The following is a 57671-nucleotide window of genomic DNA, read 5'->3' as shown; positions in this document are numbered from 1 at the left end:
CCGAACAGCTGTCGCGCGGCCTGATCGCCTATGGCGCCATCATCGCCATGCAGTCGCCCGAGTTCGTCGCCGGGGTGCGCCAGTTCGCCATCGACCCGACCCAGCGCCAGCAGATGGTGGCCCAGATCGTCGCCGACCCGGCCTATGCCGCCACCCTGCCTGGCGCCGACGCCGCCGCCGGCCTGATCGCCAGCACCATCGGCAAGGATTCCGTGGCTATGCGCGCCATCGCCGAGGGCATCGAACAAGACGCCTATACGATCCAGGGCCGCAGCGATCCGCGCCGCCGCTGGGCCGTTACGCCGATCGCCAACCGTGAGGTCCGGCTGGAGGGCGCCAAACACCTGTCCGAGGTCAATATGCTGCCCTCGGCCGAGGAATCGGCCCGTCTGTTCGCCGCCGCCAACAGCGGAACCGGCCTGGGGCTGGAAACATCGCGCAAGGGTCCGCCCTACACCCCCGCCGTCGTGCGTTCGCTGGCCATCGCAGCCCTGGGCGCCCTGGGCGCCGGCGGCGACGAGGCGCGGGTCAACACCGAGGCCCTGACGCACGAGCCGAACAGCGAATTCTGCCTGAACATGTCCAAGCTGATGCTGTTCCAGTGCCTGGCCGCCTCGCGCCCCAGCTATGAGGACATCTTCTGCCTGGGCCGTCATGTGACGCGCGATCTGGCCACCTGCACCACCGAGGCCACCCAGATCACCACCATCATCGTCGGCGATCCGCAGGAAACCGGCGCCCCCGCCCGCACCCCGGTCGCGGCTGTCGCTCCGGCTCAGACGCCCGCCCCGGCCGCCACACCGGCCGTCACCACCACTCAATCGCTGAACACCGGCCCGACCACCCGCTAGGTCCTTCCGGTCCAGAACGACGAAAGGCCCGCCCCGAGCGATCGGAGCGGGCCTTCTTTGTTGGCGACGATCTATTCGTAGCCGTGCGCCGCCTCGTTGATGACCTGCGACGGCATGGACGAGAAGTCCACGGCGACAGGTGCGGCGGTCTTGGCCTGATAGGTCCGCAGAACGTGCGTCATGCGACGGCGCACCTCCCGCTCGGCTTCCGTGCCGGTGTCGAGCGCCAAAGGCGCCAGGCAGAAGTCGATGATGGCTTCGGTTCGGGTCAGAGGTTCCATCGGTGCGGTTCCTTTCCTGGGTTAAGCCGCGTGGGTGAACTGGGCGGTCTCGGTCGAGTCCTTCAGCGCGGTCGTGGACGACGTGCCGTTGGAGATGACCGTGGCGACCTGATCGAAATAGCCGGTGCCGACTTCGCGCTGGTGACGGGTGGCGGTGTAGCCGCGCGCCTCGTTGGCGAACTCGCGCTGCTGCAGCTCCGAATAGGCCGCCATGCCGTTGTCGCGATAGCCGTCCGCCAGCTCGAACATCGCGTTGTTCAGGGCGTGGAAGCCGGCCAGGGTCACGAACTGGAACTTGTAGCCCATGGCGCCCAGTTCGCGCTGGAACTTGGCGATGGTGGCCTTGTCCAGCTTGGCCTCCCAGTTGAACGACGGCGAGCAGTTGTAGGCCATCAGCTTGCCCGGATGCTTCTTCTGGATCGCCTCGGCGAACTTCCTGGCGTCGTCCAGATCCGGGTGGCTGGTCTCCCACCACAACAGGTCGGCGATGTTGGCGTAGGACAGGCCCCGCGCGATGCAGTGGTCCAGACCCGTGCCTTCCTTCAGGCGGAAGAACCCTTCGGGCGTGCGGTTCTCGCGGTCGATGAAGGGCTGGTCGCGCTCGTCGATGTCCGAGGTGATCAGTTGGGCCGACTCGGCGTCGGTGCGGGCGACCGTGAGGGTCGGGGTGCCCATGACGTCGGCGGCCAGACGCGCGGCGACCAGATTGCGCTCATGCGCCTGGGTCGGGATCAGGACCTTGCCGCCCAGGTGTCCGCACTTCTTCTCCGACGCCAGCTGATCCTCGAAGTGGACGCCTGCGGCGCCCGCCTCGATGAAGGCCTTCATGATCTCGAAGCTGTTCAGCGGCCCGCCGAAACCGGCCTCGGCGTCGGCGACGATGGGGGCGAACCAGTCGCGCTTGGCCCCGCCCTCGGCGTGCTCGATCTGATCGGCGCGCTGTAGGGTGCGGTTGATGCGACGGCACAGTTCCGGCGCGGCGTTGGCCGGGTACAGCGACTGGTCGGGGTACATGGCGCCCGCCGTATTGGCGTCCGCCGCGACCTGCCAGCCCGACAGATAGATGGCCTTCAGACCCGCACGGACCATCTGCATCGCCTGATTGCCAGTGACGGCGCCCAGGGCGTTGATGAAGGGCTCAGTATGCAGCAGCTCCCACAGCCTGTTCGCGCCACGTTCGGCCAGCGTATGGGTGACGGGCACCGAGCCGCGCAGGCGCAGGACGTCTTGCGGCGTATAGGGGCGCTCGATGCCGTCGAAGCGGCCGGCGGGCGAAGGAACCAGATCGGCGAAGGTGGTCATGGTCGAACTCGTCTCTGCGAAGGGCGCGGCCGCAGCCGCCGTCCCGCAGACAAGAACACGCCTAAGTCACGAATGACACAGCGCCAGCGCCGATATAGGAGTCACTATGTCACAACGTGACTTTACACAGCCAGTCACATCATGACACCCTGTCGATATGGATACGGCGGTCGATCGCAAACTGTTCCTTGGCGCGCGCCTTAAGCGGTTGCGCCGCGACCTGTCGCTGACCCAGACGGCGATGGCGGCGGACCTCGGCGTTTCCCCCAGCTATCTCAACCACATAGAGCGCAACCAGCGCCCCGTGTCGGCCCAGCTTCTACTGCGTCTGGCCGACACCTATGACGTCGATTTGCGCAGCCTGAACCAGGCGGGCGCGGCCGACGAAGCGCGCCTGGCCGAAATCCTGACCGACCCGTTATTCAAGGGCCTGTCCGCCCCCCGGCATGAGTTGGTGCAGCTGCTGGAAGAGGCCCCCGGCGTCGCCGACGCCCTGTTGCGTCTCTATCAGGCGTTCGACGACGGCCGCGCCAGGGCCCGCGCCGCCGCCGAGACCGGCGAGGGTCTGGTCGAATCCAGCCCGGCCGACTGGGTGCGCGAATACATCCAGTCGCGCGGCAATCACTTCCCCGAACTGGACCAGATGGGCGAGGCGCTGGCCGACGCCCTGACGGCCGAGGCGCCCGTCCACGCCGACGGGTTCGAACCCGCCGCACGCCAGCGACTGGCGGCCCGCCATGATCTGGGCGTCCGCACCCTGCCGGCCGAGGTCATGGTGGAGTGGACACGCCGATACGACCTGCACCGCCGCCGCCTGCTGCTGTCGGACACCCTGGGGCCGTCGTCCCGCGCCTTCGCCATCGCCTATCAACTGGCCCTGGCCGAACACGGCCCGGCCCTGCATCAGATGGTCGAGGCGTCCTCAGCGCCTGACGCCGCCACACGCGCCCTGTTGAAGGTCGCCCTGACCAACACCCTGGCCGCCGCCGTCCTGATGCCCTACGCCGCCTTCCAGCGCGCGGCCGAGGACGGCGGCTACGATCTGGCCCGTCTCCAGGCCCGGTTCGGCGTCAGCTACGAGCAGGCGGCGCACCGGCTGACCACCCTGTCGCGCCCGACCGCGCGGGGCGTGCCGTTCTTCCTGATGCGGGTCGACCAGGCGGGCAATATCTCCAAACGCTATGCGGCCGGGGCCTTCCCCTTCTCGCGTTTCGGCGGCGCCTGCCCGCGCTGGCGTCTGCACTCGGCCTTCCGCACGCCGGGCCGCATCGTCACCCAGATCATCGAGACGCCGGACGGCAATCGCTGGTTCACCTTCGCCCGCACGGTCGAGCGCCAGGGGCACGACGGCTATGGCGAGAGCCATGACCTGGCCGTGGGTCTGGGCTGCGAACTGCGTCACGCCCATCGCCTGGCCTATGCGCGAGGCCTGGACCTCGACAGCCCGGACGTGACGCCCATTGGCCCCGCCTGCCGCCTGTGTCACCGCCACCCCTGCGCCGAGCGCGCCGCCGCCCCCATCGACCGCCCCCTGGCGGTCGATGACTGGTCCAAGTCGGTCAGCCCCTATCCGTTCGGCGCGGCCTGACGCCTAGCGCCGCTGATCGGCCGTGCGGTCGCGGATGGCGTTGAATTCCGCCGTCGGCTTCCACGCCGGCCAGGACGCGCTGTCGGCGACCGTCAGCCCCAGACGATACAGCAGGTCCAGGTTCTGCAGGGCCGCCGTGAAGTCATAGTCGGCCCGCCATTCGTCCGTCAGCTTGTGATAGTAGCGGTCCATCTGCCCCTCGTAATAGGGCTTGCCCGTCTCGATCCCGCCCTCGACGAAATCGCGCCCCGTCCACGGCATCAGGGCCGGCACCCCGCCGGCGGCGAAGTTGAAGTGGTCCGAACGGTAGTAGAAGCCTTCCTCGGGATAGCCGTCGCCGGTCACGACCCGTCCCTGCACCGCGGCGAACCGGCCCAAGATGTCCTCCAGCTCCGACTTGCCGACGCCGAACACGGCCACGTCCCGCGTCGCGGGCGTGAAGGGCAGCATGTCGATGTTGATGTCGGCCGCCGTCCTGGCCAGCGGATAGACCGGATCGGCGGCATAGGCTTCCGACCCCAGCAGCCCCTGCTCCTCGGCCGTGACGTGCAGGAAGACCACGGTGCGTTTCGGCGCCGGTCCCGCCTTGAACGCCCGCGCCATCTCGATCAGCCCGGCGGTGCCCGACGCATTGTCCCAGGCGCCGTTGAAAATGTCGTCGCCCTCGGCGTTGGGCGTCCTGGCCTTGCCGATGTGGTCCCAGTGGGCGGAATAGAAGACATATTCGTCCGGCCGCTCCGTGCCGGGGATCTTGGCCAGCAGGTTGTTGGAGTGGATGACCTCGGTGGTTTCCGCGATGTCCACGTCCAGACGCGCGCCCAGATCGACCGCGCCGCCCAGCGCGCCGGTCTTGGCCTTGGCCAAGGCCGCCTCCAGCGCCGGGCCGCCGATGGCCGTCGCCGTCGCCAGGTTGATCGCCCCGGTGAAGCGCGCGTCCTGGGCGCCCTTGATCGTCATCTGCGGCCAGGTCGCCCCGCCCACGGCCCGACGCCAGCGGTTGTCCTGATCCTGCAGGGTGATGACGCCCACGGCGCCGCGCCTCAGCGCCTCCTGCATCTTGTGCGTGGTCGAGCCATAGAAGTTGGGGTCCGCCCCCATGCTGTCCGGCTGGCCCCGCAACACGACCGCGACCTTGCCGGTCAGGTCCGCCGCGCCATAGTCGTCCCAGGTCGGGGCGGAGATGCCGTAGCCGACGAAGACCAGCGGCGCGCCGGTGATCGCCACCACGGGATCGGCCGCCCCCGCCCGCAGGGTGATGTCGGTTCCCGAGGTCAGGACGTGGCGCGCTCCATCCGCCCCCGTCCAGGCCGCCGTCGGCGCCCGCTGCGGCGTGAACCGCACCAGTTCGACCGGCTGCAGCCACGAGCCGTCACGCCCGCCCGGCTCAAGCCCCATCGCCTCATACTGGGCCTGCAGATAGGCCAGGGTCAGCCGTTCGCCGACCAGACCGGGGAACCGCCCCTCCATCTCGTCCGACGCCAGATATTTGATGTCATCCGACAGGCGCTGGGCGCTGAACCGCGGCGTGGCGGCCGAGGCGATGGCGAAGGCGTCCGCCGGCTGTCTGGGGGGCTGGACCGGCGTGGTGGCGCAGGCAGCCAAGGCCAGGGCGGCGAAGGCGACGACGGATGAGCGGCGAAGAATCATGGGGCTTACTCGATGCGAACACGACGAACGGGGCGGAGACGCCTCCCCGCCCCGTCTGGATGGTGCAATTTAAATCAGCGGCGCTGTGACGCCGTCGTCGCGCGAACCGGCGCGAACTCCGAACCCGACTTCCACTGCGGCCAGTCGCGGCTGTCGGCCAGGGCGCGACCGACGTCGTAGAAGACCGTCAGATCCTCGATCATGCCGCGATAGTCCCAGTCCGGCGACCATTCGTCCGCCGCCTGGTGATAGCGTTTGGCCCCGTATTCGGAACGCGCCGCCTCGCGCTCTGCGACCGGCGCATCGCGGAAATCGCCTCGGCTGCCGGCATAGGCCATCGGCACGCCGCGCTTGGCCAGGGGGAAGTGGTCCGAACGGTAATAGGTGCCGGCCGCATTCTCATGATCGGGAACCAGGGTGCGCCCCTGCGGCTGAATCGCCGTCGCCAGCCGCTCGTCGAAGTCCGACTGACCATAGCCCGTGACGCCCAGTCCCCTGACGCGGCCATAGACGTTCATCGAATCCATATTGAAGCCGCCGACCGTCCGGGCCAGCGGATAGACCGGGTTCACCGCATAGTATTCCGAGCCCAACAGGCCGCTTTCCTCGCCGGTGAAGCTGATCATGACGATGGAGCGTTCGGTGCGCGGCGCGCCGCCGAACATCCGCGCCAGTTCCAGCAGGCCCGCCGTGCCCGAGGCGTTGTCGACGGCACCGTTGAAGATGCGGTCGCCGGTCGCGTCCGGCTCGCCCATGCCGATATGATCCCAGTGGGCGGTGTAGAGGACCGTCTCGTCCGGGTGGGTCGTTCCCGGCAGGCGGGCGATGATGTTGTGACTTGTGACCTGGTTGGTCGCCACGTCGAACTCGGTCGAGAAGGAAGCGCCGGTCAGGGCGACGGGCTGGAAATCGCGGCTGCGCGCCTGAACCTTCAGCGCCTCGAAATCCAGACCCGCACGGCGGAACAGATCGACCGCCACGTCGCGCTGAATCCAGCCCTCCATCGGCACGCGCTCGGCCGCCGCGTTCTGGCGCAGGATGTCGAACTGCGGCACGCCCCACGAGTTGGCCACCGTCTGCCAGCCATAGGAGGCCGGGGCCGTCTCATGGACGATCAGCACGCCCGCCGCGCCTTGTCTGGCCGCCTCTTCGTATTTGTAGGTCCAGCGACCGTAATAGGTCATGGCCTTGCCGCCGAAGGTGTTCAGCGCCGGCTCCTCGAAGTCCGCTTCATTGACCAGCACGACCAGGATCTTGCCGCGCAGATCCTGGCCCTTGAAGTCGTTCCACTGGCGCTCGGGCGCATTGATGCCATAGCCGACGAAGACCAGCGGTGCGTCCTTCAGGCTGACGTGTTCGGCCGGGCGGCGGGTGGAGATCGCCACCTCTCGCCCCTGCGTCATCGGCAGGGTCCAGTCGCCCAGTTTCAGCGAGGCGTGGACGTTGGACTGGACGAAGCGGTTCAGGATCACGTCCTGCGTCCATTGGCCGTTCGGCCCGCCCGGCTGGAAGCCGGCGGCGGCGTAACCTTCGCTCAGATAACGGATGACTTTCTCTTCCGCCGGGGTGGCGATGCCGCGCCCTTCGAAGCTGTCGTCCGACAACGTCTTGATGTCCTGCGAGATGCGCGCCGCATCGAAGGCCGGAACGGTGTGGACCGCCCCCGGATCGGGCGCCGTGGCGCAGGCCGACAGGGCGGCGCCCGCCAACAGAACGGCGGCGAACGAAGAGACAAGACGCATGATGGATAGGCCCCACAGCCGAAAACGATGCCGGACCCTAGGCGGCCGAACCCATCGTGTCGATTCCGTGTCGCGGACCAATCGTCACAAACGAAAAGCCCGCCGAAGCGAACTTCGGCGGGCTAAGGATTTTCACTCTGACGTTCGTCTTAGTGGGCGACGCCCTTCCAGATGCGGCGGTAGGCGGCGTAGGTGACGCCCGCGAAGATCAGCAGATAGATCAGCACGCCGAAGCCGGCCTGTTTGCGCTCCACCATCTTCGGTTCGGACGTCCAGGCGATAAAGGCGGCCACGTCTTTGGCGTATTGATCCACCGTCTGGGGCGACCCGTCGTCATAGGTGACGAGGCCGTCCTTCAGCGGCGGCGGCATGGCGATGAAGCCGCCGGGCGGAACGTGCTTGTGGTCGCCGTTCCAGAACGGCGTCAGGTCGCCCGCCATATAGGGGTTGTAGTGCTGGCCGTCGCGGATAGTCAGGCCGGCCGGCGGGTTCCGATACCCCGACAGCAACGAATAGATGTAGTTGGCGCCGTCGTGACGGGCCTTGGCCATCACCGACAGGTCGGGCGGCGCGGCGCCGCCGTTGCCCGCCGCCGCCGCCGTGGCGTTCGGATAGGGGCTGCGGAACTTGTCGGCCGGCGTGGCGTCGCGCTGGATCGGCTCGCCGGTCTCGCTGTCGATGTCGCCGACCTGCACTTCCTTGGCCAGAGCCTTCACGACGGGGTTGTCGTTCGGGTTCGGATACTTCGGATTCCAGAACGGCCCATGACGGTCGCCCAGGTTCCGATAGTGCATCAGGTTCATGCTGTGACAGGCCGAGCAGACCTCGTGATAGACCTTGTAGCCGCGTTGCAGCTGGCCCTGGTCATAGGTCCCGAACGGCCCCTCGAAGCTGAAACCGCCCGAGCGCGGGTGGGACGCGGCCCCCGAGGCCAAGGCGGGCGCGGCGGCGCCCAGCAGGCCCAGCGCGACGGCGGCCGAGGCGATGATCGTCTTGAACGACATGGTCTTGGTTCCGATCGTCATACCCCTCACCCCTTATGCTCGACGGCGCCCACGCCGGTCAGCACCGGCTCGGAAATCGTCGCCGGGATCGGCAGCGGTTGCTCCTTCAGTCCGACCAGCGGCATGATCACCAGGAAGAAGACGAAGTAGTAGAGGGTGAACAGGCGCGTCAGCCACAGATAGCTGTTCAGGTCGCCGTCGAAGAGGGTGAAGGTCTTGAACGAGCCGATCACGTGGGCGTCCGGCAGTTGTCCGCCACACCAGCCCAGGCCCACGCCCACCACCAGGAAGATGATGAAGAAGGTCCGCATCGTCGGGCGATAGCGCATGGAGCGCACCTTGGACGTATCCAGCCAGGGCAGGACGAACAGCACGCCGATGGCGCTGAACATCGCCACCACGCCGCCGAACTTGTCCGGGATGGCGCGCAGGATGGCGTAGAAGGGCAGCATGTACCATTCGGGCACGATGTGCGCCGGCGTCTGCAGCGGGTTGGCGGGGATGTAGTTGTCCGCGTGGCCCAGGGCGTTCGGCTGATAGAAGACGAAGATCGCGAACAGGATCAGGAACAGGATGATGGCGAACCCGTCCTTGACCGTGAAATACGGGTGGAAGGGCAGCGTGTCCTTTGCCTGACGATCCTTGGGGATCAGAATGCCGACGGGGTTGTTCTGACCCGCCGCGTGCAGCGCCCACAGGTGCAGCACCACGCAGCCCAGAATGGCGAACGGCAGCAGATAGTGCAGCGAGAAGAAGCGGTTCAGCGTCGCATTGTCGATCGCCGGGCCGCCGCGCAGCCAGATCAGGATCGGCTCGCCCACGCCGGGGATGGCCCCGATCAGATTGGTGATGACCTCGGCGCCCCAGAAGGACATCTGGCCCCACGGCAGGACGTAGCCCAGGAAGGCGGTGGCGATCATCAGGAAGAAGATCACGCAGCCGATGATCCAGATCATCTCGCGCGGCGCCTTGTACGAGCCGTAGTAGAGGCCCCGCAGCATGTGCAGATAGACGGCGATGAAGAACATCGACGCGCCGTTGGCGTGGACGTAACGGATCAGCCAGCCGCCGTTCACGTCGCGCATGATGCGCTCGACCGAGGCGAAGGCCAGGTCGACGTTGGGCGTATAGTGCATGGCCAGAACGATGCCGGTGACGATCTGCGTCACCAGGCACAGGGCCAGGATGCCGCCGAAGGTCCACCAGTAGTTCAGGTTTCTGGGCGTCGGCAGGGACATATAGTCCGCGCCGAAGCGAATGATGGGCAGACGGCTGTCCAGCCATTTCTCGACGCCCGTCTTCGGGACGTAGGTGCTCTCGTGGTCGCTCATGATCCCCCCTTGTCCTCAGCCGATCTTGACGCGGGTGTCGGACAGATAGTCGTAGTCCGGCACCACCAGGTTCAGGGGCGCGGGCCCCTTTCTGATGCGGCCGGAGGCGTCGTAGTGCGAGCCGTGGCAGGGGCAGAACCACCCGCCGTAATCGCCCGCGCCGAATGTCGGCACACAGCCCAGGTGGGTGCAGGAACCGATGACGACCAGATATTTCTCATGCCCCGGCTTGGTGCGCTCGGCGTCCGTCTGGGGCTGTTTCAGGTCGGGCGCATGGTCGTCGGCGATGACCTTCTGCAGCTCGGCCGGGGTGCGGTAACGCACGAACACCGGCTTGCCCTGCCATTTGATGACGACCTGCTGGCCTTCCTGAACCTTGGTCAGGTCGAACTCGATCGAGGCCAGGGCCAGGGTGTCGGCGGCCGGGTTCATCTGGTTGATCAGCGGCCAGGCGATCATCGCGCCCGCGCCGACCGCCGCGGCGCCCGCCGCGATATAGATGAAGTCGCGACGATTGGGATCGCCGCTCTCGGGATTGCCAGCGTCTTGGGTATGCACGACCGATTCGGCCAAGTTTCCACCTCCCGATCGCCGCGACAGAAGCTCTTGAGGCTTCCTCAGCCGCGGCGCCAAACCAACAAACGACGCAGGATTCCCCGACGGCCCTTGACCTGCGCCCCTCTGACGCAAGCTGCTGACGTTTCTTGCGAAACGCTCGCAAATAGACCGCGACAAACCCCCTCGTCGCGCGTATCAACGGGCTTAGAATGCGTCTCGCCCTTTTTCAACCGGACATTCCTCAGAACGTCGGCGCCTGCATCCGGCTTTCGGCCTGTTTCGGGGTCGATCTGCATGTGATCGAGCCGACGGGCTTCCGATTCGACGACCGGGCGATGAAGCGCGCCGCCCTGGATTACGGCCCTCTGTCGCACATGACCCGGCACGCGGACTGGGAGGCGTTTCAGGCCGACCGCCCGGCCGGACGGCTGATTCTGCTGACCACCAGGGGCGCCACGCCCCTGCCCGACTTCGTTTTCCGGCCGGACGACATCCTGCTGTTCGGCAAGGAGAGCGCGGGCGCGCCGGATCATGTCCACGCCGCCGCCGACGCCCGCGTCGTCGTGCCGCTGCGCCCGCAGGCCCGGTCGCTGAATCTGTCCGTCACGGCGGGCATCGCCCTGTGGGAAGGTCTGCGCCAGACCGGCGGCGTCGGTCAGCCCTGAGCGGGCGTCGCCGGCCGCGCCAGTGACGGCCGTTCGTTCGCCTTCGACGCCGCGACCGCCTCCACCGCCCGCATGACGCGCAGCAGATTCTCGCCGGCGATCTTGCGGATGTCGGCCTCGGTCCAGCCCGCGTCCATCAGGGCGGCCAGGATGCGGGGATAGGCGTCCACGCCGCCCATGCCTTCCGGCAGGCTGCCGATGCCGTCGAAATCGGCGCCCAGGCCGATGTGATCGACGCCCGCGACCGTCCGCACGTGCTGAATATGGGCCACGACGTCCGCCAGCGTGGCCTGGGGCGTCGGATGGGCGGCCTCCCACGTCTTCAACCCCCTCTCCACCGCGCCGGGATCGCCGGGATTCAGCGTCTTCAGCCGCGCCTCCTCGCCCGCCCGCGCGCCGTTCCAGGCCCGCACCCGCTCGGACACGAAGCCGGGCGCCAAGTTGATCATCACGATCCCGCCGTCGTCGGGCATCATCCGCAGCACCCGATCCGGCACGTTTCGCGGATGATCCGTCACCGCCCGCGCCGAGGAGTGCGAGAAGATCACCGGCGCATCCGACACGCGCATGGCGTCCAGCATCGTCTCCTCGGAGACGTGGCTCAGGTCGACCATCATGCCCAGCCGATTCATCTCCTTGACCACCGCTTCCCCGAACGGGCTGAGCCCGCCCCATTTCGGCGCGTCCGTCGCGCTGTCGGCCCAGGTCGTGGTCTTGGAGTGGGTCAGGGTCATGTAGCGCGCGCCGGCCCCATAGAATTCGCGCAACAGGGCCAGGGAATCGTCGATGGAGTAGCCGCCCTCCATCCCGATCAGGCTGGCGATCCGGCCCGACTTGAACACCGCCTCGACCTGGTCCGCCGTGGTCGCCAGGCCGAAGGTCTCGGGATAGGCGCCGATGATGCGCTTGGCCGTGTCGATCTGTTCGAACGTCTCCTCCACCGCCTCCAGCGGGGTCAGGCTGGCGGGCACATAGACGGACCAGAACTGACCGCCCACGCCGCCGGCCCGCAGCCGGGCGATGTCGGTGTGCAGCCGGGTGGACGCCGACAGGTTCGTCGTCAGATCGACCGCATGGACGTCGTTTCCATACTGCTGGCGCAGCGCCCACGGCAGGTCGTTGTGGCCGTCGATCAGGGGCGTGGTCTTCAGGAGCTGCATGACCCGCGCCTCGCTGGCGGCGCTTTGCGCCTGGGCTGCCCCGCTCATGGCCCCACTCAAAGCCACGACGGAGACGGCGAGAAGAAGGGCGGCGCGACGCAGCATGGTGTCTTTTCCTGAAGAACGGCGAGCGGCCATTAGCCGTGAGCAGATGGCCGCTGGCAACCTCTTCGGATGACGGCGCGGGCGCGACGTGGTTCAAGCGGCCCATGAGCGACGCCGTCTTCTCCGATCCGCTCGACCTGAAGAAGGTCGAGACCCGCGCCTGGTTCGAACACCTGCGCGACCGCATTCACGCCGCTTTCGAGGCGCTGGAGGATGCGGCCCCCGCCGATCTGTTCCCCGGCGAACCCGGCCGGTTCGTTCGCACCGCCTGGGAAAGGCCCGAAGGCGGGGGCGGCGTCATGGGCATGATGCATGGGCGGCTGTTGGAGAAGGTCGGGGTCCACGTCTCGACCGTCCACGGCGCCTTCCCCGCCGACTACGCCAAGAACGTGCCGGGCGCCGACGTCGATCCGCGCTTCTTCGCCACCGGGATCAGCCTGATCTGCCATCCGGTCAGCCCGCGCGTGCCGGCGGTTCACATGAACACCCGCTTCATCGCCACGACCAAGAGCTGGTTCGGCGGCGGCGGCGACCTGACGCCGGTTCTGATGGCGGATCGACGTCAGGACCATCCCGACACCCTGGCCTTCCACGCCGCGATGAAGGCCGCCTGCGACGCCCACGACCCGGACTGGCACGCCAGATACAAGGCCTGGTGCGACCAGTATTTCTACCTGCCGCATCGCCAGGAGCCGCGCGGCACCGGCGGCGTCTTTTACGACCATCACGACAGCGGCGATTACGACCGCGACTTCGCCTTCACGCGCGACATCGGCCTGGCCTTCCTGGACGTCTATCCCCGCATCGTCGCCGCCCGCATGGCCGAGCCTTGGACGGCGGAGGAGCGCGAGGAACAGCTGGTTCGACGCGGCCGCTATGTGGAGTTCAACCTGCTCTACGACCGCGGCACCATGTTCGGTCTGAAGACCGGCGGAAACGTCGAGTCCATCCTGTCCTCCATGCCGCCCATGGTGAAGTGGCCTTAGGTCCAGCCACAATCATTTCCGTCATCCTCGGGCTTGACCCGAGGAGTTTAACTCATCGCCTCCACGAACACGTCCCCCGCACGGCTGCGATAGCGTTCCCTGTGTCGTAACAGGCGGAACGGCCGTTCGGGCAGGGTGAAGGGCGCCGTCGCCAGTCGCCCGGCCGCGACCGACGCATAGGCCACGCTTTCCGACAGGGCCGTGGCCCCCGCCCCGGCCTCGGCCGCCGCCAGAACCGCCTCGTTGGACGGCAGGGTCATGGTCACGGACAGTTCGGCCGGATCGACGCCCGCGTCCCGCACCGCCGCCTCCAGCGTCGAACGGGTGCCCGACCCGACTTCGCGCAGCACCCACGGCTGACCCGTCAGGTCCCGCGCCTCAAGCGCCCGCCGCGTCGCCCAGGGATGGTCCGGCGTCACCAGCACGGCCAGCCGATCCGACCCCACCTGCGTCTGCGACAGGGCCGGCGCGTCAACCGCCCCTTCGACCAGTCCGATCTCGGCGGCGCCGCTCAACACGGCCTGCGCCGCCTCGCGCGTATTGCCGATCTCAACCGCCAGTTCGACGCCCGGATAGGCCGCGTGAAAATCCACCAGCCGGCGCGGCAGCCAATAGCTGGCGATGGTCTGGCTGGCGAACACCGCCAGACGCCCGCGCCGCAGCGCGCTCATGTCCGCCAGCGCCGCCTCCGCCGCCTGCGCCCGCGCCAGCACCGCCTTGGCCTCGGGCAGGAAGGCGCGACCCGTCTCGTTCAGCACGATCCCGCGCCCAACCCGGTCGAACAGGCGCACGTCATGTTCCCCCTCCAGCGCGGCGATGGCGTTCGAAACGGCCGACTGCGTCAGATTCAGCGCCCGCGCCGCCGCCGTCACATGGTCGCGTTCCGCCACCGCGACGAAGATACGCAGACGTTCCAGGGTCACGATTGATCTCCAAATCGGATTGAAACGACCATAACTATCCGTTGGACCGCCGTCGAGAAGGGGCGCATCCCATCCAGATGAAGTCCGTCGCCCTGCCCGCCCCCCTCGTCGCGCCCCATCTGGCGACGTTGAAGGCGTTCGGTCGGTCGCGGGGTCCGGGCCTCATGCTGTGCCTGCTGGTGACGCTGGCGGCCATCGGCCTGACCAGCATCGAGCGCGACGTGATCGGTCATGTCTGGCTGGAACCGCTGGTGCTGGCCATCCTGCTGGGCGCCGCCGTCCGCACCGCCTGGACCCCCGACGTGCGGTTCAAGGCCGGGATCGACTTCTCGGCCAAGATGCTGCTGGAGATCGCGGTGGTGCTTCTGGGCGCCTCGGTCAGCGCCGCGACCCTGTCGTCGCTGGGCGTATCCGTCGTCGTCGGAATCCTACTTCTGGTCGTCTTCGGAATCGTCGTCGGTTTCGGGGTCGGCCGCGCTCTGGGTCTGAACCCGCGCATGGCCCTGCTGGTCGCCTGCGGCAACGCCATCTGCGGCAACTCGGCCATCGCCGCCGTGGCTCCCGTCATCGACGCCGACGGCGAAGAGGTGGCGGCCTCCATCGCCTTCACCGCCGTGTTCGGCGTGATCGTGGTTCTGGCCCTGCCGCTGCTGGGCGGCCTGATCCATCTGAACGGCCTTCAATACGGCGCCCTGGCCGGGCTGACCGTCTATGCCGTGCCTCAGGTGCTGGCCGCCGCCTCCCCGTTCGGCGCGCTCGCGACCCAGACCGGCACGGTGGTCAAGCTGGTGCGGGTGCTGATGCTGGGGCCGGTGATCCTGGCCCTGTCGCTGATCTTCCGCGACCGCGCGCCCGGCGCCCCACGGCCGGGCCTGACGCGGCTGCTGCCCTGGTTCATCGTCGGCTTCCTGGTCATGATCGCCCTGCGTTCGCTGGACCTGATCCCGCAAGGCCTGCTGTCGCCGATGGCGGCGGCGTCGGGCTTGCTGACCGTCGTGGCGATGGCCGCCCTGGGCCTGCAGACGGACATCCGGGCCGTGGCCCGCGCCGGCGGCCGGGTCGTCGCCGCCGTCGTCCTGTCCCTCAGCGCGTTGGTGCTGCTGGCGCTCGCGCTCATCCGCCTGCTGGGCCTCTAGATTCCGCTGCCCTGATCCTCGACCGGGGGCGGGGTGAGCAGCAGGAAGGCCCTGATCCACGCGGTCAGCACCGCCCGGTCGTTGGGCCGTTTCAGACTATCGATCGCCTCGTCCGCCACCGGATGCGGGATGCGCGTCCCGCGTCGTCCCTCGATCAGGGCCGCGGCATACTCCGGCTGGAACTCCGGGTGGCACTGGAACGAAATGGCGTCCTCGCCCCAGGCCAGGCCGGCATAGGGGGTGAAGCCGCTGGAGGCGATCACGCGCGCATCTTCCGAAATCGCGATCACCTGATCCTGATGCGAAACGGGAATGGCGATGGTTCGCGCGCGTGGATGCATCCACGGCTCGGCCGCTCGCACGTCATAGCGGTGCAGCCCCACGCCCCAGCCCTTGTGCGACTTCTCCACCGCGCCGCCGAACGCATGGGCCAGCACCTGATGGCCGAAGCAGATGCCCACCAGCCGCGTCCGGCCCCGCGCCGCCCTCAACCAGTCGATCAGCTGCGGAATCCACGGCAGGTCGTCATAGACGCCCGCCGCCGATCCGGTGACGATGGCTCCCTGAAACGCGGCGGCATCGTCCGGCAGATGGCCCGCCTGCACATTGAACCGCGTCGTCGGCACGCCCTCGCCCAGCAAGGCCCGGAACCGCGCGGGATAATCATCGAAGTCGTCCTTCAGATGATCGGGCGGATGGCCGGTTTCCAGAATGGCGATGCGGGTCATGGCGTCACCCTAAGGCGTCGCATCAGAAGGTCCAGACCTCTGCCCGCCCGCCGGCGTCGCCCAGAGCCCTGGCCGCCCAGCCGCAGATTTCGTCCGCCGCCGCCTCGCCCCCTTGCGGCGGATTGACCACCACCATGGCGCAGCCGTTCATCTTCATCGGATTGGTCAGGGGCCTGAGCCGCGCCTCTGCGACCAGCGTCGGCCCCGCCCGCCCCTGCAAACGTCGAATGAAGGCGTCGAAGGTTTCCAGATCCTTCAACGGCGTCCAGATGGCCACCGTCGCCTTCGGATCGCGCCGCACTACCGCGATCGCCGTTTCGGCCGCGCGCGCATAGTCGTCGGGCTTTTCGAACGGCGGGTCGATCAGCACCAGCGGCCCGCGCGCCTTGGCCGCCTCCGCAACCGCCAGAGCATAGCCGTCGCCCTCGCGCGCCTCGGCGTTCGCACGGCCCTGAAGCGCCTCGCTCAGCATCTGGCGCACTGGCGGGTTCAGCTCGAACCCGACATAGCGGCCGCCCTGTTCCAGCGCGTCCGCGATCAACAGCGGCGATCCCGGATAGAACCGCACCCCGCCGTCCGGGTTGAACCCCGCCACCCGCTCCGCCAGGGCATCGATCAGCGGCGGACGCCCCTCGGCGCTCATCAACCGCGCCACCCCGGCCTCGGCCTCCTTCGACCGCGCCGCATCGCCCGACAGGTCGTAAAGCCCCGCCCCGGCGTGGGTGTCCAAAACTACGGACGGCCGGACCTCCTTCACCAGCCACAGCACCAGGGCGTGTTTGACCAGATCGGCGAAGTTTCCGGCGTGAAAGCTGTGGCGATAGTTCATGCCGCCTCGTCCCCCGCCCGGCCTCACGGGTCAAGCGGAACTCGCCGCCTCGGCGTCGCGTTCGTCGCTTGTCAGCACACGGCTGAAATGCCGAGCAAAAGGAAATGCGGCGCATGGCCGACGGATCGCACGCCTTCGACATCGCCGCCGAAGTCCCTAAGGGCCTCAGCTATTGCAGCGACGAGTTCGCCGGCCTGACCCGCCGCCGCTCCGGCAAGGGTTGGTCGTACAAGGACGCCAGGGGCCAGACGGTGACCGACGCCAAAACTCTGGCCCGCATCCGCGCCCTAGCCATACCGCCCGCCTGGACCGACGTCTGGATCTGTCCCAAGGCCAACGGCCATATCCAGGCGACCGGCCGCGACGTGAAGGGCAGGAAACAGTATCGCTATCACAACGACTGGAGCGCGGCCCGGTCCGAGAACAAGTTCGACAAACTGCCCGCCTTTTCGCGCGCCCTGCCGAGACTGCGCGACAAGGTTGAGCATGATCTGGCCCTGCGCGGCGTGTGTCGCGACAAGGTGCTGGCCACCGCCGTCCGCCTGTTGGAGATCACCCTGATCCGGGTCGGCAACTCCATCTACGCCAAGCAGAACCGCAGCTATGGGCTGACAACCCTGCACAAGCGCCATCTGGACGTGGATGGGGCGGCCTTGACGTTCGAGTTTCGCGGCAAGAGCGGCAAGGATCATAGCGTCAGCGTCAAGGACCGCCGTCTGGCCCGCGTCGTGCGTGAACTGGAGGGTCTGCCCGGCCAGCAGCTGTTCAAATACCGTTCGGCGGACGGCACGCTGTGTCCGGTCGATTCCGATGACGTGAACGCCTACATCCGCGACGCGATGGGCGATCAGTTTTCGGCCAAGGATTTCCGTACCTGGGCGGGCACCGTCTCGGCCGCGCGGGCGCTGCGCGACATGGAGGCGGCGACCTCGCCCACCGACGCCAGGCGAAAGATCACCGTCTGCGTCAAGGCCGTCGCGGGCCTCCTGGGCAACACCCCGACCGTGTGCCGCGCCTCCTACGTCCACCCCAAGGTCTTCGCCCTGTTCGAAAGCGGCGAGATCGCCAAGACCCTGCCCGGATCGGAGACGAAGGGGTTCGAAAAGGCGCTGATCAAACACCTCTCGGCCTGATCAGCGCCTGTCGTCTCAGGCGGCCTTGTTCCAGTCCAGCACCACCTTGCCCGACTGACCCGACTTCATCGCCTCGAAGCCTTCGCGATAGTCGGCGTAGCCGAGGCGGTGGGTGATCAGGGGGCTGAGGTCCAGACCGGCCTTCAGCAGGCCCAGCATCTTGCGCCAGGTGGTGAACATTTCGCGGCCATAGACGCCCTTGATGGTCAGGGCCTTCAGGATGATCGCGCCCCAGTCCGTCTCCATCGGCTTGGCCGGAATGCCCAGCATGGCCATGCCGCCGCCCATGATCAGGGTGTCCACGCATTGCTTGAAGGCGACGGGCGAGCCCGACATCTCCAGCGCCACGTCGAAGCCGACCTTAAGGCCCAGCTCGTGCATGACGTCCTTCAGGTCTTCCTTGGTCGTGTTCACCGCACGAATGCCGGGGGCGACCTTCTGCGCCAGATCGAGCCGGAAGTCGTTGATGTCGGTCAGGACCACCGTCCGCGCCCCCGCATGACGCGCCACGGCGGCGGCCATCATGCCGATGGGACCGGCGCCCGTGACCAGAACGTCCTCGCCCAGCAGGTCGAACTGTTGCGCGGTGTGAACCGCATTGCCGAACGGGTCCAGGATCGAGCCGATCTCATAGGGCACGTCCTCAGGCAGTTCGATGACGTTGAAGGCCGGGGCCACCACATATTCGGCGAAGGCCCCCTGACGGTTCACGCCGATGCCCATGGTCGCTGGGTCCAGGTGGAAGTGACCGGCGCGGGCGGCCTCGGAGTTCAGGTCGATGACGTGGCCCTCGGCCGAGACGCGCTGGCCGACCTTCAGGCGGCGATCCACCTCCTTGCCGATGGCGACGATCTCGCCGGCGAATTCGTGGCCGGTGATCATCGGGGTCGGGACGTTCTTCTGGGACCATTCGTCCCAGTTCCAGATGTGGATGTCGGTGCCGCAGACGGCGGTGCGATGCACCTTGATCAGCACGTCTTCCGGCCCCGCCACGGGGATCGGCGCATCGATCAGCTCCAGCCCCTGCACAGGGCCGGTCTTGGCCAGGGCTTTCATCGTCTCGGTCATGACGGCGTTCCTCGTTGTTCGTCACCCTCGGGTTTATCCCGAGGGCCTATGGCTGAGGCCCCACGCCTCCTCGCCCTGTATTTTCCCGTCGCTGACAAACGGCCATCGCGCGACGGAGCGATGGCTCCTAGGGACAAACCCGAAGATGACCGCCAAAAACGGCTAGATGACGCCCAGCTCCCGGCCCGCCTTGGTGAAGGCCGCGACCGTCTGGTCGATCTGTTCGAACGTATGGGCCGCCGACATCTGGGTGCGGATGCGGGCCTGACCGCGCGGCACCACAGGGAAGGAAAACCCGATCACATAGACGCCCAGTTCCAGCGCCCGCGCCGCGAAATCCTGCGCCAGCCTGGCGTCGCCCAGCATGACCGGAATGATCGGATGCTCGCCCTCCAGCAAGGTGAACCCCGCATCCGCCATGGCCCCGCGATAGCGATGGGCGTTGGCCGACAGGCGGGTGCGCAGGGCGTCGCCCTCATCGCCTTGCGCGATGCGGATGGCCTCAAGGCTCGATCCGCACACGGCGGGCGCCAGGGCGTTGGAGAACAGATAGGGCCGCGCCCGTTGCTTCAGCAGTTCGACCACCGACTTCTTGGCGCAGATAAAGCCGCCCATGGCCCCGCCCAGCGCCTTGCCGAAGGTGCCGGTGACAAAGTCCACCTCGACCCCGTGATGCGCGAACGAGCCTCGTCCCTTCGGCCCCAGGAAACCCGTCGCATGGCAGTCATCGACCATGATCAAAGCATTATATTTGTCCGCCAAGGCACGGATTTCATTCAGCTTGGCGATATAGCCGTCCATCGAGAAGGCGCCGTCGGTGGCGATGATGATCTCCCGCGCCCCGGCGTCACGCGCCTCCTTCAGGCGGGTCTCCAGTTCATCCATGTCGGAGTTGGCGAACCGATAGCGTTTGGCCTTGCACAGCCGCACGCCGTCAATGATTGATGCGTGGTTCAGGCTGTCGGAGACAATGGCGTCATTCTCGCCGAACAGCGGCTCGAAGACGCCGCCGTTGGCGTCGAAGGCGGCGGCGAACAGGATGGCGTCTTCGAAACCCAGATAGGCCGCGATGGCCGCTTCCAGTTCCTTGTGGATTTCCAGCGTGCCGCAGATGAAGCGCACCGAGGCCGTGCCCGCCCCCCATTTCGCCTGCGCCGCCATCCCGGCCTGAGCCACGCGCTCATCGCCCGCCAGGCCAAGATAGTTGTTGGCGCAGAAGTTCAGCACGTCGCGCCCGGCGACCTGGATCACCGGTCCCTGACGCGAGGCGATCACCCGTTCGGGCTTGGTCAGGCCCTGTGCGTCGATGTCTGACAATTCGCTGGCGACGCGATCATAGAAGGTCTGGGTCATGCCATCCGCCCTACGCGCAAATCGCGCACGTTTCCACCTTCAATCAGGTCGCAGGTTGGAGGGCTGACGCACTGCGGATCGGGCTGACGCGAATCTTGCCGCCGCAGGGCTGGAAGGCGAAGCTCTGGCTGATCGCGGCGGTGTCGCCCGGCGCCGTGGCCCGCACGGTCGCCACGTTCGGACAGGTCTTCTGGCCCGCCGCCTCGTTCGGGATCACGTTCCACGCCACCTCGAAATAGGCCTTGGCCTGAGGCGCCAGATCGACCGGCGTCGGCGCCTGTCCCTGACGGAAATAGCTGCCGGGGCTCTGGTCCGCCCGCACCGAGTTCACCGCCTGTCCGCGGCCGTCCAGCAGGTTCACCCCCGGATAGCCGGTCAGGGTGCAGGCGTTGGTCCCCACATTCTGCAGGCTGAAGTTCCGCACCCGGTTGCCCGCCCCCGCATCCCCATCTTCCACCGCCATCTTCAGTTGCGGCCCCTTGCAGGGTGCGGACGCAGGCAGCACGCCGCCCTGCGCAGGTATCGGTTTCAGATCAGGCTTCGGCTGCGGCGGCGTGATCCCGGTTGTCAGATCAGGCGCCGGCGCCGTCAGGGGACGCGCACACTGCTCCAGCACCGAGACAGCGACTTCTTCGTTGGGCGACAGCAGGCTCAGCGTCGCCACCTCGCGCCCGTCGCGGCTGGTGGTCCACCATTCCACGCCCGAGCCGATGTAGCGCGCCCCGCTGGCCGCCTGGACGTTGCGCAACACATAGTCCTGACCCTTGTAGGTCATCTGGGCCGAGGTCTTGTTGGGATAGCGCGCCTCGATGGTCACGCCGCTGCCGCAGGCGTAGCGGACGGCCAGCGCCTCGGACGGCGCCTGCGCCTGCCCATCGCTGGACGGCGCGGGCTGGTCCGGTGAAGCCTGCTGACAGGCGCTGACCCCGATCAGGGCGGTGATGGCGACGCAGACGGTCAGTCGATGCAGCATGATCAGGCTCTCCCCTTTGGCCCTAAACGGCGTCGCCGCCGAAAGGCTCCGCTTCGATCATCGCGGCTCAATGCGTTTCTTTGGGCGTCTCCATCAACTCGATCAGAACACCGCCCATGTCACGCGGATGCAGGAAGACCACCGGCGTCCCGTGCGCCCCGATGCGTGGCTCGCCCGTGCCCAGGATCGTCACCCCCTTGGCCCGCATCTCGGCGATGGCGGCATGGATGTCGGCGACCTCGAAACAGACGTGGTGCTGCCCGCCCTTGGGGTTCTTGGCCAGGAATCCGGTGATCGGGCTGCTTTCGTCATAGGGTTCGATCAGTTCGATCTGGGCCGTCGGCGTATCGACGAAACAGACCTTCACCCCTTGCGCGGGCAGATCGAACGGCTCGCCGATCTTGGTCGCGCCCAGCACGTCGCGATACAGCCGGATCGAGTCCGCGATGGACGGCGTCGCCACGCCGACATGGTTCAGGGCGCCGATCATGGTCTGTCCTTGTTGGGCGCGGGCTGGGCGTAGCCCAGGCGCTGGTTCAGCTTTTCGATCAGGTCGACGGCCGTGTCCGCGATGGCCGAGCCGGGCTGATAGACGGCGGCCGCGCCCATATCCAGCAGGGGCTGCACGTCGGACGGCGGAATGACGCCGCCGACCACGATCATGATGTCCGGCCGACCCAGCTTCTCAAGCTCGGCCTTCAGTTCCGGCACCAGCGTCAAATGCCCGGCCGCCAGCGACGAGGCGCCGACCGCATGGACGCCCTTGTCCACCGCCTCGCGCGCGGCCTCGGACGGGGTCTGGAACAGGCTGCCCGCCGTCACATCGAAGCCCAGATCGCCATAGCCTGTCGCCACGACCTTCTGGCCCCGATCGTGCCCGTCCTGACCCAGTTTGGCGATCAGGATGCGCGGCGGGCCGCCGTCGTTCTCCACAAAGGTCGCCACCATGTCGCGAGCGCGGGCGAAGCGCGGATCGCGTCCCGCCTCCTTGGCGTAAACCCCCGAGACCGTCTGGACCGTCGCCACATGACGCCCGAAGGCGGCCTCCAGCGCGTCCGAAATCTCGCCCACCGTCGCCTTGGCCCGCGCGGCCTGCACCGCCAGTTCCAGCAGGTTCGCCTTGCCCCGCGCGCCGTTGGTCAGGGCCTCCAGCGCCGCGTCCGTCGCCGTCTGGTCCCGTTCGGCCCGGAGCCGCTTCAGCTTGTCGATCTGGGCAGCCAGAACGGCGGCGTTGTCGACCTTCAGCATGGGAATATCGTCGGCGACGGGGTTCAGATATTTGTTCACCCCGACCACCGTCTGCTGGCCGGTGTCGATCCGCGCCTGGGTCTTGGCGGCCGACTCCTCGATCCGCAGCTTGGGAATGCCCGCCTCGATGGCCTTGGCCATTCCGCCCAAGGCCTCGACCTCGGCCATATGGGCGCGCGCCCGTTCGGCCAGTTCGTGGGTCAGACGCTCGACGTAGTAGGAGCCGCCCCAAGGGTCGATGACCTTGGTCAGCCCCGTCTCCTGCTGCAGCAGGATCTGGGTGTTGCGCGCGATCCGGGCCGAGAAGTCGGTCGGCAGGGCCAGCGCCTCGTCCAGCGCATTGGTGTGCAGGCTCTGCGTCTGACCGCCCGCCGCCGCCATGGCCTCGACCATGGTGCGGCTGACGTTGTTGAACACATCCTGCGCGGCCAGGCTCCAGCCCGAGGTCTGACAGTGCGCGCGCAGGGACAACGACTTGGGATCGACGCCGCCTTCCTTTCGCACCGCCTCGGCCCACAGCAGGCGGCCCGCCCGCATCTTGGCCACCTCCATGAAATAGTTCATGCCGATGGCCCAGAAGAAGCTGAGGCGCGGCGCGAAACGGTCGATCGCCATGCCCGCCGCCGTGCCAGCCCTCAGATATTCGATCCCGTCCGACAGGGTGTAGGCCAGTTCGATGTCCGCCGACGCCCCCGCCTCCTGCATATGATAGCCGGAGATGGAGATGCTGTTGAACTTGGGCGTCTCCTGCGCCGTCCAGGCGAAGATGTCGGCGATGATCCGCATCGAGGGTTCGGGCGGATAGATATAGGTGTTCCTGACCATGAACTCCTTCAGAATGTCGTTCTGAATGGTCCCGGTCAGCTTGGCGTGCGGGACGCCCTGTTCTTCCGCCGCGACGACGTACAGGGCCAGGATCGGCAGCACCGCCCCGTTCATCGTCATCGACACCGACATCTGATCCAGTGGAATGCCGTCGAACAGGGTGCGCATGTCATAGATGCTGTCGATGGCCACGCCCGCCATGCCGACGTCGCCCTTCACCCGCGGGTGATCCGAGTCATAGCCCCGGTGCGTCGCCAGATCGAAGGCGATGGACAGGCCCTTCTGCCCCGCCGCCAAGTTACGACGATAGAAGGCGTTGGACTCCTCGGCGGTCGAGAAGCCCGCATACTGGCGGATCGTCCACGGATTGCCCGCATACATGGTCGGATACGGCCCGCGCACGAAGGGGGCGAACCCCGGCAGGCCGTGAAGCTGATCCAGCCCCTCCAACGCCTGCGGGTCATAGGCGGTCTCGACCGTCAGACCCTCGGGCGTCCTCCACGGGTCGCGCACAGGCCCCCGCCCGGTCGCGCCGAAATCCAGACCAATCTTGCTGAAGTCAGGGAAACTCATTGGGCCGCCTCCTCGAAGGCTTCGGCGAAGCGGATGGGCGCCAGGGGTTCGCAGACCGGCGTCACCGAGGGGCTCGCTTTAACCGCTCCCACGACCGGCGCCGGACGCACGTCGGCGTCCACATATTTGGTCACGCCGATGATCTGGGCCGCGCCGTTCTTCAGCGCCGCTTCACGCACGGCGCGCGCACGGGCGATACGCGGCTGGATCACCCCGCCCTGCAAGGCCGCGATGACGCCGCCCTCGGCCTCTATGATCTGGAACTCGGTCCAGCCCGCCAGCGCCAGATCGTGCGTCCGTGCGTCCAGATACCAGCTGCCCGCCGCCGGATCATCGACCCGGCCCAGGTTGGCTTCCTCCATCAGAACCAACTGGGTGTTGCGGGCCTGCCGGCGCGCAAAGGCGTCGGGTCGACCGGCGGCGCGGGTGAAGCTGTCCAGCACCACCACGTCCGCCCCGCCGACCGCGCCCGCGAACCCCGCCGCCGTCAGACGCAGCAGATTGGGCCAGGGATCGCGCGCCGACAGCATCCGCCGCGACGACCGCGCCTCGATCACCGCCGGCGTCTCGGCGCCGAACGCGCGCGACAGACTGGCCCAGATCAGACGCATGGCCCGGACCTTGGCCAGGGCGTCGAAATACTCCTGATCGACCGACAGGCCGACCACCACGCCCTTCAGCGCCGCCTGAACCGACAGACCCGCCTCGACCGCCGCCTTCACATAGGCGACCGCGCTGGACGCCGCGAAGGCCAGTTCCTGCGCCGCCGATCCGCCCGCCTCATGCGCTGCGCGCCCGCTGGCCAGGAACAGGCTGGCGTCGGGATAGACGCCCGCATGACGCACGGCCGCCTGCGCCGCCTCGGCCAGATGATCCTCGACCGGACGCGGCGATCCGCCCGCCTCGGCGAAGGCCGAGATGGGGTCCATATGCAGCCGCAGCATGGCGCGCGGCGAACCCTTGGCCACGGCCGCCAGAGCCTCCGCCGCCTCGACGCCCGCGAACCCGGCGTCCAGCGCCACCGGCGCCAGCTCCAGCGCCACGCCGTCCAGCGCCCGCTCCAGCGTCGCCGCGTCCGCCAGCACCCCTCCGCCGAGCAGCACCGAGGCCGCCCCCTCCTGAAGGTCGGTCAGGACGGCGGCGTTCACCGCCTCCGCGTCGTCGCCCTCGATCAGGGTGCGCAGGTCCCAGGCCCGCCCCTCGGCGTCCGACGGGCGCGGCGCATTGATCGGCTGCACCTCGGTCGCCCCGGCATACAGCGGCCGCGTCACCAACTGGTCCGCATCCAGATGCAGCAGCGATTCCAGCGGCCGGTCCTTCAGCGCCTTCTGGGCGGATTCGCGCCATTCCAGCGGGGTGGGGATGGGAAAGGTCATATCGTCCTCTTCCCCGCACACACCGTCATCCTCGGGCTTGACCCGAGGACCGGGCGCCGGACAGACCCTGCGTCCCAAGGCGCCGCACAGGCGGCGGACCATCCGATCCTCGGGTCAAGCCCGAGGATGACGGAAGTGGAAAACGCCCGCATCACCCGAACTCCACCAGCACGTCGTCCGCCGCCACGGGGTCGCCGTCCTTGGCGCCGACGGCCTTCACCACGCCGTCGCGTTCGGCCTTCAGGATGTTCTGCATCTTCATGGCCTCGATGATGGCCACGGTCTCGCCGGTCTTGACCTCCTGACCGACCGTCACCGGGATCGACACCACCAGACCCGGCATCGGCGACAGCACCAGTTTGGAGGTGTCCGCCACGGCCTTTTCCGGCAGGCGGGCGTACAGTTCGGCGACATGGGGACGCAGCACCCGCACCCGCGCCCGGGCCGCACGGTGACGGATGTCGAAGCCGTCGGCGACGCGCTTGACCTCGGCGGTGAACGCCTCGCCGTCCAGATCGGCCTTGAACTGGGCCAGACCCGGCCGCCAGTCGATGTCCGACAGGCGGATGTCGCCCCCGCCCGTCAGGGTCAGGATCATCTCTTCGTCCTCGTCATAGGACAGGCTGACGCCGTGGGGCGTCTTGTCGATCATGACGATCCAGTCGGTGCGCTCGGACGGGTCGCCGTCCTGTTCGGCGATCACCTCGTGCATGGCCAGGGCCGAGGCGATCAGGATGCGCTCCTGCGCCTGGGTCGGGCGCAGGCCGTGGAAGCCGTCCGGGAACTCGTCCTTGATATAGCTGGTCGACAGTTCGCCCGACTTGAAGCGGTCCTGATCCATCACCGCCGCCAGGAAGGGCACATTGTGGCCCAGCCCCGCCAGATGGGTGTCCTCCAGCGCGCGGGCCATGCCCTCGACCGCGTCGGCCCGCGTCTCGCCCCAGGCGCACAGTTTGGCGATCATGGGGTCGTAGAACATGCTGATCTCATCGCCCTCGCGGACGCCGGAATCGTTTCGGACCACATAGGGGCCGTCGGCGCCGAAATGCTCGCCCTCCTCCGGCTGCTCATAGCGGACCAGCCGCCCGATCGAGGGCAGGAAGCCGCGATAGGGGTCTTCGGCGTAGATGCGGCTCTCGATGGCCCAGCCGTCGATCTTCAGGTCCTTCTGTTCGAAGGCCAGTTTCTCGCCCCAGGCCGAACGGATCATCTGTTCGACCAGATCGACGCCGGTGATCAGTTCCGTCACCGGATGCTCGACCTGCAGTCGGGTGTTCATCTCCAGGAAGTAGAAGCTCTTGTCCTGCCCCGCGACGAACTCGACCGTCCCGGCGCTGTCATAGTTCACCGCCTTGGCCAAGGCGACGGCCTGCGCCCCCATGGCGGCGCGGGTGGCTTCGTCCAGCAGGGGCGACGGCGCCTCTTCGATGACCTTCTGGTTGCGACGCTGGATCGAACATTCGCGTTCGAACAGATGGACGACGTGGCCGTGCTTGTCGCCCAGCACCTGAATCTCAATGTGGCGCGGATCGACGATGAACTTCTCAAGGAAGACCCGGTCGTCGCCGAAGGCGTTCAGCGCCTCGGCCTTCACCGCCGCAAAACCTTCGGCCATGTCGGCGTCCGAATGGGCGACGCGGATGCCCTTGCCGCCGCCGCCCGCCGAGGCCTTGATCATGACCGGATAGCCGATTTCGCGAGCGATCCTGACCGCCTCGTCCGGCGTCTCGATCAGGCCCATATGGCCCGGCACGGTCGAGACCCCCGCCTCGGCCGCCAGCTTCTTGGAGCTGATCTTGTCGCCCATGGCCTCGATGGCCTCGGGGTTCGGGCCGATGAAGGCGATCCCCTCGTCCCTCAGCCGCCGCGCGAACCCGGCGTTCTCGGACAGGAAGCCGAAGCCCGGATGCACGGCCTGCGCCCCCGTCTGGCGCACCGCCTCGACGATCTTGTCCGCCAGCAGATAGGACTGCGCCGCCGGCGCGGGCCCGATCAGCACCGCCTCGTCGGCCATCTCGACCGCCAACGACCCGGCGTCGGCCTCCGAATAGACCTGCACCGTCTGGATGCCCATCTTGCGGCAGGTCTTGATGATCCGAACCGCGATCTCGCCCCGGTTGGCGATGAGGATTTTGGAGAACATGGTCAGTCCTTCACTGTCGTCATCCTAGGCCTTGTGCCTAGGATCCATGCGCACGAGCGAGGCCGGTGCGCACTAGCGGGCGGCGGAGAGTATGGATTCTCGGGACAGGCCCGAGGATGAAGGTCGAGGGGTTGGAAGTGGTCGGTATCGACAACCAGATCGGCTGCTACATGATGAGCAACCGCAAGCATGGAACGCTCTACATTGGCGTCAGTGCTCAGTTGGTCGCCCGCGTCGTCCAGCATCGTGAAGGCCTCATCGACGGCTTCACCAAACGGTACGGCCTGAAACGGCTGGTCTGGTACGAATTTCACGACACTATCGTCGGCGCGATCCAACGCGAGAAGTCGCTGAAACGCTGGCCGCGCGATTGGAAGGCCAACCTGATCGAACGAACGAACCCGGACTGGGACGATCTGTTCGATGGGTTGACCTGCAACGACATTGAGGTTGCGCCCGATCCCCAAGCTTACCGCGACTGGACGCCGCCGGAGGCGTAAATCTCCCCTCTCAAAGCCCGTCATCCTAGGCCTTGTGCCTAGAATCCATAGACTCATTCGGGGTCGGCGCGCACCGGCCCATACCGAGCGTATGGATCCTCGCCACAAGGGCGAGGATGACGAAAGAAGTGAAGCCAAGGAAGCCATCCTCACAGCGGAATGTTGTCGTGCTTCTTCCAGGGGTTCTCCTGGGCCTTGTTTTTCAGCGTCCGCAGCGCCTTCACCAGCCGCCGCCTGGTCCCGTGCGGCATGATGACGTCGTCGATGTAGCCCAGGCCCGCCGCCACGAACGGATTGGCGAAACGGTCCTTGTATTCGGCCTCGCGCGCGGCCAGCGCCTCGGGATCGCCGGCCTCCTTGCGGAAGATGATCTCGACCGCGCCCTTGGCGCCCATGACCGCGATCTCGGCGGTGGGCCAGGCGTAGTTGACGTCGCCGCGCAGGTGTTTGGAGCTCATCACGTCATAGGCGCCGCCATAGGCCTTGCGCGTGATCAGGGTCAGTTTCGGCACCGTCGCCTCAGCATAGGCGAACAGCAGCTTGGCCCCGTGTTTGATCAGGGCGCCGTATTCCTGCTTGGTCCCCGGCATGAAGCCCGGCACGTCCACCAGCGTCACCAGCGGAATGTCGAAGGCGTCGCAGAAGCGCACGAAACGCGCGGCCTTCCTTGAACTGTCGATGTCCAGCACGCCCGCCAGCACCTGGGGCTGGTTGGCGACGATCCCGACCGTCTGGCCGTCCAGCCGGCCGAAGCCGGTGATGATGTTTTTGGCGAAGTCGGCGCCGATCTCGAAGAAATCGGCCTCGTCGACCGTCTTCAGGATCAGTTCCTTCATGTCATAGGGCTGGTTCGGATTGGCCGGGATCAATGTGTCCAGCGACGGCTCGTCGCGATCCGGCTCGTCATAGGATTCGCGCACCGGCGGCTTTTCGCGGTTTGACAGCGGCAGGAAGCCGATCAGGCGGCGCACCTCCGACAGGGCTTCCAGATCGTTCTCGAACGCCCCGTCCGCCACGCCCGACTTGCCGGCGTGGACGCGGGCGCCGCCCAGGTCCTCGTGGCTGACCACCTCGTTGGTGACGGTCTTCACCACGTCGGGGCCGGTCACGTACATGTAGGAGGTGTCCTTCACCATGAAGATGAAGTCGGTGATGGCGGGCGAATAGACGTCGCCCCCCGCACACGGTCCCATGATCACGCTGATCTGGGGAATGACGCCTGAGGCCAGGGTATTCTGCAGGAAGATGTCGGCGTAACCCGCTAGACTTTCCACCCCTTCCTGAATCCGCGCGCCGCCTGCGTCGAACAGGCCGACGATCGGGGCGCCGGTCGTCAGGGCCATCTTCTGCAGCTTAACGATCTTGGCCGCATGGGCGCCCGACAGAGAACCGCCGAACACCGTGAAGTCCTTGGAGAAGACATAGACCAGCCGCCCGCCGATGGTCCCGCGCCCCGTCACCACGCCGTCGCCGGGGATGCGCTGGTCCTGCATGCCGAAGTCGTGGCTGCGATGCTCCACGAACATGTCGGTCTCTTCGAAGGAGCCCTCGTCCAGCAGCACGTCGATGCGTTCGCGCGCGGTCAGCTTGCCCTTGGCGTGCTGGGCGGCGATACGCTTTTCCCCGCCGCCCTGTTTCGCGGCGGCGCGACGGCGCTCCAATTCTTCAAGGATGGCTTGGCTCATGGTGGATCTTCGCCTCTCGTTCGAGCAAGGCGTGGCGCCTTCATCGCAAATAGGCAAACGCAACTTTGCAAAAAGTGTGGAGCTGCGCGGGGTTGCAAAGGATGACGAGATGATTTGCAAAGTTGCGAATGGCTGAGAAGCTTTTCCTTGGGGCCAAGCTGCGCAAGCTGCGCGAGGCGCGCGGCTGGACGCTGGAGGCCTGCGCCGAGCGGCTGGGCCTGTCGCCGTCCTATCTGTCGCAGATCGAAACCAACCAGCGCCCGGCGACCGCGCGGGTTCTGATCGCCCTGACGCGCGCCTTCCATGTGGACGCCAGCCTTTTCGATCTGGAGGGCGACGCGCGCCTGATCGCCGACCTGCGCGAGGCCACCACCGACATCGCCGGGCAGGCCGAGCCGCCCACCGCCGCCGAGCTGAAACAGGCCGTGGCCAACACCCCGCGCCTGGCCCGCCAGTTCCTGGCCCTGCACCAGACCTTCCGCCGTCTGGACGAGCGGGTGAAGGCGCTGGACGACACCCTGGGCCGGGACGAACACGGCGCCAGCGTCGCCCTGCTGCCCTATGAAGAGGTGCGCGACTTCTTCCACTATCGCGACAACTACATCGACGCCCTCGATACTGCGGCCGAGGCCCTGGCCGGCGCCCTGCCGAAGGAGGTCCAGATCGAACGGGCGCTGGAGACGGCGCTGGCCGAGGCGCATGGGGTGCGGGTCGTCTATGTGGCCGGACAGGAGGCCCTGCGCCGTTACGATCCGACCAGCCGCGTCCTGACGCTGGACGCCTGGCAGCCGGGGGCCAGCCGCTCGTTCCAACTGGCGCACCAGTTGGCCCTGCTGTCCTTCCGCGATCAGATCGAGGCTGAACTGGATCAGGCCGCCTTCCGCACCGACGCCGCGCGCGCCGTGGCCCGCGTCGGCCTGGCCAACTATGCGGCCGGCGCGCTGCTTCTGCCCTATCGCGCCTTCCTGGAGGCGGCGCGGGGGGAGAAGCACGACATCGACCGGCTGCGCACCCGGTTCCAGGTCAGTTTCGAACAGGTCTGCCACCGTCTTTCGACCCTGCAGAAGCCCGGCTGGCGCGGTGTGCCCTTCTATTTCGCCCGCGTCGACATGGCCGGGAACATAACCAAACGACACAGCGCTACCCGGTTCCAGTTCGCCCGCTTCGGCGGCGCCTGCCCGTTGTGGAACGTGCATGAGGCCTTCGCCGCGCCCGACCGGATCGGCGTTCAGCTGGCGGAAATGCCCGATGGATCGCGCTACATCTCCATCGCCCGTTCGGTGTCCAAGCCCAGCGGCTCCTATCTGGCGGGCGACCGCCGCTACGCCCTGTCGCTGGGGTGCGAGGTCGAACACGCCGCGTCGCTGGTCTATGCGGCGGGTCTGGACTTGAACGGCCCCGCCGCGCGCATCGGCGTCAGCTGCCGCATCTGCGAGCGCACCGACTGCACTCAGAGGGCCTTCCCGCCCATCGACCGCACCCTGCACGTGCCGGAAAACGAGCGCGGCGTGGTGCCCTATGTGCTGGATGGGCCGCGCCCGGATCGCTATTGATCGTGTCATGAGTGCGAACGATCCGATCGGCGTCGCCATCGTGGGCTACGGCCTGGCAGGCCAGACCTTTCACGCCCCGCTGATTGCCGCGACGCCGGGGCTGGTCCTGCGCGCCGTCGTGTCGTCGCGGCCCGATGCGGTCCACGCCGACCTGCCGGATGTCGCGGTCCTGCCCGATCTGGACACGGCCCTGTCGCGCGACGACATCGGCCTGATCGTCGTCGCCACGCCCGACGCCCTGCACGCCGAACAGTCCATCGCCGCGCTGAAGGCCGGCAAGTCGGTGGTGGTGGACAAGCCCTTCGCCGCCACTCTGGCCGAAGCCGAGGCGGTCGCCGCCGTCGCGGCTGCATCGCCCGGCGTGTTCAGCGTGTTCCAGAACCGCCGCTGGGACGCCGACTTCCTGACCCTGCGCCGCCTGATCGCCGAGGGCGCGCTTGGCGAGGTCGCCGTGTTCGAAAGCCATTTCGACCGCTTTCGCCCGACCGTTTCCGACCGCTGGAAGGACACTCGCGACGGCGGCGTCTGGGCCGACCTGGGGCCGCATCTGATCGACCAGGCGGTGCAGTTGTTCGGGGCGCCGCTGGGCGTCTATGCCGACCTTCAGGCCCAGCGGCGGGGCGCGACAGCCATCGACTACGCCCACGTCCTGCTGCGCTACGACCGGCTGCGGGTGATCCTGAACATGGGGCATCTGACGGCGGACTCCCGCCTGCGCTACGTCGTGCATGGGGACGGCGGCAGCTTCGTCAAACACGGGCTGGACGCTCAGGAGGGGCAGTCCAAGGCCGGCCTGCGCCCCGGCGACCCCGACTGGGGCCTGGACCCGTCGCCCGGCGTTCTGACCCAGGTGATCTACGACCGGCCGATCCACACCACCCCGACGCCCGAGCGCGGCGACTATCCGGCCTTCTACGCCGTCCTGCGCGACGCGATTCGGGGCGAGGGTCCACCCCCCGTCCCCGCCGATCAGGCCCTGACGACGATGCGGATCATCGACGCGGGCCTGCGCAGCGCGGCGGAAGGGCGCGAGGTCGCGCTTTAGCCCTTCTTGCGCCCCTTGGACGTGGCCGCCGGCGCATGGGCCAGACGCAGCAGATTGGCCGCGCCCGGCGCGCCGAACGGCGTGCCCGCCAGGATCAAGATGCGCTGGCCCGGCTCGGCCAGGCCGTATCGGACGGCGCTGTTCACCGCATCGTCGGTGACGGCCTCCAGCGAGTCCGGCTGATCGCCCAGACGCGGCTCCAGCCCCCAGACCAGGGCCAGACGGCGCGCGGTGTTCGGATTGGGCGTCAGCACCAGGATCGGCTTCAGCGGCCGTTCGCGCGCCATCCGCCGCGCCGTGCCGCCCAGGGTGGTGAACACCACCAGACAGCCTGTCGAGGGGGCGCCGGCCGCCATGGCCGCCGCCCCGACCAGGGCGTCCACGTCATGCTCGTCCATGCCCGCGTGTTCGGCGCCCATCAGGCTGGGCCACATAGGATCGCGTTCGACCCGTTCGATGATGCGGCTCATGATGCCGACGGATTCCAGCGGATAGTCGCCCGACGCCGTCTCGGCCGACAGCATCAGGGCGTCGGCGCCTTCATAGACGGCGTTGGCCACGTCGGTCGCCTCGGCGCGGGTCGGGGCCGGGGCGCTGGTCATGGATTCCAGCATCTGGGTCGCCACGATCACCGGCACGCCGCGATTGCGGGCCGCGCGCACGATCTGCTTTTGCGCCACCGGCACGTCTTCGGGGTCCAGTTCGACGCCCAGATCGCCGCGCGCCACCATGACCCCGTCGCAATAATCCAGAATGGCTTCCAGATCGGCCAGGGCCGCCGGCTTTTCGATCTTGGCCAGACAGGCGGCCTGACCGTTCACGATCCGCTTCAGCTCGGCCATGTCCTCGGGCTTCTGAACGAAACTGAGCGCCACCCAGTCCACGCCCATCCGCAGGGCGAAGGCCAGATCCTCGCGGTCCTTGGGCGTCAGGGCCGAGACCGGGATCACCGCCTCCGGCACCGCCACCCCCTTGCGATCGGACAGTTTCGAGCCGCTTTCGACCGTCACATCGGCCCAGTCGTCGGTGCGTTCGCCGACGCGCAGACGCACCCGGCCGTCATCCAGCAGCAGCAGCATGCCGGGACGCAGGGCCTTGAAGATTTCAGGATGCGGCATCTGCACCCGCGTCTCGTCGCCCGGCGTCGGGTCCAGGTCGAAGCGCATGGTGTGGCCCGGCCTGACCAAAATTTCGACGTCCTTGAACCGTCCCAGCCGCAGCTTCGGCCCCTGCAAGTCCGCCAGCACGCCCAGCGGACGTTGCAGCGCCATCTCGGCCCCGCGCACGGCCTTCAGGGCGGCGGCGTGATCCTCATGCGAGCCGTGGCTGAAGTTCAGGCGAAAGACATCGACCCCGGCCTGCGCCAACGCCTTGACGGTGCTGGGCGCGCGACTTGCAGGCCCCAGGGTCGCGACGATGCGGGCGCGGCGGGCTCGGTTCATGGACGTTTCCTATTGGCCTTCAGGGGCGGATTCGCCCCTTACTGCCCACGAAACGCGCCCGGCGTAAGACCGCCTTCCCCTCGGGAAACACGAGTTTACGGCCTCGTCACAGAAGTTTACCGCGCAGGCGTCTGCGCCGTCGCCGGGCAATCCGCGACGGCGAACCCGTTCAGGTCGATGCAGCGACCCTCGACCTGGGGGGCCGGAACGCCGATCAGGTGCGCCAGGGTCGGGGCGATGTCGACCGTGCGGATGGGCAGGAAGCGTTCCTCGCCGTGCGCGCCGGGCCACCAGAAGATGATCGGCACGCGGCGGTCGAATTCGAACGGGGTGCCATGGCCGCCGATCGTCCCGCCGACGCGACCGCCGCCGTTGACGTTCTGGGCCAAGGCGAACTGGATGTCGGGCGAGCGTTCGGCCACCGTCGACAGGCGCATCCGCTCGCGCAGAGTCATCATCTCAGGCTGACGGCTGTCGGGGATCGGTTCGGCCAGCAGCCGGTCCCGCGTCTCGGCGAAGGCGACGTCGGGCAGTTGGCGCAACATCTCGACCGCCGCCTCGGCGATCTGGGTGCGCAAGGGATCGGGGAGAGATTTATGCTCGGCGTCGGCGACCATCAGACCGCTGCCGCCTGCCTGCAAAGGATCGACCGGCAGGTTGAAACGGGTCTTCAGCGCCGTATTGACCGACTGGATCGCATCCGTATCCAGCCGGCGCGCGTGCGGATAGCCGTGGGCGTGCAGTCGCTCGACGAAGTCCGACCCGCCGTGATCGGCCGTCAGCACCACAAGGGCGCCGCCCGGCGCCTGGGCCAATTTATCCAGGAAGTCGCCCAGCGCCGCGTCCAGACGGTGCATCTGCTCGCACATTTCCGGCCCCTGGGTGCCATAGGCGTGGCCGATGCGGTCGGTCGCCGACAGGCTGACGCCCAGCATGTCCGTCGCAGCGCCCTGCCCCAGCTTCTGCGTGTCCAGCAGATATTCGGCGGCCTTCAGCGTCTGTTCGTCCAGCAACGGCGTGTTGTCGAACGCCAGTCTGGCCGGCGGCAGTTGCGAATGGAAGGTCTGGCCCCGGATGGTCCAGTCGCCGGCCAGGGCGCGGCACTCGCCGTTCCGATAGTCCCAGGTCACGGGATTGGCGGCCAGCCAGGCGTTGAAGGCGCGGTTGAAACCGGCGACGGGCGCCAGTCGCCCCTCCGCCGTCTGACCCGGCTCGACATAGGTGGTCAGGCCGAAACCGTCTGTGAACCAGAAGGCCTGGCCCTGATGGCCCGCCAGATTGATGGCCCCGCGATCCTTGCCCGAAACGCCGAACACCTTGCTCTGGGGGCTGACGGCCTTCAGCCAGTCGCCGACCGTCGTGGCCTGAAGCTGCTCGGTGCCGACCGGGCCGTTGTCGGTGTCGTCGCGACCATGGGCCAGATGGTTGCGGGTCGAGGCCAGGCAATAGACCTCCTTGCCCGTCTTGGCGTCGATCCAGTCGTTGGCGGGAATGCCCGTTTCGACCGGATGCATCCCGGTCAGGATGGTGGAATGGCCGGGGCAGGTCTCGGTCAGGCCGTGGCTCTGATAGCCGTTGATCGACACCAGGCCCTGATCGGCCATGCGGCGCAGACCGCCGGAGAAACGCCCGCGATATTGATCGAACAGATTGGCGCTGAACTGGTCCACCACGATGGTCACGATCAGTTTGGGCGGCGCCAGGGCCGCAGCCGAGGCCTGGGACGCAGGGCTCTGGGTCGTGGCGACCTGCGCCTGAGCGACGCCCGCCATCGACACGGCGGCCAGCACCGCCAGGGCGGCGCTACGCGACACGGACTTGGTCCAGGGCTTGATCGACGACATGACAGGACACTCCAACGACAGGCAGGCGGCCTCTAGCGGCTGCGGATTGCATCTGCGTGACAGGCGCCGGGACAGGCTTGGCCCTAATGCGATTCCTTGCCGCGCAGGCGACCGATCTGATGCACGACCAGCACGACCAGCCCCCCGACGACCAGACCCACGACCGCCGAGGCCACGGCCGTCGTCAGCCAGCCCGTCACGGCGCCCAGCGGCCCCGTCGCAGCGGCTACAGCATGGGACAGATGCTCCAGCGGCACGGCCGGCCAGTGCAGACCCAGCGTATGCGAGCCGTGGACCAGAATGCCGCCGCCGACCCACAACATGGCCGCCGTGCCGATCGCCGAAAGCGCGCTCATCACCACCGGCATGCCCTTGACCAGACCGCGCCCCAGACCGCGCACCCCGGCGTTGTCGCGGCGCGCCAGCACCAGTCCGATGTCGTCCATCTTCACGATCAGGCCGACCACACCATAGACGGCGATGGTCATGACCACGCCCACCACCACCAGCACCGCCGCCTGGGTCAGGATCGGCTGGGCGGACACGTCGGCCAGGGCGATGGCCATGATTTCGGCCGACAGGATCAGGTCGGTTCGCACCGCGCCGGACACGGTCGTCTTCTCCAGGGCGGCGGCGTCGCCCGTCTGGACCGCCGCCTCGTCATGGCCGCCGTGACCAAAGGCCTCCAGCAGTTTCTCGGCGCCCTCGAAACACAGATAGGTTCCGCCTAGCATCAGGATCGGCGTGATGGCCCAGGGCGCAAAGGCGCTGAGCAGCAGCGCGGCCGGCAGGATGATGATCAGCTTGTTGCGGAACGACCCCAGGGCGATCTTGCCGATGATCGGCAGTTCCCGACTGGGCGACAGGCCGGTGACATAGCGCGGCGTCACCGCCGCATCGTCCACCACCACCCCGGCCGCCTTGGTCGAGGCCTTGCCGGCGGCGGCGCCCACATCGTCCAGCGACGCGGCCGCCAGCTTGGCGATGCCGGCCACGTCGTCCAGCAGCGCGATCAATCCAGAAGGCATCTCGGCTCAGTCTTCACGGCTGGGCGGCACATTGACGCCCTGCGATTTCAGATAGGCCTTCACATTGCGCGCGGCCTGACGGATGCGCTGCTCGTTCTCCACCATGGCGATGCGGACGAAGCCCTCGCCGTTCTCGCCATAGCCGACGCCGGCGGCCACCGCGACCTTGGCGTGGGTCAGAAGTTGTTTGGAGAACTCCAGACTGCCCAGATGCTTCAGCGCCGGCGGCAGCGGCGCCCAGGCGAACATGGAGGCGGCGGGCTTGGGAATGTCCCACCCCGCGCGACCGAAGCTGTCGATCAGCACGTCGCGACGACGGTGATAGAGCTGGCGGTTCTGCTCCACGATGTCCTGCGGCCCGTTCAGCGCCGCGCAGGCCGCCGCCTGGATCGGGGTGAAGGCGCCGTAGTCGAGATAGGATTTCACCCGCGTCATGGCCGAAATCAGTTTCTTGTTGCCGACCGCGAACCCCATCCGCCAGCCCGCCATGCTATAGGTCTTGGACAGCGACGTGAACTCGATCGCCACATCCTTGGCCCCCGGCACCTGCAGGATCGAGACGGTCGGCTTGCCGTCGTAATACAGTTCCGAATAGGCCAGATCGCTGATGATCCACAGGTCGTTGGCCTTGGCGAAGTCCACGACCCGTTCATAGAAGGCCAGATCGACCGTCTCGGCCGTCGGGTTCGACGGATAGTTCATCACCAGAACCTTCGGGCGCGGCACGGTGAAGGCCATGGCCCGCTCCAGCGCCTCGAAATAGTGTTCGTCCGGCGTGGTCGGCACGCTGCGGATCGCGGCGCCGGCGATGATGAAGCCGAAGGTGTGGATCGGATAGGACGGATTGGGCGCCAGGATCACGTCGCCCGGCTCGGTGATGGCGGTGGCCAGACTGGCCAGACCTTCCTTCGAGCCCATGGTGACGATCACCTCGGTCTCGGGATCGACGTCCACGCCGAAACGGCGGCCGTAATAGTTGGCCTGGGCCCGGCGCAGGCCGGGAATGCCCTTGGACTGCGAATAGCCGTGGGCGTCGGGCTTGCGGGCCACCTCGATCAGCTTGTCGATCACGTGCTGGGGCGGCGGCAGGTCCGGGTTGCCCATGCCCAGGTCGATCACGTCCTCGCCCGCTGCGCGTGCGGCCGCTCGCATCGCATTGGTCTCGGCGATGACATAGGGCGGCAACCGCTTCATGCGGTAGAATTCTTCGGACATGACTGACTCGTCGTTCGGGGTCGCGGCCTAGAAATCGGCCGCCCAAGCGATTAGCGCGCCTGCGACCGCCCGCACCAGCGCGAAAGGGCGGTTTTTGCCTCGGATGCGGACAAAATCCCCAACCGCGCGCACGATGTGCGCCGATGCGGCCCTCAAACCACGCGCGCGTGCCGGTTGGCGACTGCGACGGCGGCCGGATCGAAGGCGGCGCAGACGGCGCGAACGAACGGCCGTCCCAGGTCCGTCACGACGAGCCTTTGCCCCTCGACCTCGATCAATCCGTCCCTGGCGAACCGCTCCAGCAGGGTCCAGGCGCCGGCGACGCTGTCGACCGCGCAGTCATGCCGCGCGGCGACCTCGGCGACATCGACGGCGAAGTCGCACATCAGCCGCTCGATGATCGCGCCCACGAAGACATCGTGCCGGCTCAGGACCACGCCCCGCGCCGTCGGCAGATGGCCCGCAGACACGGCGGCCCGCCATTCCCGCTCCACCGACAGGTTCTGGACATAGCTGTCGGGCGTGCGGCTGATCGACGAGACGCCCAGTCCGATCAGAACCGGGGCCTGGTCGGTCGTGTAGCCCTGGAAGTTGCGACGCAGCCGGCCCGCGCGTTGCGCCGCCGCCAGGCCGTCGTGCGGCAGGGCGAAATGATCCAGGCCGATCGACGTCCAGCCCTTGCGGGTCAGATACCGCGACGCCGCCTGGCTCTGCAGGAAGCGCAGCGAGGGGCCGGGCAGTTCGTCGTCCTTGATCAGCTTCTGATGCGGCTTCATCCACGGCACATGGGCATAGCCGAACAGGGCGATCCGCTCGGGCCGCAGGGTGGTGACGAGCCCCAGGGTGGTGACGACATGTTCCGCCGTCTGGCGCGGCAGGCCGTACATCAGGTCCAGGTTCAGCGAAACGAGGCCCTGCGCCCGCAAGGCTTCCGCGGCCCAGCGGATGGTCTCGAACCGTTCGGGTCGATTGACGGCCGCCTGCACGTCCGGCGACAGATCCTGAACCCCCAGGCTGGCGCGGGTCAGGCCGATCCGGCCCGCCGCCTCGACCCATTCCGGCGTCAGGACTTCGGGGTCCAGTTCGGCGGCGATCTCGAAACAGTCGCCCAGGTCGAACCGGGCCGCCAGACCGGCGAACAGCCGCTCCAGATCGGCGGGCGCCAGCATATTGGGCGTGCCCCCGCCGAGATGGATCGAGCCGACCCGCACCGGCCCGCCGATCCGCTCCAGCACCAGATCGGCCTCGCGAAGCAGCAGATCGACATAGCTGGCGATGACGCTCTCGCGGTTCATCGCCCGGGTGTTGCACCCGCAATACCAGCACAGTCGCTTGCAGAAGGGGATGTGCAGATACAGCGACACCGCCTGATCCAGCGGCGCGCGGGCCAGCCAGTCGCCCCACTGCCCGGCCCCGATGGCGGGCGTGAACTGCGCCGCCGTCGGATAGGAGGTGTAGCGCGGCGCATTGGCGTCGTAACGCGCGATCAGATCGGCGCAGGACGCCGCCGACGGTTCGACGACCGGACTAGAGAGGGACATCGCCCTCTTTCGATGCGTCCGGCGTGGACAGGCCGGCGTCGCCTTCGTCGAACAGGTGGAACTCGTGCCACAGGCCGTTCAGAACGCCGAAGCCGACGGCCAGACCCAGCCCCAGTATCCAGGAAAAATACCACATGGTTCAGATCTCCTAAGGCTCAGTACAGGTCGGGGTTGGTCTTGAGGGCGGCGGTCGACGTCCGGCCCCACAGCACGCGATAGACCCAGGCCGTGTAGATCAGGATCAGCGGCAGGAAGACCACCGTGCAGAGCAGCATGATGAACAAGGTCAAATGGCTGGAGGAGGCGTTCCACACCGTCAGGCTCGACTGCGGATTGACCGAGCTGGGCAGGATGAAGGGGAACATCGACAGGCCGACGGTGGAGATGATGCCCACGGCGGACAGCGACGAACCGCCGAACGCCAGCGCCGCCGAACGCCGCCACATTCCGATCAGCGCCGTCACGGCGCCCGCGAAACCCAGAACCGGCGCGATCAGCATCCAGGGATAGCGGCCATAGTTGTCCAGCCAGGCGCCGGGCGCGGCCTCGACCGCCGTGCGCAGCGGGTTGGAGAAACCGTTGACGTCCAGCGCGCCGGTGATCCGGTAGCCCAGGCCGCCGAAGGCGACATACAGCCCCCCGACGGCGAACAACACCAGGGCGGCGACGCCCGCGATCGTGCCGAAGCGACGGGCGCGATCCAGCACCGGCCCCTGCTCGGCCTTGACCGACAGCCAGGCCGCGCCGTGCAGGACCAGCATGGCCACCGACAACAGGCCGGCGATCAGGCTGAAGGGGGTGAACAGGCCCAGCAGGCTGCCGTCGTAGAAGGACCGTAGGTCGCCATCCAGATGGAAGGGCGCGCCCAGCAGGACGTTGCCCACCGCCACCCCGAACACCAGGGCCGGCACGAAGCCGCCGATGAACAGGCACCAGTCCCAGAACGACCGCCACTGCGGCGACGTCCGCTTGGACCGATATTTGAACGACACGGGCCGCAGGATCAGCGCGGACAGCACCAGGAACATGGCCAGGTAGAAGCCCGAAAAGCTGACGGCGTAGACGAAGGGCCAGGCGGCGAAGATGGCGCCGCCGCCCAGGATGAACCACACCTGGTTGCCTTCCCAGGTGGCGCCGACGGTGTTGATCACCATACGGCGCTCCTCGTCGGTCTTGGCGACGAAGGGCAGAAGGGCGCCGACGCCCAGGTCGAAACCGTCGGTCAGGGCGAAGGCGATCAGAAGCACGCCCAGCAGCCCCCACCAGATCAGGCGAAGCGTGGCGAAGTCGAGGGGAAGATCCATTGTCGGATGTCCTAAGGTCTTGGGTCAGGCCACGGCGGGCGCGGGAACGCGCTCGGCCGGCGCTTCGGGATTGGGTTCGCCGAACGTCTCCTGTTCGTGGAACGGCCCTTTCTTGATGGCGAACAGCATCAGCCGCACCTCGACCACCGCCAGCGCGCCATACAACACGGTGAAGCCGACGATGGTGGCCCACAGCTGCGGCACGGTCAGGGACGAGGCGCCCAGGAAGGTGGGCAGCACGCCTTCCACCGCCCAGGGCTGGCGACCGAACTCGGCCAGAATCCAGCCGAACTCGATGGCGATCCACGGCAGCGGAATGGCCAGGACAGCAAGGCGCAGGAACCACTTCGTATGGTGCTTACGCAGGGTGCAAAGCACGAAGGCGGTGGCGAACATGGCGATCAGGAACATTCCGACGCCCGCCATGATGCGGAAGCTCCAGAACAGGGCCGGCACGTTCGGAACCGTTTCCCAGGCCGTTTGCTTGATCAGTTCGGGCGTCGCCTGACGCGGATCGGCGACATGGCGTTTCAGCAGCAGCCCATAGCCCAGGTCGCGGCGATGAGTCTCGAACACGCCGCGCGCGACGGGATCGGCCGGGTTGGCCTTGACCTTCTGCAGGGCGTCATAGGCGACGACGCCGGATTCGATGCGATCCTCGGCCGTGGCGACCAGTTCGAAGATGCCCTCGACCGGCTTGTCGATGGTGCGGGTGGCGATCAGACCCATCACCCACGGCACATGCACGCCGAAGCGGGTCTCGCGGTCCTTCATCGAAGGAATGCCGATCAGGGTCAGGCCCGCCGGCGCCGGCTCGGTGTGCCACATGGCCTCAAGGGCGGCGAGCTTCATCTTCTGGTTATCGGTCAGGGCATAGCCGGACTGGTCGCCCAGCACGACGGCGGACAGCGACGCCGCCAGACCGAAGGCCGAGGCCACGGTCATCGACCGCTTGGCGAAACCGACGTGCTTGCCGCGCAGCAGATAGAAGGCCGAGACGCCCAGCACGAAGACCGAGGCGCAGACATAGCCCGCGCTGACGGTGTGGACAAATTTGGCCTGGGCCACCGGGTTGAACAGCACGGCCATGAAGTCCGTGACCTCCATCCGCATGGTGTCGGGATTGAAGGCGGCGCCCACCGGGTTCTGCATCCAGCCGTTGGCGATCAGAATCCACAGGGCCGACAGATTGGTGCCCAGAGCGACCATGAAGGTGACGAACAGGTGGGCGTGCGGCTTCAGCTTGTCCCAGCCGAAGAACATCAGCCCGACGAAGGTGGCCTCCAGGAAGAAGGCCATCAGCCCTTCGATGGCCAGCGGCGCGCCGAAGATGTCGCCGACATAGTGGCTGTAGTAGCTCCAGTTCATGCCGAACTGGAACTCCATGGTGATGCCGGTCGCGACGCCCAGGGCGAAGTTGATGCCGAACAGCACGCCCCAGAAGCGTGTGATGGTCCGCCAGATCGGCCGACGGGTCATCACATAGATAGACTCCATGATGACCAGCATGAACGACAGCCCCAGCGTCAAGGGCACGAATAGGAAGTGATAAAGGGCTGTCAGCGCGAACTGCAGCCGGGACAGGTCGACGACCGCGAGGTCGATCATGGCATTGCTCCGTCACGCCAGTCCGGACGCCGGCGTTTGGATGGCCCTAGAAGCACGCCCGGCTGGTCGCCTTGATCTCGATCAAAGCCGCCGCCAGACCCTCGATCTATTGGACGCTTCGTCCTTGGACATTCCGCCCAACGGCGTTTTGTCCAAAGGCGTCGCGCGCCCGGACGTGCTGGAGTTCGCCGATGACCGCCCTATCGCCCGATGCCGTCGCACCGGCCGCCTGGCTGAAGGCCGCCGGCCGGCCCTGGCGCAGGCTGGCGACGATCGCCGGGTTGTTGACCGTGGCGGATGTCGCCCCCGCCATCGGCTTCGCCGCTGGTCTGGCCCTGGCCATTTCCAATTTCGACGCCGGTTTCGCCGCCGCCGCGCCCTGGCTGACCCTGGCGGTCCTCAGCCTGATCGCGCGCGCCCTGATCGGTCAGGTCGCCGTCGTCGTCGGCGCGCGGCTGGGCCGGGCGGTCAAGGTCGAGGTGCGCGGCCGGCTGCTGGCCGATCTGTTCGGACGGGGCGTGCGCTCCAACGACCGCCTGACCGCCCTGGTCGAGGGCGTCGGCGCGCTGGACGGCTATTTCGCCCGGTTCGCGCCCCTGCGTATAGCCGCCGGCCTGTCGCCCCTGCTGTTGATCGCGGCGGCGGCCGTGGCCAGCCCGGTCGCGGCGGGCGTGCTTCTGTTCACCCTGTTTCCCTTCATCGTCGGCATGGCCCTGGCCGGGACGGCGGCGGCGGGCGAAAGCCGGCGTCAATTCCAGGCGCTGGAGCGGCTGTCGGGCCTGTTCGTCGACCGCGTCCGCACCCTGCCCGCCATCCTGGCCTTCGACGCCACAGCGCAGACCACCGACCGGATCGCCAGGGCGGCCGACGAGCTGGAGCGCCGCACCGCGCGGGTCATGCGGATCGCCTTCCTGTCGTCCGGCGTGCTGGAGTTCTTCTCGGCCCTGTCGGTGGCCCTGATCGCCGTCTATTGCGGCTTCAACCTGCTGCGACTGCTGCCCTTCCCCGTGCCGGAGGCGCTGGACCTGCCGCGCGCCTTCTTCGTCCTGGCCCTGGCGCCCGAGGTCTATCAGCCGCTGCGCCGTCTGGCCGCCGCCTATCACGACCGCCAGGCCGCAGAGGCCGCCGCCCCCTCGCTGGTCACGCCGCCGTCGATACGGCGGTCGCATGCCGCGCTGGGCGATCTGGCCCCCGCCATCCGTTTCCGCGACGTCGCCATCGCCTACGACGGCCGCGCGCCGGTCGTTCGACACTTTGACCTGGACATCGCTCCCGGACAGATCGTCGCCCTGATGGGCGCCAGCGGCGCAGGCAAGTCCAGCCTGCTGCATCTGTTGCTCGGTCTGGCGCCCCTGACCGAAGGCGAGGTCGAGATCGGCGCGGCCAGACTGAGCCTGGACGGCGATGTCGCCGGGCGCATCGCCTGGGCCAGCCAACAACCCATCGTCGTGCCGGGCGATCTGGCCCGCAACATCGCCCTGGCCGATCCCGCCAGTTGCCCCGGCCGGGTGGCGATGGCGGCGCGCACCGCCGGCCTGTCGGGCGATCTGGATCGCCTTATCGACGAACGCGGCGGCGGCCTGTCAGGCGGCGAGCGGCGACGGCTGGGTCTGGCCCGCGCCCTGTTGAAACGCGCGCCCATCCTGCTGCTCGACGAACCGACCGCCAATCTGGACCCCGCCTCGGAACAGGCCATGATCGCCGTCATCGCCAAGGCCGCGCGCGGCCGCACCACCCTGATCGCGACCCACTCCCCCGCCGTCGCGACCCTGGCCGACCGTGTGGTGCAGCTATGAGCCGGCGGATGCGGATCGGGCAGTTGATCGCGGCCCAGACGCTGGAGCAACGCGCGCGGTTGCGGCTGGCCGCCGCCGCCGGGGCGGTTGTCACGGTTTCGGCCGTCTGCCTGCTGGGCCTGTCGGGCTGGTTCATCACCGGGGCCGCCTTCGCCGGAGCGGCGGGCGCGGCGGCGGCCCAGAGCTTCAACTATATGATGCCCAGCGCCATCATCCGCCTGTTGGCCATCCTGCGCACCGGCGGGCGATACGTCGAACGGGTGGCGGGGCACGAAGCGGCGCTGAAGGCCCTGGCCCGCCTGCGTCCCCAGCTGTTTCGCGCCATCGCCGACGGGCCTCCCGAAGCGGCGCTGAGCCTGTCGTCCGGGGAAATGTCGGCCCGCCTGGTGCAGGACGTGGACGCGGTTCAGACCCTGTTCGTGCGCCGCTCCGTCCCCGTCAGCCTGGGCGCCGGGGCCGCCGCCGCCATCATCCTGGCCAGTCTGGCGACACCCTGGGCCGGCCTGGCTCTGTTCGCAGCCATGGCCGTCGCCTGCATCGGCGGGATTTTGATCGCGCGCCGCCTGGCCGAACCGGCGGGACGCGCGGCCCAGGTCGCGGTGGGCGTGCTGAAGGATCGTCTGGCCGCCTTGGAAGCCGTCACGCCCGAGTTGAAGGCCTATGGGCTGGAGGGCTGGGCCGCCGAACAGGCGGCGACGGCGGCAGCCGATCACGACCGGGCCCAGATCGCCCTGACCCAGGCCGCCGGCTGGATGACCGCCTGGCAGGCCGTCGCGACCGTCCTCGCCGTCGCCCTGGTCGTGCCCGCCAGCGCCGGCGCCGCCCTGTCGATGACGGCCCTGGCCGCGCTCGCCGCCATCATGGGAATCGAGGCCGCCGGCGGGCTGGTCGCCGCCCTGCATCAGAACGGCGGCGCCGCACAGGCCCTGTCGCGACTGGATGCGATCCTGCCCACCGAAAACCCAGGCCAAGGCCTCGCGCCTCTGGCCGACGCCATCGCCTTGATCGGTGCGGGCGACCCGCTGTCGCCGCCCCAGCGGTTCGGTCTGACCGGCCCGTCCGGCGTCGGCAAGACCACGCTTGTCGAGCGGCTGATCGGTCTGCGACCCGCGCTAGGCGGCGAACTGCAAATCGGCGGCGTCGACATCGCCGACATCGCGCCCCGCGACCGCCGCGCCCTGTTCGCCTACGCCGCCCAGGACGTGCGGCTGCTGGACGGATCGGTGCGCGAAAACCTGGCCCTGGCGGGAGCGGCCGATGAGACGGCCATGTGGCGCGCTCTGGACGACGCCGGACTAGGCCAGCGCATCCGGGCCGAACCCCTGGGTCTGGACGCCACCGTCGGATCGAACGGAGAACGGCTGTCGGGCGGAGAGCGCCGCCGCCTGAACCTCGCCCGCGCCTATCTGCGCGACGCGCCCTGGCTGGTGCTGGACGAACCGACCGAGGGGCTGGACGCCGCGACAGAGGCCCATGTGCTGACGGCGCTCGAAGCGCGGCTGGCCGAACGCGCCCAGGGCCTGATCCTGATCAGCCACCGCGTCCCGCCGATGGCCCTGTGCCCCAGCACGATCCACATCGACGGCCTGGAAACGGACGGCCGCGTCAGACTGGCGTGCGCGAAACGGAACGCCGCCTAGACCTCGCCGTCGGCCAATTCCTGCAGACGATCAGGGCGTTCCACCTCGATCTCGTGCAGCGACAGGGCCTGAATGACCTGGGCGTTCTTCAGCTTGGTCAGTTCGCGGCTGACCGTCTCGATGGTCAGGCCCAGATAGTCGGCCATTTCCGCCCGCGTCATGGGCAGGCGCACCCGGTTGTCGCGCGACGGCCGCATGGGATCGCGCCCCGGCAGGTCCAGCAGGAAGGAGGCCAGCCGCTCCCGGGCCGTCTTGCGCCCCAAAAGCAGCATCTGTTTCTGCGCCGCCGCCAGTTCGTGCATCGCCCGATCCAGCAGCGCCGCCTCCAGCGCCGGGCGAGACCGAACCGCCGCCTGATAGTCGGTCTTGCGGAACCGGCAGGCCGTCGTCGGCTCGATCGCCTCGGCCGAAAACCCGTAGTCTTCGCCCGCCGCCAAACCGATGAAGTCGCCGGCGAACAGGAAGCCGATGATCTGACGCCGCCCGTCGGCTAGCAACTTGTACAGCCGCACCGAACCGGAGGTGATGTTGAACACGCTGTTCGCCGGATCGCCTTCGCGCACCAGAACCGCATCGGCCTGCAGCGACAGCTGTTCGGCGATGGCGTCCAGAACCGCCATATCCTCGGGTTTCAGGCTGGCGCAGACGCTGAACGGCCGCGCGCCGCAGGTGTCGCACACCGCGCTCTGACGCCGTTGCAGGCACTCGTTCGACAGGGATCGGACTTCCAACATCAGGCCTCGCGTTCCCTCCGAGCCTAAGGCGCGCGCCCCATCGGCGCAAATCCCGCCGTGATCGGGGCGCATCAGGAGCATCCTACAGCGCTCTGTCGATAGGCGTTGGCGATCTGAGGCGAAAGCCCGTGCGACCAAACGACCGGCCGCCCCTAAACGATCGATGATTGGCAGACTGAGCGCGTCTCGGTAGAAATATCGCGGGGAATACGGGGGATGAACGATGGGCATTATTGCGGCCTTCATGGCCTTGGTGCTGGGCGAAGGCGCGGCGCACGCGCGGCGATCCGCCAAGGCGACGCGAATCCGCAGCCTGCCCGACCGTCAGGTGATGGCCGACAGCTATGTCCCCGCCCTGGCCGCCGAGGGCGGGCGCATCCTGTGGGTGGGCTGTCGCGAATATACGCTGGACGACTATGCCGCACTTGAGGCGCTGGGCGGCGAAGTCTGGACCACCGACATCGACGCGGGCGCGGCGCGCTGGGGCCGACCGGGGCGTCATCGCACTGGCGACATCTGCCAGGCCGACGCTCTGTTTTCGGACCTGACGTTCGACGCCGTCATCTGCAACGGCGTCATGGGCTACGGCGTGGACACCCCGGAACAGCAGCAACGCGCCCTGGCCGCCCTGGCCGCCATTCTACGACCCGGCGGTCGCCTGCTTCTGGGTTGGAACACCGACAAGATCGAAGATCCGGTCGCGGCCGGCCTGACCGCCGCCCATTTCGCCCCCGCGTCGTTGGGCGATCGCCCGACGCGGGTCGGTTTCGACACCGTCACCCACGTCTATGACAGCCTGATCCGAATCTAGTCCCGCGGCCTGGTCGTCGCCCGATCCGCCAGCGCTTGACGCAGATCGTCCAGTTCGGCCGCCCGCGCCGCCGGGGAATGCACCCGCGCCACATAGTCCTGCCCGCCCGCCGCCAGCGCCAGCCGTTCGGCCGGATGGCTCACCAGCCGTTCGAGCGCGGCGGCCAAGGGCGCGGCGTCCTCGACCTCGACATAGAGGGCGTGATCGCCGCTGGCCTCGCGCAGTCCGCCCCGACCAGAGGAGATCAGGGCCGCGCCCGCCGCATGGGCCTCCAGCGCCGACAGGCCCAGCGCCTCGCGCACCCGCGAGGGAACCACGGCGATGGCGGCCCGCCGCGTGACCGACTTCACCTCGGCTAGCGACGCCGACTTGTGGATTTCCACCCGCTCGCCGAACCGGGCCAGGGCCGCCACGTGCGGCTCGGCCCAGTGCTGATGCTTGTCCCAGTCCCCCAGCATCAGCGCCCCGCGCCAGTCGGGATGACGGTCCAGCGTCTGGGCCAAGGCGGTGCAGAACAGGTCCAGACCCTTGTCATGCATGGCCCGTCCCGAAAACAGGATCAGCTTCTCGCGGTCCTGCGGCGGCGCGCGCCAGTCGTCGACGGCGATGGGATTGCACACCGCCGCAACCCGCTCCGCCAGAGCCGGATAGTCTGCCGCAAACTCCTGTCCCGCCGCCTGGCTGACAAACACCAGACGATCGAACCGCGCCAGGCGACGGCCGTAACGCCAGGCCCCGATCGGATTGCGGGCCGGCTTGATGCGGGTGTGGCGATACAGGACGTTAATCGCGTTCGGAAATTGACGCGCCAGTTCCGAAGACGACTTCAACTGCTGATGATATTCTATGATGTCGGGCGACAGGGTCCGCAGGATGTCGGCCACCGCCGCATTGCGCGCCTTACGACCCAGCCCCGCCGGCACGGTCAGCACACTGACATCTGTGGGCGCGACGGCGCCCGCATCCGCGATCAGGGTTACGCCCTTCTGCAGACGGCTGTGCGCCGACAGGGTGCGGACCACTGTCTCCATCGAATTGGCCTTGTCCGGGCAATAGGTGGAGCCACGCGGCAGAACGACGGCGATTCGCATGGCCTCAATCTTCCTAGCGCCCGACGTCGGTCGCAAAGAGTTTTGCATGAACGGCCGGCCCGGTCGCACGATGCCCGCGCGGCCCGTTCAGCCCCAGCAGACGCCGCGCCTTGAACCCGGCTTTCAGCCACGGCTCTGCGGCCGAATGGCGGATGCCCTTCACGTCGATGAAGGTCACGTCGCCATGACCGGACAAGGTGTGCAGCCCGTCGCCGAACCCGGCCAGCAGGTCGCCCGGCTCGAACCGTTTGACCGCGACCGCCGAAAAGGCGTCCGGCGTCAGGGTCTCGATCCGCAGCAGATTGATGGCCGCCCCATAGGTCGCCGTGCAGTCCTGCACCGGCAGATGAAGCGCCCCGTCGTGAACGAAGGCCGTGCCGCCCGGCCGCGAGCCGTCCAGGCCGCGGATCACCGGATTGGCGGAATGGGCGGTCCACGGCCCCGTCAGGTTTTCGGCCCAGGCCAGATGCATCTCACGCATCGCCCGGTCGTCCGGCCCCGCCAGGGCGTGGAACATCCACCACAGGCCGTCGTGACGCACGACGGTCGCATCGATGGCGGCCTGATCGCCCAGACGCGCCGCCGGCTCCCATCGGTCGGGGAAACGCGCGCAGCGATAGAGGATCAACCCGCCGCTCTTGTAGCCTTCGGGCAGCATATAGAGGTCGCCGCCGTCCTCGATCAGGGTCGGATAGGACAGGTGCCAGGGCTCGGCCAGCGCCACCCCCTGCCCGATCAGCCGGTCCTCGGCGTCGTACTGGCGATAATGAATTTCGCCGCGCCGCACGTGATAATCGAACGCCTCGACGAAGACGGTCAGCACGCCGTCGCGGGTCATACCGAACGGGTCGGCGACATAGGCGTAGGGGCCGCAATCGGGCAGCCACGTCACCTCATCGGCGGCCGGAGGCTGGTCGATGACGCTGGACAGGGGGCGGCGGATGAAGCCGGAACGCCAGATATCGAACATGACGCCGCCCTAGCCGACCGGAAGAATCCGCGTCGTCGTCCTGGACTGTGCTGGATACGCGCGCATCAAAACCCCGTTCGCCGTTTGCGGCGACGCCTTCGATCCAAAGACGTCGCCGCTCTGCTCTTGCCTCATGAAAATCGGCGCGGCATGGAGGTTTGGAGTTCCTTTCAGGGACGTGTCAGAGGATTTCGCCTGTTTGACCGCGCCCCCTGCGCATCCGCTGATCGCCGCCTATCTGGAGCAGCGGCCGGATCTGGCCCGCTTCTGCCGCGCGCGGTTAGGCGGCGCCTCGGGCGATGTCGATGATCTGTTGCAGGATCTCTATCTGAAGGTTTCGACTCTGCCCGCCGACACGCCGGTCGACAATCCGCGTGCCTTTTTGTTTCGCCTGACCTCCAACCTGATGCTGGACCGATGGCGCTCGGGCCAGCGCGCCGCCGCGCGCGACAGCGCCTGGCGTCAGATCAACCATCAGACGGGCGCGGTCGAGGATCTGGACGACGCCCCGTCCGCCGAGGCCGTTGTGGCGTCTCGCCAACGGTTGGCCAGGCTGGTCGCCGCGCTGGACACCCTGCCGCCCAAGACCCGCGCCATCTTCCGCCTGCACAAGTTCGATGGCGTCAGCTACGCCGACATCGCCAGCCAGCTGGATATTTCACGCAGTTCGGTCGAGAAACACATGATGGACGCCCTGCGCGTCCTGGCGCGAAAGGTGCGGGCATGATCGTTCTTTCGCCCGTCGCCGAACGAAACTGTGGAGGCGGCGCATTCGCCGTGACGTCTAAGCTTCAGGGATGGCGTCTCTCCACGTCGATCCCGTCTGGAACGGCATGACGGCGAACACCGACATCGACGAAAAGGCGCTCCACTGGTTCGTCGCCCTGCGCGACGAAGCGGCCGGCGACGACGTCTGGCTCGACTTCCAGTCCTGGCTGGAGGCGTCGCCCGCTCACGCCCTGGCCTATGACGCCGTCGAGCGCCTGTGGGTCGATCTGGACGCCCTGGATGCGACCACCGCCTTCGCGCCCGAACCGACGCCGGTGATCGACTTGACCGAGGCTCGTCATCGCCGCGCCCATGGCCGCCGGTTCTGGCTGGCGCCTGGCCTGGGTGTCGCCGCCAGCATCACCCTGGCCGTCGGCCTCTGGCATTGGATGGCGCCGAACGGCCAGACCTATGCCACCGCCGACGCGCCGCTGACGGTGGCTTTGGAGGACGGGTCGCACGTCTATCTGAACCGCCATTCGCGCCTGGACGTGCGTTTCGACGGCGATCGTCGCGCGGTATCACTGGCCGAGGGCGAGGCTGCCTTCGATGTCGCACATGATCCCGCCCACCCGTTCGTGATCGCCGCCGGCGATCACCAGATCGAGGTTCTGGGCACCGCCTTCAATGTGCTGAACCACGGCGACGACTTCGCCGTGGCGGTCGAACGCGGCGTGGTCGCCGTCACCCCGGCCAAGGCGCCGCGCGTGCGCCTGATCGCCGGACAGGCCCTGACGCAGATCGCTCATCAAACGCCGGCCCTGGCCGCCGTCGCGCCGGATCGCGCCTCGGCCTGGCGTCAGGGCGTGCTGGTCTATCGTGATCGCCCGTTGGGCGAAGTCGCGGACGATCTTTCGCGTTATCTCGACAAACCTGTTGTGCTATCGACATCGGCTCGGGCGCTGCGCTTCACCGGCGCCCTGCGTATTGGCGACGAGGCCGTGATGTTGCAGCAACTGCAGGACTTCCTTCCTATTCGGATCGACGCCTCGACGAACGCTGTCCACGTCGATGCGCGTGAGGCCGGCTGAGGCCGGGCGGCCTGAACCCCTCGACCTGTCCCGGTCACGCGCCGCCGCCCTGAACGTCAGCTTCGCGCTCGTCGCGACCGCCGCCCTCGCCACCCCGGCCTGGGCCGCACAACCGCACGTCCTGGACCTCTATGTGCCGCGCCAGCCGGTGGATCACGCCCTTCTCGATCTGGCGCTAGAAGCGCGCGTGTCGCTGGGCGGGTCCGTGACCGCCTGCACGGGAACCAGCCCTGTCCTGCGTGGCCGCATGACGCTGGACGCCGCCTTGGATCGCATCCTGGCCGGTTCGGGCTGCCGCTATCTGATCCGACCCGACGGCGCGGTGATCATCAGCCCCGCGCCGCGCGTCTCTCCGATGCCGCCCTCGACGCCATCCCGCACGACCTCCAGACCGGCGCCGTCGACCGAGGCGGTTCAGGTCAGCGAGGTGGTCGTCACCGCCCCTCGCCGCCCCGAACTGATCCAGCGCTCCTCCTCGGCCATGACGGCCGTGACCGGCGACCGCATCGGCCGGGCCGGCGTGACGGGAATGCAGGGCCTGGACAATCTGGTCTCGGGCATGACGGTGACGAACCTCGGCCCCGGCCGGAACAAGATCCTTCTGCGCGGCATCTCCGACGGGGTCTTCACCGGCCTGACCCAATCGACGGTCGGCCTCTATCTCGATCTGACGCCCATCACCTACAGCGCGCCCGACCCGGACCTGAAGCTGATCGACGTCGATCGTGTCGAGGTGCTGCGCGGCCCGCAAGGCACGCTTTACGGCACCGGCCCCATCGGCGGCGTCGTGCGCATCGTCACCCGCCGGCCCGAATTCGGGCGCGAGGATCTGGCCGTCGCCCTGACCCGCTCGAACACCCACGGCGGCGGGACCAACACCGACTACAACGTCGTCGCCAATCTGCCGCTGGCAGGCGAACGGGCGGCGATCCGCGCGGCCGTCTATGGCGAAAGCTTCAGCGGCTATATCAACAACGTCGAACTGAACCTGCGCCGCGTCAACGACGGCACGCGGCGCGGCGGTCGCCTGTCGGGCGCCCTGGCCCTGGCGCCGGGATGGACCGCGCGCGCGGGCCTCGTCCACCAGTCGATCATGACCGAGGACACCCACTACATCTATCGCGGCAGCGGCCCCCTGCGCCGCGCCAATCTGGTGCGTGAGCCGCATCAGAACCGTTTCGACCAAGCCTCGCTCTCGCTCGAAGGACGGGGTGACTGGGGCCGCCTGGACGCTTCGCTCGCCGTTGTCGAACATCGTTTCAAGAGCCGCTACGACGCCTCCAGCGCCCTGCGACGCTTCGGGTCCTCGGCCTCGGTCGGAGCGCTGGACGAAAACAAGGACATCGATCTGGTCGTGGGCGAGGCGGTGCTGACCTCGCCCGATGTCGGACGCTGGCGCTGGCTGGTCGGCGCCCTGGCCTCGACCAGCACGACACGCACCAATCCCGTCCTTTCGATCCTGCGCGCCGAACCGCTGCGTCTCTACGCCGAAACCCGTCGCGACACCCTGAAAGAGGCCGCCGTCTATGGCGAGACGGCCTGGAACCTGACGCCGACCCTGACCCTGACCGCAGGCGCCCGTTATTACACGCTGGACTACGACACCACCTCCACGGTGCGTCAGCGAACACGGGTGCGGAACTTCGATGGCCAGGGCTCCTCGTCCGGCCTGACGCCGAAGATCGCCCTGGCCTGGCAGCCCAGCGACCGGCTGAACCTGTCGGCCCAGCTCAGCCACGGCCGGCGCGCGGGGGGCTTCAACACCGCCGGCGTCATCGGCCAGGACTTCAGCGGCCTGGCGGATTCCCCCGCCCGCCAGTATCGCCCGGACTCGCTGTGGAACCTGGAGCTGAACGCCAAGGTCCGTTCCGCCGACGGCCGCGCCCGCGTGCGCGCCGCCGTCTATGCCGCCCGCTGGCGCGATGTGCAGAGCGACCAGTTCCTGCCCAGCGGCCTGGCCTATGTGGTCAATGTCGGCGACGGCGCCGATGTCGGGTTCGAGGCCGAGGCCAACTGGCGCCCCACGGACGGGCTTGAGATCTTCGCCAACGGCCTGATCGCCGATCCCCGCATCACCGACCCCGCCAGCCGGTTCGAAACCCAGCGCGGCGCGGCCCTGCCCGGCGTGCCCAAGGCCTCGGCCAATCTCGGGTTCACCTACCGCCGCCCCTTGGGGGACCGACTGCAACTGATCGCGGACGGCGGCGTCTCCTACGTCGGCGCGTCCCGCCTGACCTTCGACGGTCGCCAGCAGCATCGCATGGGCGACTACGCCACCGGGCGGCTGTCCATGGGCGTCGAGGCCGCGCCCTGGGTCGCCACGGTCTTCGTGGACAATCTGTTCGACACCCGCGCCAACACCTTCGCCTACAGCGACCCGTTCCGCCTGCCCGACGCCAAGGCCGTCACTCCGCTTCGCCCCCGCACCATCGGCCTTACGCTGAGATGGGCGCTGCAATAGCCCCCACAAAGAAAAGCCGCCCTGCGAACAGGGCGGCCTTCCTTGGACATTGCGGTTGGTTCGACCTCAGAACCGCTTGGTCAGTTGCACGCCATAGGTGCGCGGCTCGTTGACGAAGGCGGTCAGGTTGTTGAAGTCGATGGCCCCGATCACATTTTCCTCGTCCGTCAGGTTACGGACGTAGGCCGCCGCCTCGATGCCGCGCGAGACATCGCGCCAGCCTGCGCGCAGCCCGCCTTCGAAGTGCGTCTTCTGCATGAATTCGACCGATTCATAGAGGAAGAGGTTGAAGTTCTTCTGCATGACCCAGTCGGTCGAGGCGAACAGTTCGGTGTCGGCGCCCAGAGGCCTGACGTAGTTCAGCGTCAGATTGGCGGTGTATTCCGGCGCCTGCGGGAAGGGGTTGCCGTTGATGGCGGCGCGACGGGTCGTGCCCACCATGACGATGGGATCGGTGACGGTGCAGTTGGAGCCGCAAACCGCGACCAGCAAATCCTTGTCCTTGATCTCGGTGTGGTTCCACGCACCGCCGGCCGCCAGGCTGAAGCCCGCGCCCAGATAGACATCGCCGTCCAGCTCCAGGCCATAACCCTCGCCCTTCTTGGCGTTGATCAGACGGTTGGAGTTGTCCGCGCCGCCGATGGCGGTGAACTGCATGTCGCTGACTTCATAGGCATAGGCGGTGGCGTTGAAGCGCGCGCGGCCGTCCATCATCCGCGCCTTCAGGCCGGTTTCGTAGGACATGACGGTTTCGGAGTTCGCCGTGGTCAGGACCGGCAGGTTGCGCCCCTGGATCGACGGGCCACGATAGCCCTTGGCCACGCGGGCGAACAGGTTCAAGTCGTCGTTGACCTGATAGACGGCGCTGACGTCCCAGCTGACCTGCTGATCGCCGACCGAGACGGAACCCGTACCGCCCGCGCCGTTCCCCAGCACGATCTGGCCGTTGTAGTGGCGGTTGTCGTCGGTGTAGCGGACGCCCGCCGTCACCTTGAAGGCATCCGTCACCTTGTAGCTTCCTTGGCCGAACACCGACCAGGAATCGGACTTCTGCACGATGTCGGTCGCCCGCGTCGGCAGCGGATCGCCCACGCCGTTGAACGTGCCGCTGACCAGGTTGAAGCGCTCGTCCCAATAGAAGGCGCCGACCTGCCAACCCACGCGGCCGTCGCCGTTCGAGGCCAGACGCAGTTCATAGGTGTTCTGCAGCAGATCGCTGGACAGGGTGCCGGTCTCGGCGTTGAACGGCGTTTTGTAGGAAGCCGTCGTCGGGGCCGAGGCCACGCCGCCGTCGATATCGCCGTCGCCCTGCGACCAGCCCTGATACGAACCGACGATGCCGGTCAGGGTCGCGGGGCCGAAGTCATAGGCGACCTGCAGCGACTGGGACGTGGTCTTCTGCTTCTGGAAGTTGTTGCGGCCGCCGTCGTAATAGACGGTGTCGCGGTCGAAATTGTCGTTCAGCTTATTGGAGCCCTTGGTCAGGGCGTTGGCGCGGTTCATCGTGCCCGTGCCGTCATAGTCGCGGGCCTGCAACGTCAGCAGGGTCGACAGGCGGTCGGTCGGGGTCCAGGCGACGTGGACGCGCGCGGCCAGATCGTCGAAACCGCCCAGATCATCCTTGTCGGGATTGGCGAACGAGGGGTTGTAGGCGTTGTTCACCCAGTCGTCGCGGTGGTTCCACAGAATGGCGCCGCGCACCTGAAGCGTGTCCGAAGCCGGCAGGGTGACGGCCGCCTCGGCGCGCGTCGAACCCAGGTTGCCATAGGTCAGCGAGCCGAAGCCGGTGAACTCGTCCGACGGTTTGACGGTGTCGATCTTGACCACGCCGGCCGGGGTGTTGCGGCCGAACAGCGTGCCCTGCGGCCCGCGCAGCACTTCCAGCTGCTGCACGTCGAACAGGGGGAAGCCCTTCAGATAGACGCTTTCCAGAACCACATTGTCCAGCACGACCGACACCGGCTGCGAGGCGGTGAAGTCGAAGTCCACATTGCCCAGGCCGCGAATATAGAAGCGCGGGGCATAGCGGCCGTTCGAGCTTTCGACCTGCAGGCTGGGCACGCGGCCCGACAGCGACAGGATGTCGGCGCCGCCGGCCGAAACCTCCTGCAGGGTCTCGGTGCTCAGCGCCGTGACGGCGAAGGGCACGTCGCGGATGTTCTCGCTGCGACGTTGGGCCGTGACCACGATGTCGTCGACGCCGGCCGGTTCCGCGGCGGGAACGGCCTGGGCGGCCTGGGTGGTCTGCGCTGAAACGGCGCCGGCGCTCAGCAGGGCGACGCCGCTGACGGTGGCGGCCAGAAGGGCTTGGCGAAGCATGAAAAAGATTCCTTTGGCGACAGGGGGAGGATTTGTCGCGCGAGGCCGTAAGGCCTCGCCGGGCGGATCGCTAGTGGCGACCGCCCCCTATTTCTTGAACCTTTGACGACGCGGCCACACCCCTGTGACAATCCGCTCTCCCGCAGACGCCTCGCATTGCGCCGCATCTCCTGGAATGCGAAACTCGGTCCTTGCGTGAGCGTAGCTCCGCGCCTTCCCGGACATCGGCTGGAGCCTCCATGCCTCTCATCGCGCCTTCCCGTCGTCGGCTTCTTCAGTTCGCCGCCGCCGCAGCCGTGTCGCCAGGTTTGGCGGCCATGAAGCCTCAGGCGGTCGTCGGCCGGGTGCTGGCCGTGTCGGATCTGCATTCCGCCTATGAGCGCACCGCTCATCTGCTGGCGGCCTTCGAACACGAAATCCGGTCGCACCCCGCGCCCCATGTGATCGCCGTCAACGGCGACATCTTCGAACAGGGTAATGTCGTCGCCCAACGCTCCAGCGGCGTGGTGGACTGGGCGTTTCTGGCCGCCCTGCCCGGCCTGGCGCCGACCGTCGTCAACCTGGGCAATCACGACAACGACCTGACGCCCGATCTGGCCGATGTGGTGGCCCGTATGAAGACGCTGGGCCTGCACGTCGTCAGCACCATCACCGACACCCGCACCGGCGTCGGCTACGCCCCATCCGTCGCGACGCTGCCGTTCGGCGCGCATCGTCTGCGGGTCGTCGGCATGGCCACCAATTCGATGAACACCTATCCCAAGGCGTCGCGCGATCAGTTGTCGATCCCGGCGGCTGCGGACTGGGCGCGCGCGCACCTGTCGGACAGTTTGTCGGGCGCGGACAAGGTTATGGTGATGAGCCATGCAGGTGTCGTTGCCGATCAAGACATGCTTCCGATGTTGCCGTCCGGGGCGCTGATGGTGGGTGGTCATGATCATCTGCTGTTCCAGCACCAGCGGGGGTCCAGCGCCTATGTGCATACGGGCTCCTTCACCAGCGCCTATACGGTTGCGGAATTCGCGGCCGACGGCGGCGTGACGGCCGCGTCTCATCCCGTTTCGACGCAGAGCGCCGCCTCGCCCGCACTGGCGACCTTGACCGCCCGCACCCTGACCGAACAGCTCACGCCCGAGGAACAGGCGGTGCTGTGGACCGGCCGTCGCGCCCTGTCGTTGGGCGATACGGGCCGAGCGATCGCCGCCGGCATGGCGAGAGCGACAGGCGCGCACGCCGGCTTCATCGGCCACACCACCTTGGGCAACGCCGCTCCTGCCGGCCGTGTCAGCCGCTACGTCTTTGATTCCATCGTCCGCTTCGAGGGCAGGCTTCTGACGGCGGAGGTTTCGCGAGCTGATTTCGGCACATTCATGGCCCGGGCCAATCAGGATCGTCCTTTGCCGCTGGGCGCTTTGACGGGGGATTTCCTCTATGCCTTCGGCGCGGCTCCCGAGCGTGGTCCGATCCGCATCGTCACGACGGACTGGTGCGCGACCAACCAGCAGACGTATTTCGGAAGGGATGACCTCATTTTCCAGCCGTCGCCGGGCCTGACGCTGAAGGCGGTCGCGGCCTCGGCCCTGGCGAGCGAGGGATAGGCGGGGGAGTGTCCGATGTGCTGTGCGCACAAAGAAAAGCCCGCCTGGCTTTGGCCATGCGGGCTAGATCTTGGGTGCGGGAGTAGGATTTGAACCTACGACCTTCAGGTTATGAGCCTGACGAGCTACCGGGCTGCTCCATCCCGCGGCAAGCGGTCG

Annotated in this window: 47 protein-coding genes and 1 tRNA gene (1 of these 48 running past the window's edge); 16 read left to right on the top strand and 32 right to left on the bottom strand. The window is 67.8% G+C overall.

Going from position 1 to position 57671, the window contains the following annotated elements:
• On the top strand, nt 1-851 hold the 3' portion of the coding sequence (locus tag SH203_RS14765) for a hypothetical protein (protein ID WP_087121724.1). It extends 286 nt beyond the left edge of the window; only the last 851 of its 1137 coding nucleotides appear in the window; its start codon lies beyond the left edge, outside the window; its stop codon occupies nt 849-851.
• A 71-nt stretch (nt 852-922) separates the two neighbouring features.
• Here SH203_RS14765 and SH203_RS14760 read toward each other — a convergent pair whose 3' ends face one another.
• Nucleotides 923-1132 (bottom strand): hypothetical protein, encoded by a 210-nt coding sequence (locus SH203_RS14760; RefSeq protein ID WP_087121723.1) that lies wholly within the window; start codon nt 1130-1132, stop codon nt 923-925.
• A 21-nt stretch (nt 1133-1153) separates the two neighbouring features.
• Entirely contained in the window at nt 1154-2434 is a 1281-nt protein-coding gene (gene aceA / locus SH203_RS14755; protein WP_087121722.1) for an isocitrate lyase, read from the bottom strand.
• Between the two features lie 157 nt (nt 2435-2591).
• Here aceA and SH203_RS14750 point away from each other — a divergent pair, with 157 nt between their 5' ends.
• Nucleotides 2592-4022 carry a short-chain fatty acyl-CoA regulator family protein gene (locus SH203_RS14750; RefSeq protein WP_087121721.1) on the top strand — a complete coding sequence of 477 codons (1431 nt, stop codon included), beginning with the start codon at nt 2592-2594 and terminating at the stop codon, nt 4020-4022.
• A 3-nt stretch (nt 4023-4025) separates the two neighbouring features.
• On the opposite strand, the gene SH203_RS14745 is transcribed toward SH203_RS14750, so the two are convergent.
• The 5 genes from SH203_RS14745 to petA all read right to left on the bottom strand — a co-directional run bounded on the left by SH203_RS14745 (nt 4026) and on the right by petA (nt 10319).
• Nucleotides 4026-5669 (bottom strand): M28 family peptidase, encoded by a 1644-nt coding sequence (locus tag SH203_RS14745; protein WP_087121720.1) that lies wholly within the window; start codon nt 5667-5669, stop codon nt 4026-4028.
• 74 nt (nt 5670-5743) lie between these two features.
• Complete coding sequence (locus SH203_RS14740; RefSeq protein ID WP_087121719.1) at nt 5744-7411, bottom strand: M28 family metallopeptidase; 1668 nt, start codon at nt 7409-7411, stop codon at nt 5744-5746.
• A gap of 149 nt (nt 7412-7560) precedes the next feature.
• Nucleotides 7561-8436, bottom strand: a complete 876-nt coding sequence (locus SH203_RS14735; protein ID WP_087121718.1) for a cytochrome c1 — start codon at nt 8434-8436, stop codon at nt 7561-7563.
• Nucleotides 8437-8441: 5 nt separating this feature from the next.
• The gene (locus tag SH203_RS14730; RefSeq protein ID WP_087121717.1) at nt 8442-9746 is read right to left on the bottom strand and encodes a cytochrome b N-terminal domain-containing protein; all 1305 of its coding nucleotides are present in this window, start codon (nt 9744-9746) and stop codon (nt 8442-8444) included.
• Nucleotides 9747-9761: 15 nt separating this feature from the next.
• Nucleotides 9762-10319, bottom strand: coding sequence for a ubiquinol-cytochrome c reductase iron-sulfur subunit (petA, locus tag SH203_RS14725; protein WP_087121716.1), 558 nt, complete (start codon nt 10317-10319; stop codon nt 9762-9764).
• A gap of 194 nt (nt 10320-10513) precedes the next feature.
• Between petA and SH203_RS14720 the strand changes: the two genes are divergently transcribed.
• A complete protein-coding gene (locus SH203_RS14720; protein WP_087121715.1) occupies nt 10514-10969 on the top strand; it encodes a tRNA (cytidine(34)-2'-O)-methyltransferase in 456 nt (151 codons plus the stop codon).
• Here the strand turns inward: SH203_RS14720 and SH203_RS14715 are convergent.
• On the bottom strand, nt 10960-12234 hold the full coding sequence (locus SH203_RS14715) for a dipeptidase (protein ID WP_087121714.1): 1275 nt from the start codon (nt 12232-12234) through the stop codon (nt 10960-10962). The two genes, SH203_RS14720 and SH203_RS14715, sit on opposite strands and share 10 nt — an antisense overlap.
• 104 nt (nt 12235-12338) lie before the next feature.
• On the opposite strand from SH203_RS14715, the gene hemF reads away from it, so the two are divergent.
• Entirely contained in the window at nt 12339-13220 is an 882-nt protein-coding gene (gene hemF / locus SH203_RS14710; protein WP_087121741.1) for an oxygen-dependent coproporphyrinogen oxidase, read from the top strand.
• A 47-nt stretch (nt 13221-13267) separates the two neighbouring features.
• Here the strand turns inward: hemF and SH203_RS14705 are convergent, their stop codons facing one another.
• Nucleotides 13268-14143 carry a LysR family transcriptional regulator gene (locus SH203_RS14705; RefSeq protein WP_087121713.1) on the bottom strand — a complete coding sequence of 292 codons (876 nt, stop codon included), beginning with the start codon at nt 14141-14143 and terminating at the stop codon, nt 13268-13270.
• A 77-nt stretch (nt 14144-14220) separates the two neighbouring features.
• Here SH203_RS14705 and SH203_RS14700 point away from each other — a divergent pair, with 77 nt between their 5' ends.
• Nucleotides 14221-15279: a YeiH family protein gene (locus SH203_RS14700; protein WP_087121712.1), complete on the top strand. Its 1059-nt coding sequence runs from the start codon at nt 14221-14223 to the stop codon at nt 15277-15279.
• On the opposite strand, the gene SH203_RS14695 is transcribed toward SH203_RS14700, so the two are convergent.
• Together SH203_RS14695 and rlmJ are read right to left on the bottom strand one after the other, a co-directional pair.
• Nucleotides 15276-16007 (bottom strand): GMP synthase, encoded by a 732-nt coding sequence (locus tag SH203_RS14695; RefSeq protein ID WP_087121711.1) that lies wholly within the window; start codon nt 16005-16007, stop codon nt 15276-15278. The genes SH203_RS14700 and SH203_RS14695 overlap by 4 nt on opposite strands.
• Before the next feature lie 22 nt (nt 16008-16029).
• On the bottom strand, nt 16030-16836 hold the full coding sequence (rlmJ, locus tag SH203_RS14690; RefSeq protein ID WP_087121710.1) for a 23S rRNA (adenine(2030)-N(6))-methyltransferase RlmJ: 807 nt from the start codon (nt 16834-16836) through the stop codon (nt 16030-16032).
• A gap of 113 nt (nt 16837-16949) precedes the next feature.
• Between rlmJ and SH203_RS14685 the strand changes: the two genes are divergently transcribed.
• Complete coding sequence (locus SH203_RS14685; protein WP_087121740.1) at nt 16950-17969, top strand: DNA topoisomerase IB; 1020 nt, start codon at nt 16950-16952, stop codon at nt 17967-17969.
• A 15-nt stretch (nt 17970-17984) separates the two neighbouring features.
• Here the strand turns inward: SH203_RS14685 and tdh are convergent, their stop codons facing one another.
• The 7 genes from tdh to SH203_RS14650 form a co-directional block, all read right to left on the bottom strand.
• Nucleotides 17985-19025, bottom strand: a complete 1041-nt coding sequence (tdh, locus tag SH203_RS14680; RefSeq protein ID WP_200808974.1) for an L-threonine 3-dehydrogenase — start codon at nt 19023-19025, stop codon at nt 17985-17987.
• 174 nt (nt 19026-19199) lie between these two features.
• Entirely contained in the window at nt 19200-20390 is a 1191-nt protein-coding gene (locus SH203_RS14675; RefSeq protein WP_087121708.1) for a glycine C-acetyltransferase, read from the bottom strand.
• 43 nt (nt 20391-20433) lie between these two features.
• Complete coding sequence (locus SH203_RS14670) at nt 20434-21363, bottom strand: DUF4232 domain-containing protein (RefSeq protein WP_087121707.1); 930 nt, start codon at nt 21361-21363, stop codon at nt 20434-20436.
• A gap of 67 nt (nt 21364-21430) precedes the next feature.
• Entirely contained in the window at nt 21431-21853 is a 423-nt protein-coding gene (gene mce, locus SH203_RS14665; protein ID WP_087121706.1) for a methylmalonyl-CoA epimerase, read from the bottom strand.
• Complete coding sequence (scpA, locus tag SH203_RS14660; protein ID WP_143275751.1) at nt 21850-24009, bottom strand: methylmalonyl-CoA mutase; 2160 nt, start codon at nt 24007-24009, stop codon at nt 21850-21852. The genes mce and scpA overlap by 4 nt, the downstream gene beginning before the upstream one ends.
• The gene (locus SH203_RS14655) at nt 24006-25385 is read right to left on the bottom strand and encodes a methylmalonyl-CoA mutase family protein (protein ID WP_087121705.1); all 1380 of its coding nucleotides are present in this window, start codon (nt 25383-25385) and stop codon (nt 24006-24008) included. Before SH203_RS14655 ends, scpA begins: the two co-directional genes overlap by 4 nt.
• 151 nt (nt 25386-25536) lie before the next feature.
• Entirely contained in the window at nt 25537-27528 is a 1992-nt protein-coding gene (locus SH203_RS14650; protein ID WP_087121704.1) for an acetyl/propionyl/methylcrotonyl-CoA carboxylase subunit alpha, read from the bottom strand.
• A 116-nt stretch (nt 27529-27644) separates the two neighbouring features.
• On the opposite strand from SH203_RS14650, the gene SH203_RS14645 reads away from it, so the two are divergent.
• Nucleotides 27645-28028 carry a GIY-YIG nuclease family protein gene (locus tag SH203_RS14645; RefSeq protein WP_087121703.1) on the top strand — a complete coding sequence of 128 codons (384 nt, stop codon included), beginning with the start codon at nt 27645-27647 and terminating at the stop codon, nt 28026-28028.
• 149 nt (nt 28029-28177) lie between these two features.
• Here the strand turns inward: SH203_RS14645 and SH203_RS14640 are convergent, their stop codons facing one another.
• A complete protein-coding gene (locus tag SH203_RS14640) occupies nt 28178-29713 on the bottom strand; it encodes an acyl-CoA carboxylase subunit beta (protein ID WP_087121702.1) in 1536 nt (511 codons plus the stop codon).
• 128 nt (nt 29714-29841) lie between these two features.
• On the opposite strand from SH203_RS14640, the gene SH203_RS14635 reads away from it, so the two are divergent.
• Nucleotides 29842-31266, top strand: coding sequence for a short-chain fatty acyl-CoA regulator family protein (locus tag SH203_RS14635; RefSeq protein WP_087121701.1), 1425 nt, complete (start codon nt 29842-29844; stop codon nt 31264-31266).
• A gap of 7 nt (nt 31267-31273) precedes the next feature.
• Nucleotides 31274-32311: an oxidoreductase gene (locus tag SH203_RS14630; protein WP_234989523.1), complete on the top strand. Its 1038-nt coding sequence runs from the start codon at nt 31274-31276 to the stop codon at nt 32309-32311.
• On the opposite strand, the gene pyk is transcribed toward SH203_RS14630, so the two are convergent.
• The 8 genes from pyk to SH203_RS14590 form a co-directional block, all read right to left on the bottom strand.
• Nucleotides 32308-33753 (bottom strand): pyruvate kinase, encoded by a 1446-nt coding sequence (gene pyk, locus SH203_RS14625; RefSeq protein ID WP_087121699.1) that lies wholly within the window; start codon nt 33751-33753, stop codon nt 32308-32310. The two genes, SH203_RS14630 and pyk, sit on opposite strands and share 4 nt — an antisense overlap.
• 116 nt (nt 33754-33869) lie before the next feature.
• Nucleotides 33870-35597, bottom strand: coding sequence for an alkaline phosphatase family protein (locus SH203_RS14620; protein ID WP_087121698.1), 1728 nt, complete (start codon nt 35595-35597; stop codon nt 33870-33872).
• Between the two features lie 83 nt (nt 35598-35680).
• Entirely contained in the window at nt 35681-36625 is a 945-nt protein-coding gene (locus tag SH203_RS14615; protein WP_087121697.1) for a DUF808 domain-containing protein, read from the bottom strand.
• A 6-nt stretch (nt 36626-36631) separates the two neighbouring features.
• A complete protein-coding gene (locus SH203_RS14610) occupies nt 36632-37840 on the bottom strand; it encodes an LL-diaminopimelate aminotransferase (RefSeq protein ID WP_087121696.1) in 1209 nt (402 codons plus the stop codon).
• Nucleotides 37841-37992: 152 nt separating this feature from the next.
• Nucleotides 37993-39381 carry an oxygen-independent coproporphyrinogen III oxidase gene (hemN, locus tag SH203_RS14605; protein WP_087121695.1) on the bottom strand — a complete coding sequence of 463 codons (1389 nt, stop codon included), beginning with the start codon at nt 39379-39381 and terminating at the stop codon, nt 37993-37995.
• The gene (gene cydX / locus SH203_RS14600; protein ID WP_017504187.1) at nt 39368-39517 is read right to left on the bottom strand and encodes a cytochrome bd-I oxidase subunit CydX; all 150 of its coding nucleotides are present in this window, start codon (nt 39515-39517) and stop codon (nt 39368-39370) included. Before cydX ends, hemN begins: the two co-directional genes overlap by 14 nt.
• 19 nt (nt 39518-39536) lie before the next feature.
• Entirely contained in the window at nt 39537-40685 is a 1149-nt protein-coding gene (gene cydB / locus SH203_RS14595; protein WP_087121694.1) for a cytochrome d ubiquinol oxidase subunit II, read from the bottom strand.
• A gap of 24 nt (nt 40686-40709) precedes the next feature.
• Nucleotides 40710-42290 carry a cytochrome ubiquinol oxidase subunit I gene (locus tag SH203_RS14590; RefSeq protein WP_087121738.1) on the bottom strand — a complete coding sequence of 527 codons (1581 nt, stop codon included), beginning with the start codon at nt 42288-42290 and terminating at the stop codon, nt 40710-40712.
• A gap of 194 nt (nt 42291-42484) precedes the next feature.
• On the opposite strand from SH203_RS14590, the gene cydD reads away from it, so the two are divergent.
• The gene (cydD, locus tag SH203_RS14585; protein WP_087121693.1) at nt 42485-44089 is read left to right on the top strand and encodes a thiol reductant ABC exporter subunit CydD; all 1605 of its coding nucleotides are present in this window, start codon (nt 42485-42487) and stop codon (nt 44087-44089) included.
• Entirely contained in the window at nt 44086-45729 is a 1644-nt protein-coding gene (locus tag SH203_RS14580) for an amino acid ABC transporter ATP-binding/permease protein (RefSeq protein ID WP_087121692.1), read from the top strand. Before cydD ends, SH203_RS14580 begins: the two co-directional genes overlap by 4 nt.
• Here SH203_RS14580 and SH203_RS14575 read toward each other — a convergent pair.
• Nucleotides 45726-46463 (bottom strand): Crp/Fnr family transcriptional regulator, encoded by a 738-nt coding sequence (locus SH203_RS14575; protein ID WP_087121691.1) that lies wholly within the window; start codon nt 46461-46463, stop codon nt 45726-45728. The genes SH203_RS14580 and SH203_RS14575 overlap by 4 nt on opposite strands.
• A 223-nt stretch (nt 46464-46686) precedes the next feature.
• On the opposite strand from SH203_RS14575, the gene SH203_RS14570 reads away from it, so the two are divergent.
• Entirely contained in the window at nt 46687-47274 is a 588-nt protein-coding gene (locus tag SH203_RS14570) for a methyltransferase domain-containing protein (protein ID WP_087121690.1), read from the top strand.
• Here SH203_RS14570 and SH203_RS14565 read toward each other — a convergent pair.
• Complete coding sequence (locus SH203_RS14565) at nt 47271-48365, bottom strand: glycosyltransferase family 4 protein (RefSeq protein ID WP_087121689.1); 1095 nt, start codon at nt 48363-48365, stop codon at nt 47271-47273. The genes SH203_RS14570 and SH203_RS14565 overlap by 4 nt on opposite strands.
• A gap of 13 nt (nt 48366-48378) precedes the next feature.
• Nucleotides 48379-49335: a hypothetical protein gene (locus SH203_RS14560; protein WP_087121688.1), complete on the bottom strand. Its 957-nt coding sequence runs from the start codon at nt 49333-49335 to the stop codon at nt 48379-48381.
• Between the two features lie 199 nt (nt 49336-49534).
• Between SH203_RS14560 and SH203_RS14555 the strand changes: the two genes are divergently transcribed.
• From SH203_RS14555 to SH203_RS14545, 3 genes are all read left to right on the top strand, one after another.
• On the top strand, nt 49535-50062 hold the full coding sequence (locus tag SH203_RS14555) for an RNA polymerase sigma factor (RefSeq protein WP_234989522.1): 528 nt from the start codon (nt 49535-49537) through the stop codon (nt 50060-50062).
• 70 nt (nt 50063-50132) lie between these two features.
• A complete protein-coding gene (locus SH203_RS14550; RefSeq protein WP_087121686.1) occupies nt 50133-51134 on the top strand; it encodes a FecR domain-containing protein in 1002 nt (333 codons plus the stop codon).
• Entirely contained in the window at nt 51121-53595 is a 2475-nt protein-coding gene (locus SH203_RS14545) for a TonB-dependent receptor (protein WP_159457579.1), read from the top strand. The genes SH203_RS14550 and SH203_RS14545 overlap by 14 nt, the downstream gene beginning before the upstream one ends.
• 66 nt (nt 53596-53661) lie before the next feature.
• On the opposite strand, the gene SH203_RS14540 is transcribed toward SH203_RS14545, so the two are convergent.
• The gene (locus tag SH203_RS14540) at nt 53662-55914 is read right to left on the bottom strand and encodes a TonB-dependent receptor (protein ID WP_087121684.1); all 2253 of its coding nucleotides are present in this window, start codon (nt 55912-55914) and stop codon (nt 53662-53664) included.
• Nucleotides 55915-56153: 239 nt separating this feature from the next.
• Here SH203_RS14540 and SH203_RS14535 point away from each other — a divergent pair, with 239 nt between their 5' ends.
• Entirely contained in the window at nt 56154-57512 is a 1359-nt protein-coding gene (locus tag SH203_RS14535) for a metallophosphoesterase (RefSeq protein ID WP_087121683.1), read from the top strand.
• Nucleotides 57513-57583: 71 nt separating this feature from the next.
• On the opposite strand, the gene SH203_RS14530 is transcribed toward SH203_RS14535, so the two are convergent.
• Nucleotides 57584-57660, bottom strand: a tRNA-Met gene (locus SH203_RS14530).
• Between the last annotated feature and the right edge of the window lie 11 nt (nt 57661-57671).

Source organism: Brevundimonas sp. SH203 (genome assembly GCF_002157625.1).
In the GTDB taxonomy this organism is placed as follows: Bacteria; Pseudomonadota; Alphaproteobacteria; order Caulobacterales; family Caulobacteraceae; genus Brevundimonas.
Note: the sequence above shows the minus strand (reverse complement) of the source record. Positions and strands in the feature narration are given on the sequence as shown.

What these genes read in the sequence shown, in the direction of transcription:
- pyk (WP_087121699.1), bottom strand. Translation starts at nt 33,753, where the DNA reads ATGAACCGAGCCCGCCGCGCCCGCATCGTCGCGACCCTGGGGCCTGCA.
- SH203_RS14650 (WP_087121704.1), bottom strand. Translation starts at nt 27,528, where the DNA reads ATGTTCTCCAAAATCCTCATCGCCAACCGGGGCGAGATCGCGGTTCGG.
- SH203_RS14620 (WP_087121698.1), bottom strand. Translation starts at nt 35,597, where the DNA reads ATGTCGTCGATCAAGCCCTGGACCAAGTCCGTGTCGCGTAGCGCCGCC.
- SH203_RS14760 (WP_087121723.1), bottom strand. Translation starts at nt 1,132, where the DNA reads ATGGAACCTCTGACCCGAACCGAAGCCATCATCGACTTCTGCCTGGCG.
- SH203_RS14695 (WP_087121711.1), bottom strand. Translation starts at nt 16,007, where the DNA reads ATGACCCGCATCGCCATTCTGGAAACCGGCCATCCGCCCGATCATCTG.
- SH203_RS14745 (WP_087121720.1), bottom strand. Translation starts at nt 5,669, where the DNA reads ATGATTCTTCGCCGCTCATCCGTCGTCGCCTTCGCCGCCCTGGCCTTG.
- SH203_RS14610 (WP_087121696.1), bottom strand. Translation starts at nt 37,840, where the DNA reads ATGTCCGAAGAATTCTACCGCATGAAGCGGTTGCCGCCCTATGTCATC.
- scpA (WP_143275751.1), bottom strand. Translation starts at nt 24,009, where the DNA reads ATGAGTTTCCCTGACTTCAGCAAGATTGGTCTGGATTTCGGCGCGACC.
- SH203_RS14535 (WP_087121683.1), top strand. Translation starts at nt 56,154, where the DNA reads ATGCCTCTCATCGCGCCTTCCCGTCGTCGGCTTCTTCAGTTCGCCGCC.
- SH203_RS14630 (WP_234989523.1), top strand. Translation starts at nt 31,274, where the DNA reads ATGAGTGCGAACGATCCGATCGGCGTCGCCATCGTGGGCTACGGCCTG.
- SH203_RS14700 (WP_087121712.1), top strand. Translation starts at nt 14,221, where the DNA reads ATGAAGTCCGTCGCCCTGCCCGCCCCCCTCGTCGCGCCCCATCTGGCG.
- SH203_RS14670 (WP_087121707.1), bottom strand. Translation starts at nt 21,363, where the DNA reads ATGCTGCATCGACTGACCGTCTGCGTCGCCATCACCGCCCTGATCGGG.
- cydD (WP_087121693.1), top strand. Translation starts at nt 42,485, where the DNA reads ATGACCGCCCTATCGCCCGATGCCGTCGCACCGGCCGCCTGGCTGAAG.
- SH203_RS14735 (WP_087121718.1), bottom strand. Translation starts at nt 8,436, where the DNA reads ATGACGATCGGAACCAAGACCATGTCGTTCAAGACGATCATCGCCTCG.
- cydX (WP_017504187.1), bottom strand. Translation starts at nt 39,517, where the DNA reads ATGTGGTATTTTTCCTGGATACTGGGGCTGGGTCTGGCCGTCGGCTTC.
- SH203_RS14685 (WP_087121740.1), top strand. Translation starts at nt 16,950, where the DNA reads ATGGCCGACGGATCGCACGCCTTCGACATCGCCGCCGAAGTCCCTAAG.
- SH203_RS14635 (WP_087121701.1), top strand. Translation starts at nt 29,842, where the DNA reads ATGGCTGAGAAGCTTTTCCTTGGGGCCAAGCTGCGCAAGCTGCGCGAG.
- SH203_RS14740 (WP_087121719.1), bottom strand. Translation starts at nt 7,411, where the DNA reads ATGCGTCTTGTCTCTTCGTTCGCCGCCGTTCTGTTGGCGGGCGCCGCC.
- SH203_RS14570 (WP_087121690.1), top strand. Translation starts at nt 46,687, where the DNA reads ATGGGCATTATTGCGGCCTTCATGGCCTTGGTGCTGGGCGAAGGCGCG.
- SH203_RS14750 (WP_087121721.1), top strand. Translation starts at nt 2,592, where the DNA reads ATGGATACGGCGGTCGATCGCAAACTGTTCCTTGGCGCGCGCCTTAAG.
- SH203_RS14675 (WP_087121708.1), bottom strand. Translation starts at nt 20,390, where the DNA reads ATGACCCAGACCTTCTATGATCGCGTCGCCAGCGAATTGTCAGACATC.
- SH203_RS14580 (WP_087121692.1), top strand. Translation starts at nt 44,086, where the DNA reads ATGAGCCGGCGGATGCGGATCGGGCAGTTGATCGCGGCCCAGACGCTG.
- aceA (WP_087121722.1), bottom strand. Translation starts at nt 2,434, where the DNA reads ATGACCACCTTCGCCGATCTGGTTCCTTCGCCCGCCGGCCGCTTCGAC.
- SH203_RS14720 (WP_087121715.1), top strand. Translation starts at nt 10,514, where the DNA reads ATGCGTCTCGCCCTTTTTCAACCGGACATTCCTCAGAACGTCGGCGCC.
- SH203_RS14645 (WP_087121703.1), top strand. Translation starts at nt 27,645, where the DNA reads ATGAAGGTCGAGGGGTTGGAAGTGGTCGGTATCGACAACCAGATCGGC.
- SH203_RS14565 (WP_087121689.1), bottom strand. Translation starts at nt 48,365, where the DNA reads ATGCGAATCGCCGTCGTTCTGCCGCGTGGCTCCACCTATTGCCCGGAC.
- SH203_RS14550 (WP_087121686.1), top strand. Translation starts at nt 50,133, where the DNA reads ATGGCGTCTCTCCACGTCGATCCCGTCTGGAACGGCATGACGGCGAAC.
- hemF (WP_087121741.1), top strand. Translation starts at nt 12,339, where the DNA reads ATGAGCGACGCCGTCTTCTCCGATCCGCTCGACCTGAAGAAGGTCGAG.
- mce (WP_087121706.1), bottom strand. Translation starts at nt 21,853, where the DNA reads ATGATCGGCGCCCTGAACCATGTCGGCGTGGCGACGCCGTCCATCGCG.
- SH203_RS14640 (WP_087121702.1), bottom strand. Translation starts at nt 29,713, where the DNA reads ATGAGCCAAGCCATCCTTGAAGAATTGGAGCGCCGTCGCGCCGCCGCG.
- SH203_RS14655 (WP_087121705.1), bottom strand. Translation starts at nt 25,385, where the DNA reads ATGACCTTTCCCATCCCCACCCCGCTGGAATGGCGCGAATCCGCCCAG.
- tdh (WP_200808974.1), bottom strand. Translation starts at nt 19,025, where the DNA reads ATGAAAGCCCTGGCCAAGACCGGCCCTGTGCAGGGGCTGGAGCTGATC.
- cydB (WP_087121694.1), bottom strand. Translation starts at nt 40,685, where the DNA reads ATGGATCTTCCCCTCGACTTCGCCACGCTTCGCCTGATCTGGTGGGGG.
- rlmJ (WP_087121710.1), bottom strand. Translation starts at nt 16,836, where the DNA reads ATGAACTATCGCCACAGCTTTCACGCCGGAAACTTCGCCGATCTGGTC.
- hemN (WP_087121695.1), bottom strand. Translation starts at nt 39,381, where the DNA reads ATGTCCCTCTCTAGTCCGGTCGTCGAACCGTCGGCGGCGTCCTGCGCC.
- SH203_RS14730 (WP_087121717.1), bottom strand. Translation starts at nt 9,746, where the DNA reads ATGAGCGACCACGAGAGCACCTACGTCCCGAAGACGGGCGTCGAGAAA.
- SH203_RS14615 (WP_087121697.1), bottom strand. Translation starts at nt 36,625, where the DNA reads ATGCCTTCTGGATTGATCGCGCTGCTGGACGACGTGGCCGGCATCGCC.
- SH203_RS14715 (WP_087121714.1), bottom strand. Translation starts at nt 12,234, where the DNA reads ATGCTGCGTCGCGCCGCCCTTCTTCTCGCCGTCTCCGTCGTGGCTTTG.
- SH203_RS14575 (WP_087121691.1), bottom strand. Translation starts at nt 46,463, where the DNA reads ATGTTGGAAGTCCGATCCCTGTCGAACGAGTGCCTGCAACGGCGTCAG.
- SH203_RS14540 (WP_087121684.1), bottom strand. Translation starts at nt 55,914, where the DNA reads ATGCTTCGCCAAGCCCTTCTGGCCGCCACCGTCAGCGGCGTCGCCCTG.
- SH203_RS14560 (WP_087121688.1), bottom strand. Translation starts at nt 49,335, where the DNA reads ATGTTCGATATCTGGCGTTCCGGCTTCATCCGCCGCCCCCTGTCCAGC.